Below are 57,671 nucleotides of genomic sequence, written 5' to 3' on the forward strand. Positions count from 1 at the left end.
CCCCGCAGTTTTTTGATTCGCCGGATTCATCGCACGAGTTTGGTTTCCAAAGCGCCGACGAGTTCGGGAGCAAGGTCCAACCCGGTGGTCAGATAGTTCTCGACGGTCCCGTAGTGGTGCTCCACCTGCTCGAAGGCAGCGCCCAGGTAACTTGCGTCGACGGACAGCAGCAACCGGATCACCTCGCCCTTGTCTGCATCTGTGGCGGCGGCGATCGTTGCGACCGTCGCATCGATGTACTCGGCCGAGTACGTATTCGTGAGCAGGTAGTCCGCCATGATCGTTTCGCGCGGTACACCGGCGAGTGTCTGCAGTAGTGCTGCTGCCCAGCCTGTTCGGTCCTTGCCTGCCGTGCAGTGGAAGAGTTGCGGCCCGGCGGTAGTGGCCAGGGCGGCGAACAACTGCGAGAATCCGCTGCGAGTGACGGGGTCTGCGACAAAGCTGCGATTGATGTTCTGCATGAAAGCTGTTGCAGCGTCCGCTGTTCTGAGAGCCATCGCTTCGGCGTGGATGTTGCCGGACAGGATGGGAATGTGGGCGTACATCGCTGGCGCAGGCACGGTGTCGGGAGTTTCGTTCGCCTCGGTTTCGGAGCGCACGTCGTAGACGGCGGTCAGCCCCAGCGATTCCACGATTGCAAGATCCTCAGGCGAGGGCGTCAGCACGTTTGCGCGGTAGAAAACTCCGCGGCTCATCGCCTGTCCGCTGGTCGTGACGTACCCGGGGCCGGCCACGTCGCGGAAGTTGTGAATCGAAGCAAGACGTGGTGTGTCAGGCAAGGGTATGTCGGGCAGGGCAGTGTCGGGCAGGGCAGTGTCGGGCAGGGCAGTGTCGGAAAGCATGGAGCCGGCCTTTCGGAGGTAGAGTCGCGTCAACTTGAAAAACTACTGAATCGGTATCTCGACAGTGTGATCGATGCCACTGACCAAGAGTCGTGCCTGGCCGGGTGCAAAGTCATGTGCGAGGCGGGTATGTGGTCAGGCTATCTGTGCGCGCCTGTATGGTGTTATCGGTTGTAGTTGTCCCTATTGGATTGGTGGACGTAGACAGACATGAAACTGTTCCTGGATATCCTGCTGGTCATCACCAGCTTGCTCCTCATCGCCTTGGTGCTCCTGCACCGCGGTAAGGGCGGCGGTTTGTCGAGTCTGTTCGGTGGCGGTGTCCAGTCCAGCCTGTCCGGATCGACTGTTGTCGAGAAGAACCTCGACCGGTTGACGGTCTTCACCGCGTTGATCTGGCTCATCTCGATCGTCGGCATCGGCCTGGAGATCAAGTTCGCCTGATTCTCGGCTCATGACTTGCAGCCGGTAGTTTTTCACACACGAATTTCAGACACGGAACCCCGCCTATCGAGCGGGGTTCTTTGTTTCGGTCGATAATTGAGTGATGACTGAAACCGCGTCGCATCGAGAAACACCGCGAGAGGCCACCGAGCCGCTGCGCGAAGACATCCGGCTTCTCGGTGGAATACTCGGACAAATAGTGCGAGAGCAAGCCGGCGACAATGTTTTCGATCTGGTCGAGCGAGCTCGTGTCGAGTCGTTCCGAGTCCGTCGGTCGGAGATCGACCGCGCCGAACTGGTGTCGCTGTTCGCCGAAATCAGTACGGACGACGCCATTCCCGTCATTCGTGCGTTCAGTCACTTCGCGCTGCTCGCCAACCTGGCCGAGGACATCCACCGCGAGCGTCGACGGGCCATCCACGTCAACGCGGGTGAACCGCCCCGCGACAGCACTCTCGCCGCCACGTACACCAAACTCGATGCAGCCGATATCGATTCGGCTACCGTCGAAGAAGCGCTGCGGGGCGCCCTGGTCTCACCCGTCATCACCGCTCACCCGACGGAGACTCGACGCCGCACGGTGTTCGAGACGCAGAGTCGGATCACCGAGTTGATGCGATACCGCGAGCGCACGGCGCTGAGCGTCGCAGAAACCGCTGACGTCGATCTGCAATTGCGCCGTCAGATTCTGACCCTGTGGCAGACGGCTCTGATCCGGCTCAGCCGCCTCCGTATCCAGGATGAAATCGAGGTAGGCCTGCGCTACTACGACGCGGCGTTGTTCGAGGTGATTCCGAAGATCAATGCCGAGGTCCGCAAAGCTCTGCGCACGCGTTGGCCGGACGCCGGGCTCCTGCCGGAACCGATCCTGAGGCCGGGTTCGTGGATTGGCGGTGACCGGGACGGCAATCCGTACGTGACCGGCGAAATCGTCCAGCGCGCCACGTCGCGCGCTGCGGCGACTGCTCTCGAGCATCATCTCGAGGAACTCGAACATCTAGAGCGTGAACTGTCGATGTCGGCGCGGCTGGTGTCCGTCACGCCCGAACTCGATCTGCTGGCGTCTACCTCTGGCGACGATTCTGCATTCCGGGCCGACGAGCCGTACCGTCGTGCGATTCGCGGTATCCGCGGGCGATTGAGCGCAACCGCACTGACGGTACTGGGGGAGTTGCCCGCCCACGGCTCCGACGACGGACTCGAGGCGTACACCGACCCGGCACAACTGCAGCGGGATCTCGGAATCATCGACACCTCGTTGCGTCGTTTCGGCGACGAGACCATCGCCGACGATCGACTCGACCGGCTCCGAGAAGCGGTGGAGGTGTTCGGCTTTCACCTGTCCGGTCTGGATATGCGGCAGAACTCCGAGGTACACGAAAGCGTCGTCGCAGAACTTCTGGCGTGGGCCGGAGTTCACCCGGACTACACGTCCTTGCCGGAAGCCGATCGAGTCGAACTGCTGTCGGCCGAGTTGACGACGCGGCGACCACTGACTTCGCCGGACGCCGAGTTCAGCGAATTGACCACCAAGGAACTGGCCATCATGGCGGCCGGCGCCAAGGCAGTGCGGGTTCTCGGAGCGGGCGCAGTACCCAACTACATCATCAGCATGTGTACCTCGGTCAGCGACATGCTCGAAGCTGCGGTGCTGCTCAAAGAGGTCGGGGTGCTCGATCCGGGCGTCGGTAGCGAACCCTCCTGCCCGATCGGCATCGTCCCGTTGTTCGAGACGATCGAGGATCTGCAGGGCGGCGCCGACACATTGCTGGCGACGCTCGACATCCCGATCTATCGTGCGATCGTCCGTTCGCGCGGTGACAGTCAGGAAGTGATGCTCGGGTACTCCGACTCGAACAAGGACGGCGGGTACTTGGCCGCCAACTGGGCGCTGTACCGTGCCGAACTCGACCTCGTCGATGCCGCGCGTAAGAGCGGAATCAGGTTGAGGCTCTTCCACGGCCGCGGCGGAACCGTCGGACGTGGCGGCGGACCGAGCTACGAAGCGATTCTCGCGCAGCCCCCCGGCGCAGTCGCTGGTTCTCTGCGAATCACCGAGCAGGGTGAGGTGATTGCGGCCAAGTACGCCGAACCGCGTCTGGCGCACCGCAACCTCGAAACACTCATCGCCGCGACTATCGAGTCGACGTTGCTCGACGTCGAAGGTCTTGGCAGCGACGCAGATGCGGCCTACGCGGTGTTGGACGAGTTGGCGGCACTCGCCCGCACCGCGTACAGCGAATTGGTGCACGACACACCAGGATTCGTGCAGTACTTCGAAGCATCGACACCGGTCGCCGAGATCGGAGCACTCAATATCGGCTCTCGTCCGGCCTCTCGCAAGCAGACCAAGGCGATTTCCGATCTGCGTGCCATTCCTTGGGTGCTCTCGTGGAGTCAGTCTCGCGTGATGCTTCCGGGTTGGTACGGAACCGGCGCCGCGTTCGAAAGATGGATAGACGGAGACGACACTCGCCTTGCCACGTTGACGGCCCTGTACGAGAAGTGGCCGTTCTTCCGAACCGTGCTCTCGAACATGGCCATGGTGATGTCGAAGTCTGATCTCGGTTTGGCGGCCCGCTACGCGGACCTCGTGCCCGACGCCGAACTGCGCGATCGAGTCTTCGGAATGATCACCGACGAGCACGAACGCACAATTCGCATGTACAAGGCAATCACAGGCAACGAGAACCTCTTTGCCGACAACTCGGGCCTCGAGCGTTCGGTTCACAACCGGTTCCCGTACCTCGAACCACTCAACCATCTACAGGTCGAGCTGATCCGTCGGTACCGTTCCGGCGACGAGAGCGATCAGGTGCGTCGGGGTATCCAGCTGACGATGAACGGCCTGGCCACTGCGCTTCGTAACAGTGGCTAGGTAACAGCGGCTGGTTCTGCAGGTTTACCAGGGTGTGCGTGCGGCGACTCTAGAGCTGTCGCACGCACACCCAACGCTGCGCACCGGACCGAACGGGGACCGCAGTGGATCTGCAATTGGACGGACGAACTGCCGTGGTTACCGGCGCGGGAAAAGGTATCGGGTTGGCGATCACTCGTGCCTTGGTGGCCGAGGGAGTCCACGTCGTCGCGGGCTCGCGGACGCTCTCGCCGGAACTCGAATCGCTGCAGTCCGGCGGCGCCGTCACCTTTGTCGGCGTCGACCTCGCGAGTGTCGAAGGATCCACCCGACTGCTCGAGGTTGCAGCAGCGAGGGGCGGCGTCGACATCTTGGTCAACAACGTCGGCGCCGTCACTCCGAGAACGAGCGGCTTCGCGGCTATCACGGACGAAGAGTGGGCGTCGTCGTTCAATCTGACGTTCTTGTCGGCTGTACGCACTGTTCGCGCTGCGCTGCCGGAGTTGATCCGCCGAGGTGGCGGGAGCATCGTGACGATCAGTTCGGTCAACGCATTCTTGCCTGACCCGACGGTGATCGACTACAGCGCCGCCAAAGCGGCGTTGACCAACTTCTCGAAGTCGTTGTCGAAAGAACTGGGCGGGAAGGGGATCCGCGTCAATACCGTCAGCCCTGGTCCGGTGCAGACGGAGTTGTGGCTCGGCAAGCACGGAGTGGCCTCGACGCTGGCGAAGGCGAATGGTTCAGCCGCCGACGATATCGTCGAAAGTGCGGCCGCCGGCGCCGAGACGGGCCGCTTCACCTTTCCCGAAGAGGTAGCGGACCTGGTGTTGTTCCTCGCCAGCGATCGCGCGGGGAACGTGACGGGCGCGGATTTCGTGATCGACGGCGGGCTGATCAAGACCTTGTGATCATTGCTGCCTGAAACCTGATCATGTGCGCGACGGACGACGACATGATGCACAGGATCACTGCAGACGCGATGACCACCCACAGTCCCCACCCGATGGACGGTCCGGCGGTGTGCCCTGCGACCTCGGTACTACGTCGCACAATGGACGCGGCGTTTCCGACGGCAACGATCAAGACGGCGATTCCCACCAGCGGTCCCGTGCAGTGATTCTTCATCTCGGGCGTGACGTCTCGAACCATGAGGGTGATCAGCGCGGTTACCGAGCCCAGAGCGAGGACGAGTGTGATCACTCCGCATTCGTCGATACCACTGTGGTCGAGGGCGGAGGACGACGTCCACGGGCCGAGGCTTCCGGCGACGATCCCGGCGCACGCCCACAGCGATCCGATGAGGCTAGGTCCGAAACGGTCGGGCATGAGGGAGGGAATCGTGCGGGTCGACGGCGGCTGAAACCCGAAGGCGCGTTGGTGATCCGGCTGATTGGGTGTGAACGTCACGCGACGGACCACCTTTCCTCCGCGCCGTCGTGGCGCCCAATCCAATGCTTTTTCGGAGTCTAGGGCCGCCCACTTCACTTTTTGCCGAATCGAGCGAAATTGATCGAACCGGCAGTACCAGTCAGTGCACGAAGTCCAGAGCTTCCTTGATCCACGCATTGAACTCGACGTTCGAACTCGTCCCGGTTCGGTCGACGACGATCCATCCCTTGCTCATCGGCTTACCCCGCATCTCGGGCCAACTTGCACCCTTGTGCGTCAGGAGTTCGTCAACTCGATCGGGGTCACACCGAACCATGATGTTGCCGTGTGAGTTCGCACTGGCGGCCAGCTTCCCGTTCACCATGAAGCTCAGCCCACCGAACATCTTTACTTCTTCGACGTCGCTCTCGCCCGAGAGCGCATCGCGGATACGCTCAGCCAGCGCCTTGTCGTATGCCATGGAGGCCTCCTGGGGTGGAGTTCCAGGTTAGATCAGGTGGCGCAGGTACGTCTGCGGGTCGTGAAGGAACCGCTGCCAGTTCGAGACCAGATCGAGGTCCTCCCAGCTCGCGGCTCGGATTCCCCATTCGCCGATCTCGAGCAGATTGGCGTTCGGCAGTGCCGCGATGATCGGCGAGTGCGTCGCGATCACCGCCTGCGCGCCGGATTCCACCAGCTCACCGAGCAGCGCGACCAGCGTCAAGGTCCCTTGGAAAGAGAGTGCGGCATCGGGTTCGTCGATGAGATAGAAGCCGCCGTCGGAGGTCCTCGACGACAAGATCTCGAGCAGCGCCTCACCGTGGGAAAGGTGATGGTAAAGCGGTTCAGGTCGCCTGGGGTTGGGGTTCTCCTCCAAATACGTGTACAACCCGTGCAAGGTTTCGTCTCGGAGGTAGTACGCCCACTTCGACGCGCCGGGGCTCCGCTCGACCACAAGGTCGAGGCCGCTCGGTTCACTCGATCTGGTCTGATATCGCGTATTGGTAGACCCGCCTTCGGCATTGAGACCGAGAACGGCGGCAAGAATTTCGATGACGGTCGACTTCCCCGCTCCGTTTTCGCCGACCAGAATGGTGACACCCGGTGGAAGTTCAAGACCGTCCCGAACGATCTGCGCAACCGCGGGCACCGTCATCGGCCAGCTGCCTACGTCAGCGCCCGACGATGTCCCGGCCTTGATGCGTCGGATGGGTTGTCTCTGCACGGCCATACGCTCTCACAAGGCTCCGACGGGAACTGAGGTTAGTGGCGCTGCGCGAGCAATTCGACGATTCGAGCCACGAGATCGAGGCGGATCGGTTTGTTCAGCGGGAACCTCACGGTTGATTTCGCAGCCCGGTACGGGTCGACGGACTTCTCGAACTCTGCGTCACCTGCGGGGAGTGGGTACATCGAGATGTGGTGTTTCCAGCCTGCGAAGTGAACCAGGTTCTTCCCATTCACCGTCATGGTCGGCATCCGATAGCTGATGGTCTCATCGAGGCCGGGAACAGTGCTGTGGATCGTCTCGCGGATGCTACCGAGGGATCGCTGCACGTCGGTGGGAAACGACGCGATGTATTCGTCGATCGTCGCGAATTCGGCCATGAAACGGATCTTAATCACTGTCGGATTCAGTTGGCTCGCCAAAAATCGGGGCGGCTGCCGTCGGTGTCGGTGAACCCGTATTCCGTTCCGAGTTCGCCTGAACTGACCGATCGCTGATTCCATCGCTTCCGATTCGAATCGGCGGCGAGGGCGGCGATCGCACGTCCTGTGAATCTTGGTGACTCGGAGCGGGCAAAATCCGGAGGTGCAGTCGGCCCATCCCGCTCCGGCGACAAAGCGTCACGCCAATTCGATTCGCCGACACCAAAATTGTCGAGCATCATCTCCGATCGCAGGAACCCCGGAGTGATGGCGACGGCAGTACAGCCGAACGGGGCAAGTTCGTGGCCTTGCGAAAATGCAAGCCTGTTCACGGACACCTTCGCCAGGTCGTAGAACACCGAGATGCGATAGTTCGATGCGTTGTATTCGGTAGTGCCGTCGGTTATTTCGGCGACCAGTCCGCCTGGCCGATCGATCATCAGCGGCAGGAGGTGGTGCGACGTGGTGATGTGGGTGTCGATCGCCAGGCGCAGAATGTGAAACCCCTTGTCCAGATCGTGTTCCCATACCGGCGTGTTCCACTCCGCCGGCCCACCCTTGAGTAGTTCCGCGCCCCAGATGTCATTGACCAAGATGTCGACATGTTGATAGTCGGCGCGCAAGCGTTCGGCGAGATCAGCCACTTGTTTGCTCTTGAGATGATCGACGGCAATCGGCACGCCGACGCCCCCCAGTTCGGTGACAAGCTCTGCCGTCTCCTCGATGGTTTCGCCGCGCGGATAGTCCGACTGAAGTATTCCGGCAGATGTGCTCCGGCCAGTGCAGATGACGGTTGCACCGGCCTCACCCAGGGCTGCGGCGATTCCGCGTCCGGCGCCCCTCGTCGCCCCGGCAACAACAGCCACTCGCCCGCGAAGTGCATCCGGATTCGGTGTCCACGACATTGTTCGATTGTTCTCGCCTGGATTGATTCGTTCAAGAGTGAAAGCGATCTACGGAACCGAACCCTACTTCGCGGCGTCCAAGGTAGTAATCGCTCGAAAGAACGAGACAGGGGGAGAGATGAATCGTTGTGCAGGGCAGAGTGCCCGTTGGAGACAAGGGATCTCGGGATTGAGTTCCGTTCCGTCAAAAGGAAATTCGCATCGGATCCGGACTCGGCGGGTAGTCATGACTCGCCACTGTGAAAATGTCCTCGATGTACCACCGGGCCGGGAATCGCCTGAAGACGATTCCCGGCCCGGTGTGAAATCAGATCCGTGAAATCAGATCAGAGCTGCGAGGCAGCGTCCGTATCGAGGAACCAACGCGTCGCCACCAAACCGGTGGCGCCGGCGGACGGCCAGTCCTCGGACGAAGCACCTCCGACGGCTTCGGCAACGGCCTCGGCCTTTGCAGCACCCGAGACGAGCAGCCAGACCTCTTTGGCACGCCGAACAGCAGGCAGCGTCAGGGTGATCCGTACCGGTGGCGGCTTGGGGGAGTCCGTCACCGCGACAACGAAACGAGCTTCTTCGCGAACGGCGTCGGTATGCGGGAACAACGAGTTGACGTGTCCTTCTCCACCCATACCGAGCAGGTGCACGTCGAACGTCGGAACCTGATTGCCGTGTGCCTGAGCGCCCAGCAGTTGTTCGTACGCCGTCGCCGCCCCGTGCGGATCACCGTCGTAGATACCGTCGGAGGCGGCCATCGCATGCACCCTGTCGGGATCGACCGGCACGTGATCGAGAAGCGCCTCACGAGCCTGGACTTCGTTCCGCTCGGGATCGCCGGACGGCAGGAACCGCTCGTCGCCCCAGTACAGATCGATCTGCGACCAGTCGATGTCGCCGGGAGCGTCACGCAACTTCTCGAGAAGTGCGATCCCGGTWCCGCCACCCGTCAGAACGATGGATGCGAACCCGCGAGCCCTCTGGGCATCAACGATCGTCGTGACCAGGCGTGCGGCAGCGGCATCGACCAGTTGGCCGGCGTCGGAAAACTTCTCTACGACAACATCACTCATAGGTCACCTTCTCCAATCCAGCCAGCGCTTCTTCGTAGATCTCGTCCGGATCGAGCCGACGCAATTCCTCGGCGAGGCAATCGCGCGTCTCTCGACGACCGAGCGAGACCAGCGAGTCGGGCTGACCGGTGCGGATCAGGGTTGCGGTCGTACCCTCCTGTGGGCGGCTGATGGAGATGCTGCGAGTCTCCAGCTTCAGCTCGACGGTGAGCTCACCCGTACGTCGGATGACCGGACCGTCGATCTTGGCAGCCAACCAACCGGCGAGAATATCCAGTGCCGGTTCGGTTTTGAGACCGGAGACCACCGCTGAGGTGATCTTCTCGTGCGGCGGCTGATCGAGAGCCGACGCGAGCAGTGCGCGCCAGTAGGTGACGCGACTCCAGGCGAGATCGGTGTCACCGGCGGTGTACGACGCGAGTCGTCCCTTGATGGTGGCAGTCGGATCCGGGGCACCGGTGGCGTCGGTGATACGACGGATCGCAAGCTTTCCGACGGGGTCCTTCGCCGGAATCTCAGGTGCCTCGAGGGGCCACCACGCGACTACCGGTGTGTCGGGGAGCAGGAACGGGATGACGACGCTGCTCTCGTGGTCCGCCAGGGGACCGTAGAGGCGCAGCACCACGACCTCAGAGGCGCCGGCATCCCCACCGACGCGGATCTGAGCATCGAGCCGAGGCTCGCTCTGCTCGTCGCCACGCAGAAGCACGATGACGCGGCAGGGGTGCTCGCGGCTTGCTTCGTTGGCGGCCTCGATTGCGGCCTCGGCGTTCCCGGTGTCCCTGGTGCAGACGACAAGCGTGAGCACACGTCCCAAGGTGACAGCGCCGCCGGTCTTACGTACCTCGACCAGTTTCTTGCTGACCTGGACCGTGGTGGTGGAGGGCAAATCGAGAATCACTAGGGTCGCCTCCATTCGCGTCCGGTGCGTTGCATCATTTCGTCCGCAGACGGTGGTCCCCACGTTCCAGCCTCGTAGGGTTCCGGCTTGCCGCCGGCTGCCCAGTGTTCGAGGACGGGATCGAGGATTTCCCAAGACAATTCGACTTCGGCATTGACGGGGAAGAGAGACGGCTCGCCGAGCAACACGTCGAGGATGAGTCGCTCGTACGCCTCCGGTGACGACTCGGTGAAAGCCTGACCGTACGAGAAGTCCATGTTGACGTCACGGACTTCCATGCTCGATCCGGGAACCTTCGAGCCGAACCGCATGGTGACGCCCTCGTCAGGCTGCACGCGGATCACGAGTGCGTTCTGGCYGAGATCTTCGGTCATGGTCTTGTCGAACGGCAGGTGTGGTGCGCGCTTGAAGACCACTGCGATCTCGGTGACGCGGCGGCCGAGACGCTTGCCCGTGCGCAGGTAGAACGGCACGCCCGCCCAGCGACGGGTGTCGACCTCGAGGGTGATGGCGGCAAAGGTCTCCGTTGTGGAGTCCGCTGCGAAGCCCTCTTCTTCGAGGAGTCCGACTACCGGCAACCCGCCCTGCCAACCACCTTCGTATTGTCCGCGGGCAGTGGTCTCGTCGAGTGGTTCGGCCAGACGCGTTGCCGAAAGAACCTTGATCTTCTCCGCCTGCAGATTGAGCGGTTCGAAGCTGATGGGTTCTTCCATCGCCGTGAACGCGAGCAATTGGAGCAGGTGGTTCTGGATCACGTCACGGGCCGCGCCGATGCCGTCGTAGTACCCGGCACGGCCACCGAGGCCGATGTCCTCGGCCATCGTGATCTGGACGTGGTCGACGTAGTGCGCGTTCCAGATCGGATCGAACAACTGGTTCGCGAAGCGCAGAGCCAGGATGTTCTGGACCGTTTCCTTGCCGAGATAGTGGTCGATACGGAAGACCGTGTCCTCGGGGAACACCTTGTTGACGACGGCGTTCAGTTCGCGAGCGCTCTCGAGGTCGTGACCGAACGGCTTCTCGATGACAACTCGTCGCCACTGACCGTCCTCGGCCTGCGCGAGGCCCGACGCCGACAGTTGCTCGAGCACCTGAGGAAACGCGTTGGGCGGAATCGCAAGGTAGAACCCGTGATTGCCGCCGATACCACGTTCGTTGTCGAGGGTGGCCAACGTCTCGGACAGGTTCTGGAAGGCCTCGGCCTCGTCGAAACTGCCCTCCACGAACCGGATACCTTCGGCGAGCCTCTCCCAGACGTCCTGACGGAACTTCGTGCGAGCACCGTCCTTGACTGCTTCGAGGACGACGTTCGCGAAGTCCTCGTCCGTCCATTCACGCCGGGCGAACCCGACCAGAGCGAATCCGGGCGGCAACAGTCCACGGTTGGCGAGGTCGTAGATGGCTGGCATGAGCTTGCGCCTGGCGAGGTCGCCGGTAACACCGAAGATCACCAGGGCGCAGGGCCCCGCAATGTGCGGAAGCCGTTTGTCGGTGCTGTCCCGAAGGGGATTCACCCAATCTGATGCCGCCGCGGAATCGCTCACAGGCTCAGCTCTTCTGGGTTGCTGTGCGAAGCTGCTCGGCAGTTGCGTCGAGCAACTCGTTCCAGGACACCTCGAACTTGTCGACGCCCTCGGTCTCGAGGACCTTGAACACGTCCGCAAGATCGATGCCGACAGCTGCGAGCTGATCGAAGACGACCTGCGAGTCCTGAGCGGTGCCCGAAATCGTGTCGCCCGTGATCTCACCATGGTCGGCGAGAGCGTCGAGCGTCTTCTCCGGCATGGTGTTGACCGTGTTGGGCGCAACCAGCTCGGTGACGTAGAGCGTGTCCGGGTAATCCGGGTTCTTCACGCCGGTCGACGCCCACAGCGGGCGCTGAGCCTTGGCGCCATCGGCCAGGAGAGCCTGGAAGCGCGGCTGCACCTCGAAGATCTGCTGGTACGCGTTGTACGCCAGACGAGCGTTTGCGAGTGCAGCCTTGCCACGAAGCTCGAGAGCTTCCGGCGTGCCGATCGCCGTGAGGCGGTTGTCGATCTCGGAATCCACACGGGAGACGAAGAACGAGGCGACCGACTCGATGGACGAGATGTCGCGGCCGGCAGCCTTGGCGGTGTCCAGACCGTCGAGGTACGCGCCCATGACAGCTTCGTAGCGCTCGACCGAGAAGATCAAAGTGACGTTGACGCTGATGCCTTCACCGATCACCTTGGCGATGGCGGGGATACCGGCCAGCGTCGCGGGGATCTTGATGAGGACATTCGGGCGGTCGACGATCTTGTGCAGCTCGATCGCCTGCGCGACAGTCGCGTCGGTGTCGTGCGCCAGACGAGGATCGACCTCGATGGACACGCGGCCGTCGACGCCGTTCGAGGCCTCGAACTGCGGGGCCAGGATGTCGCACGCAGCGCGCACGTCGTCGGTGGTGACGGCCGTGATGGTGGCGTCGACATCAGCGCCGCGCTCGGCCAACTCGCGAACCTGAGCGTCGTAGTCCGAGCCCTTGGACAGTGCCGCCTGGAAGATCGACGGGTTGGTCGTGACACCCACGATCGACTTCGTGTCGATGAGGTTCTGCAGGTTGCCGGACTGGATGCGATCTCGCGAGAGGTCGTCGAGCCAGATGGAAACGCCTGCAGCGGAGAGCTTTTCGGTATTCACGTTCTGTGTCATCGAGATCATCCCTTCACAGATGCGAGGGAGCGCTGCGCGGCTTCGACAGTCGCGTCGGCAGTGATGCCGAACTCCCGGTACAAGGTCTTGTAATCGGCGGAAGCGCCGTAATGCTCGAGCGAGACGGCCTGGCCGGCGTCGCCGAGGATGCGCCACCACGGCATTGCGATACCGGCTTCGACGGACACGCGTGCGCGGACGGCGGGCGGAATGACCTCGTCGCGGTACGCCTGATCCTGCTCGAGGAACCAGTCGAGGCACGGCACGGAAACGACGCGGGTTGCGACACCCTGAGCTTCGAGGGTCTCGCGAGCCTCGGTGGCCAGATGCAGTTCGGAACCGGTCGCAAGCAAGATGACCTCGGGCGAACCGTTGGCAGCGTCGACGAGGACGTAAGCGCCGCGCTTGACGCCTTCGGCAGCCTTCTCCTTGGTGCCTTCGAGAACCGGGATGTCCTGGCGGGTGAGCGCCAGAGCCGTCGGGCCCGTCTTGTTCTCGAGTGCTGCCTGCCATGCGAACGAGGTCTCGTTGGCGTCACCCGGGCGGACGACGGCGAGGTTCGGGATCGCACGAAGAGCAGCGAGGTGCTCGACCGGCTGGTGAGTCGGGCCGTCTTCGCCGAGACCGATCGAGTCGTGGGTCCAGACGTAGGTGACGGCAGTCTTCATCAGTGCAGCCAGGCGAACCGCCGGACGCATGTAGTCGGAGAAGACCATGAAGGTTCCGCCGTACGGGCGGGTCGGGCCGTGCAGCGCGATGCCATTGAGGATCGAGCCCATCGCGTGCTCACGGATACCGAAGTGAAGCGTGCGGCCGTAAGGCTGCGCAGTCCAGTCGCTCGTGGAGATGGAGAAGGGGCCGAACGAATCCGCGCCCTTGATGGTGGTGTTGTTGCTGCCGGCGAGGTCGGCGGAACCGCCCCACAGCTCGGGCAGGATCGGTCCGAGCGCGTTGAGAGCCGAACCGGAGGCCTTGCGAGTCGCAACGCCCTTGGCGTCGGCCTCGTAGGTCGGGAGAGCGTCGGCCCAGCCGGCAGGGAACTCACCGGCGAACAGGCGGTCGAAGAGTTCCTTGCGCTCGGACTCACGTGCGGCCCACGCGTCGAACTCGACCTGCCATGCCTTGTGTGCGTCGGCTCCGCGCGAGACGACCTCACGGGCGTGAGCCAGAGCGTCGGCGTCTACGTCGAAGGACTTGCTCGGATCGAACCCGAGGGCTTCCTTGACCGCGGCGACCTCGTCGGCACCGAGTGCGGAGCCGTGAACGTCGCCGGTGTTCATCTTCTTCGGCGCCGGGAAACCGATGATGGTGCGGAGCAAGATGATGGACGGACGATCGACGACGGCCTTGGCTGCGGCAACCGCGTCGAGGATGCCGGAGACGTTCTCGCCGCCCTCGACGTGCTGAACGTGCCAGCCGTATGCCTCGTAGCGCTTTCCGACGTCTTCGCCGAGAGCGATGGCGGTGTCGTGCTCGATGGAGATCTTGTTGTCGTCGTAGAAGACGATCAGGTTGCCCAGTTCCTGGACACCCGCGAGTGACGACGCCTCGGAGGTGACGCCTTCCTCGATGTCACCGTCGGACGCGATCACGTAGATGTGATGGTCGAAGGGGGAGGAGCCGACCGGGGTCTCCGGATCGAACAGCCCGCGCTCACGACGCGCAGCCATGGCCATGCCGACTGCGGACGCAAGGCCCTGGCCGAGCGGACCGGTGGTCATCTCGACGCCGACGGTGTGGCCGACCTCGGGGTGACCGGGGGTCAGTGCGCCCCATGTGCGGAGAGCTTCGAGGTCAGCAAGCTCGAGACCGTAGCCCGAGAGGTAGAGCTGGGTGTACAGCGTCAAGGACGAATGGCCACAGGAAAGAACGAAGCGGTCACGGCCGACCCATTCTGCATCCGAAGGATCGTGGCGCATGATGCGCTGAAAGAGGGTGTATGCCAACGGCGCCAAGCTCATTGCAGTTCCGGGATGGCCGTTGCCGACCTTCTGAACCGCGTCGGCGGCGAGCACGCGGGCGGTATCGACAGCCTTGGTGTCCAGGTCGGTCCAGTCCGAGGGGTGGACGGGTTGCGTGAGGACGTGGATCTCGTCTGTGATCGACACTGGCAGATGTCTCCTGACATGGTGTACGTGGATTGCGAGGGTGGGGTGTCCCTCCACTGCGTAACCCAGCCTAATGGTCCTGGCTGTCCGGGTCGATTCGGTTCCTCAATGGCTGCGGTCTACCATCGTTCGTAGTAGAGGACAGTGTCAGCAGTGTGTCGTGAACAGTTAGTGCGGTAACGCGTGGTGCAAGGAGAGAACGTGCGGACAGGGCAACAGCCGAGCGGACATGGCTTCGGCAGCCCAGGTGCCGCCCCGCGGGCGACCAATACCGATACGGTGTGGGGACGCGCAACGGGCAAGGTTCTGGCTTATATCGCGCTCACGAAGCCGCGAGTTATCGAATTGCTGTTGGTGGCAACCATTCCGGCAATGCTGCTGGCAGATCGCGGAACGGTCGACATCGTTCTGATCCTCAGCACCCTCTTCGGTGGCTGGATGGGCGCGGCGAGTGCGAACTCGCTCAACTGCGTCGTCGACGCCGACATCGACAAGGTCATGAAGCGCACCGCGAAGCGTCCGTTGGCCCGCGAGGCGGTGCCGACCCGTAACGCACTCGTCTTCGGACTTCTTCTCGGACTCGCGTCGTTCCTGTGGCTGTGGTGGCGAGCCAACCTCCTGGCCGGCATCCTCGTCGTGATCACGATCGCGTTCTACGTCCTCATCTACACGATGGTTCTCAAGCGTCGTACCTGGCAGAACGTCATCTGGGGTGGCGCAGCCGGATGTATGCCCGTCCTCGTAGGCTGGGCCGCTGTCACCGGGTCGCTGAGCTGGCAGCCCGTCGTGCTGTTTCTGATCATCTTCTTCTGGACGCCGCCGCACACCTGGGCGCTCGCGATGCGATACAAAGAGGACTACAAGGCGGCAGGCGTTCCCATGCTTCCGGTGATCGCCACCGAGGAGCACGTCACCAAGCAGATCCTGTTCTACAGCTGGGCGATGGTCGTCACGACGCTTGTCCTCGTCCCCGCGTCGGGCGTCATCTACGCCGCCATCACCATCGTCGCCGGTGCGTGGTTCCTGCTCATGGCTCATCAGCTGTACCGCAGCGTTCGCGGCGGTGCTCAGGTCAAGCCGCTGCGCCTGTTCCTGCAGTCGAACAACTATCTTGCGATCGTTTTCGTCGGCCTCGCTGTCGACTCGGTTCTCGGACTCCAGACGATCAGCGACATGCTCAGCTGATTCTGCTGTGCGCCTTTATTAACCGCGGGCGGTTAATAAAGGCGGTCGTTGCTCGACCCTCCAGATCCCGATGCGCTGTTGCCGCGTCGGCGAGCGGATACTCGGCGCCGACGCGAATATCGAGATTCCCGGCCGCAATGGCGTCGAAGACATCGCCGGCACGCCAGGTCAGTTCCTCACGAGTGCGAATGTGATGTGCGAGCGTCGGACGCGTCAGGAACAGCGAACCCGATGAATTGAGACGCTGCGGATCGACGGGCGGAACCGGGCCACTGGCCGCACCGAACAATGCGACAGTGCCGCGAATACGGACGGAAGCCAGGCTCGAATCAAAAGTTGTCGCGCCGACGCCGTCGTATGCCGCCGCTACTCCTTCGCCGCCGGTCAACTCCCGGACTCGCGCTGCGATGTCCTCGTCGTACCGCAGGACCTCCGAGGCACCGGCGCCGCGCGAGAGTTCTTCCTTCGCATCCGACGACACAGTCGTGATGACCTTCGCCCCGAGGCTGACGGCCATCTGCGTCAGGATCAACCCGACGCCGCCCGCGCCTGCGTGCACGAGCACGGTGTCGCCGCTCTGGATCGGATACGTCGACTTCGCGAGGTAGTGCGCCGTCATCCCCTGCAGGAGCGCCGACGCTGCGGCCGATGCCGGGACACCGTCAGGCACTTTCACGGCGACTGCGGCGGGAACAGCCACCTTCTCGGCGTAGCTGCCCGTGGCGGCCGCCCACGCGACACGGTCACCAACGGCGAATTCGGTGACGTCGGAACCGACAGCTTCGACGACGCCGCTGCCCTCGTCGCCGGGAATGTAGGGGAGCGGACGCTTGTACTGGCCCATTCGGAAATACGTGTCGATGAAATTGATGCCGATCGCTTCGGTCCTGACGAGTAGATCGCCTGGGCCGGGTGTCGGTTCGGGTTGTTCGGTCAGAGTCAGAACCTCTGGTCCGCCGGTCTCGGTCACGTAGATGGCTCGCATGGTTTCTGTTCTACACCCGAGACGGCCGACGCTCAGTCCATGCCTGGTGTCGCTTCCGGGCTACCGACCAGTATTGTCGAGTCATGAGCACCGATACCGAGAAGTCGGACGCCACCCCGTCCGCGCCGGAACTGCCGAAGTCCACGGTGAACGCCATCACCAAGTTCGTCGCCGAGCACGGCGGCTCCGCCAGCGCCGTCATTCAGCCGGTCGGCCTGGCCGGCGTTCGCATCACTCTCGTGGGTGCCGACGGCATCCTCGGTGATCAGGTCGTCGAGGACCTCGCCACGGCCAATGCCGTCGTTGCGTCCTTCGACACCGTCACCGTTGCCGAGTGGGAGCGTGCGCTGACGAGCATCGTCACCCCCCAGGAAGGCCACTTCAAGAAGATGGCCGGTTGGGTCGCCAACCAGACTCGGTTCCCGAAAGCACGCAACGAAGCCTGAAATGACGTGTGGGGCGTAGGAACATTTCTTGGTGTTCCTCGGCCCCACACGTGTCTTGAAGCGTCAGAGAGCCGGTATCGGCGAATCGGTCGGCGTGTACTGGCGGGTCTTACCCGCAGCCCAAACTGCCGCGGTCGCAGCCGTGCACAGTCCCGCACCGGCGACGTGAAAGACGACCAGCACTGCCGGTACGTCGGTGAAGTACTGAACGACACCGATGAGTGCCTGAGCGACGATGAGAGCCAGCAAGACCTTCAGGCGGATCTTCACAGCCGGGGATGTCCCGACTGCATACAGGCCGAAGGTCAGGCCCACCACCAAGGCCAGATAGCCGACCAACAGTTGCGAGTGCAGATGAACCAGGGTCACGATCTCGACCTCAAGGCGAGGCACAATCCGATCCATATTCTTGTCACCCGCGTGGGGGCCCGCACCCGTTACGAGGGTGCCGGCGACCAGCACGCCGGCCAGCGCGACTCCGGACAGCGCGGTCAGCCAGCGAAGCGGCTTCGGCATCACGATCAGCGTTGTTGCCTCGTCGGGTTCCGCGATCTTCGCGTACATCACCGTGGCAACCCAGACCATTAGCATCGACGCCACCAGGTGAATGGCGACGGTCCACCACAGCAGACCGGTTCGGACCGTGATACCGCCGATCACTGCCTGAACGACAGTGCCGAGCGGCATCATCCAGGCATAGATCAGGACTTCATTCCGTCGACGAGCACGAGTCACCGCGAGCACGATCGCGGCGGCGACGATGACGACCAGGAAGGTCAGCAGGCGGTTGCCGAACTCGACGGCTTGGTGAAGTACTGCGACCTCGCCATGGCCGACCGGGACGAAGCTGCCGGGGAAGCACTGCGGCCACGTCGGGCAACCGAGCCCAGACGCGGTCACGCGAACCACCGCGCCGGTGACAGCGATGCCGCCCTGCGTCAGGATCACGATGAACGCGATGATTTTCTGTGTTTTCAGCGAGGGGAGAGGTAGTCGATCCACCAAGCGTAAAAATCCGGCATACACACGATTCACCACGCCAACGATCGTAGTTCCCCATCAACTACACAGTGTCGTTGGGGCCAGCTCGCTCCGCGCCTGCCCCGCGTCGTTAAGGGCAGGCGTTGAAGCAGGCGCGAAGCGAGCTGCCCCGCGTCGTCGGGACCAGCTCGCGTCAGTTCGCGCGAACGCGCACGATTCCCGAGATCGTTCCCTGAAAGTACTCGCCCGACTCGGTGATGAGTGCCGACATCTGCAGGGTGTCGTTGAGGATCGTCGACGGCAGCGGAGTCGAACCGATCTGTGACCCGTCCTTCGAGTCGATCACCGCGAACGAGTACCCGTCGAGCGGAGAGGTGCTCGGATTACCGTCCCGCGTGACGGTGTAGATCGAGCCGTCCGCCGTCGAGAGGTGCGGTACCGCGGAGCTACGAATTGTGTTGTCCCACACGACATGGCAGCCGACCGGATCTATGTCGACCCGGGTCATTCCGCCGTTGAAGGGTGCCGTGGCGGGGACCGCTGGACCGGCACCTTCAGGAGTCGTGGGGTACGGGTATCCGTAAGTGCCGGCCACGTAGACCGAATGACCGATGCCGACGGGGGAGTTCTCGCTGCCACTCGGTGAGCCGTCCTTGCTGGCCGCGGACAACACCGGCTGCGTGCACACCTCGGCGCCCGTGTCAGCGCGATAGACATGCAAGCTCACCGTCGGGTGGGCGTTGTCGACGATGGTCAAGAAATCGCTGCCCGTCGACGGGCCGAAGTATGTCGGAGTCGATCCGGTTCCCCAGCTGAGCTGACCCGGATTGCGGGCCGGCCCGCGGTCGTACGGCTGACGCCAGTCGATGACGACCTCGTCGCCACTTCGCTTCAGTTGGTAGAGCGCGTGGGTCGTTGCGACGGCAGTGCCCGTCGGGGAGGTGGAGATGCTGTTCTGCACCTGCTCACCCTCGGGGAGCGCAATGCTGTGCGCGATTCGATCCGTGCCGACGTACCCGACGGTGCCGTGCCCGGTGGCGAACCAGACATTGCCGTCCCAATCCGGGGCGAGACCGGTGACGTTGTCGTCGGCGGCAACCGCACCACTGAGATCGATGACATCCGCGAGTTCCAGCCGCCAACTGCCGTCCGGATTCTGCGCATGGGAAATACGGACCAGTTGACGGTTTCCGTCGACGGCTACGAGACGGTTCTCGTTGTCGAGGTAGGCGTAGACGCCGCCGAGCAGGCTGCCCTTCGCGAGCGGCAGTTGCGCGACCGACCGTCCCAAGGGTGTGGCGTCGGCCTTCGGATCGATCAAATGGATGGTCGGGATCTGGCCGATCATCGTCGTGCAGAGCGAGACGATCATGCCGTCGGACCCCTGGAGGACCGTCGGGCAGGCGGCCATCATCGGGAAAGCTGTCACCTCGTGTGGGCCGGTTCCTGGACCAGGCAGCGGCGTGACATCGGACGAGCCCGCGTCACCGTGCATGGTGGAAGTACCGACGGGACCGAGGTGCGGATTTGCAGGTGCGAGTGGACCGGACACCGAAGGGGTCGCCGTTGCGGGTCCGGCACACAACATCACTGTTGCGGCCACACAGCCGACGATCTGAGCTGTCCGTCGTGTACTCACGTGAACTTGAACCACCTTGCTGCGCAGACTCCGGCCACTGCGGCCCAGACGAGAAGTACGAGAATCGAGAACCAGTCCATCGAGGTGTCGAGGGCCGCTTCGAGTGCATGTGCGAGAGCGCCGGAGGGAACAATGCGCACCAGCGTGTGAACAGCGGTCGGAAGTTCGCCGCTGGCGAAGACGACACTGCCGATGCCCACCATGATGAACCACAGGACGTTGGCGAGAGCGAGAACGATCTCTGCGCGCAATGTACCGCCGAGCAGCAGGCCAAGCGCTGCAAATGTGACAGTACCGATGGCAATGACCACTGCGCCGAGTACAAGTTCGACGAACGACGGACGCCACCCCAACGCCAAACCGATAGCGCCGAGCAACAGCGACTGCAGCGCCACGACGATGATGACGGCAGCGCTCTTGCCTGCGATGATTCCCCACCGCGGTAGAGGCGTTGCACCGAGTCGTTTGAGCGCGCCGTATCGGCGATCGAATCCGACGGCGATGGCCTGTCCGGTGAACGCCGTCGACATCACGGCAACCATCATGACACCAGGGAGCACGGTATCGACCCGAGAATCGCCCAAATCGCCGATCGGAAGTAGACACAGTCCGATGAGCAGGGTGATCGGGATGAACATGGTGAGCAGCAATTGCTCACCGTTGCGGAGCAGAAGAGTCAGCTCCAGTTTGGTCTGCGCCGCCAGCATCTTGGCCGCCGAATTGGGGCGGGGATCCGGCGAGAAGGTGCCTGGCTCGAAGCGGTTCTCGGCGAGCCGTCGGTCTCTGGCAACGCTGATGGGACTGCTCTGGCCGTTCGACGCTGTTTCGTTCATGACCTTGATCTCCGTCATCCCCTCAGTTCCCGGCCCGTCAATTCGAGGAAGACGTCTTCCAGACTCCGTTGATCGACGCGAATGTCGTTGATCAGCACGTCCTGATCGGCACACCACGTCGCAACTGTTGCCACGGTTGCCGGATCGATTGCACCTTCGACGACGTAGGTGCCTGGGTTGGATTCCTCGATGCGGAACCCGGCGAGTGAACCGGCCAGCGAATCGAGGCTCAAACCGGGAACCGTCGTCAGACGGAGTTGTCCTTCGGCGCCCTTGCTGGTGACCTCGGCCGGCGTTCCCGATGCGACGATCTTGCCGTGGTCGATGATGACCAGTTCGTCGGCGAGTGCTTCGGCCTCGTCCATGAGGTGTGTGGTGAGCAGGACGCTCACGCCGTCGCGTCGCAGAGCGTCGATGAGTTCCCACACGAGCAGGCGCGCCTGAGCGTCGAGTCCAGCGGTGGGTTCGTCCAGAAATACCAATTCGGGGCGGCCGACCAGCGCGCACGCCAGGGACAGTCGTTGCTGCTGGCCTCCGGAGAGACGGCGGTACGGGGTCTTGCGCGCATCGGTGAGGCCGAGTTTGGAAAGGAGCCAGGCGGGATCGAGCGGGTCGGCCGAGTATGCGGCCACGAGGTCGAGCATTTCCCCGGCCTTGGACCCGGGGTACGCGCCGCCGCCCTGCAGCATGACGCCGATTCGTGAGCGGACTTCACCGGAGTCGGCGATGGGGTCGAGACCGAGCACTCGAACCGTGCCGGCATCGGGGGTGACAAACCCTTCGCACATCTCGACGGTGGTTGTCTTACCGGCTCCGTTGGGGCCGAGCAGGGCAACGACCTGGGCCGTCTCGACAGTGAGATCGATACCGTCGACGGCTCGAACACCGTCGAAGGACTTGACGACACCCTGGATCTGTACCGCCGGCGTCGACGATCTGGAGGCTCTCGAGGTCACGGGGAATCAGCGTAAGCCCCCGCCGAGTTGTCTTCGTCTACCGGTCCGCCTTTCGTGATCTCCGCTACTGGCTTGTCGCTACGCCAGGGGAGTGAATTGCGGGTGAAGACGATGAGCGTTCCGGCGGTGAGGATGGTCGCGATGACGGCCTGCACGATCATGAACGGAAGGTATTCGGCGCCGTTGGACATCAACATGACGCTGACGATCGAGGTGAAGACGACGGCAGGGATGCGGAAAATCGGTGCGGTGGCCCACGCCGCCAACGGAAGGATCGCCCACAGCAGGTACCACGGCTGAACGACGGGGAACAGGAGAACGATCGCTCCGAGTGCGATGCCGAGTCCACCGACCGGGTGTATGCGGCCCATGTACACCGAGATCATCATCCGTGCGGTGACGAGCATGGCGACGAGAGTTGCGATGGGCCGCGTGATCGTGAGGATCGCCGTCGTGTGATCGCCGAGTCCGAGTAGTACACCGGCCAATCCCGTGCCGACGCCCAGGAGCGTCGGGATGGACATCCAACTCCGGACTGCGGTGGCGGTGTCGAGGGTGTTGATCCAACCCATACCGAGCCCACTGGCCACGCTGATGACAAACGTGACGACAGCGGCAACGACGCCCAGGAGAATCGCGGCTCCCGCCAGGGCTTTCCAGGTTCCACCCCAACGCCGAGCCAAGGCCATGCCGACAAATCCCAGCGCAAGCAAGGACGGAATTTTGACCGTCGACGACAACGCGATCAATCCAGATCCCGCAATGAGATAGAACAGCGCTCGCCCACGGATCGGCCCGGACCCTTCGACTGCGCGGAGGGCGATCTCGATTCCGGCGAGCATCAACCCGAGCATGAGCGCTTCGTTGTGGATGCCGGCCACCAAGTGGAAGAGCAACAGCGGGTTCGCGGCACCGAGCCAGAGCGAACTGACGGCAGAGACACCGCATCGCTTGGCCAGTCGAGGTATCGCCCACACGATGAGCGCGACGCCGGCCAATGCGAGCAAGCGGTGCAAGAAGATTCCGGCCACGATGTTGTCGCCGGTCAGTGAGCTGATCCCGCGTCCCAGCCACAGGAAGAACGGACCGTACGGAGCCGGGGTGTCGCGCCAGATCGTCGGAACCGTGCGGGTCAGAACGTGGTCGACGCCCAGTGCCGCCTTGGGGCCGATGGCGTACGGATCGAGTCCACGGGCCGCGATTTCGCTTTGTGCCAGATACGAGTAGACGTCGCGGCTGAACATCGGCGGTGCGACCGAGAGCGGCAGGATCCACAGCAGGAGTGTGCGGTCCAACTGGGAACGGGTCATGCGCCGCGGTGCGCCGGAACGGCTGCGTATGTCCCCCACTGCAAATCGGCCCATCATCAGCCAGGCGAGAACGACGAGCACGGTTCCGGTCATCGTCATTGTGAGTGAGACCGTCGGCATACGTCCGGGGAGGCTGAGGACTCGAAGTCCTGCGGTCGGATTCTGCAGGACGGGTTGTGCGCCGGCGCCGAGCGCTCCGACTGCCATCAAGACCGCGCCGGTCGCGCCGAATCGGCGGATCCCTCGCAGTTGTGCGGTTTCCTTCGCGTTCAGGCCCGGGCGCTCGTCCTCGTCGCCGTGCAGCACCGCGGCCATACTCTGCCGGGGAGCGGATCCGAAAGGTCGAACGCCGATCGTGGAAAGCGCGAGTGCCTTGGGTTTTTCCAGCAGGATCGCGCGCGCCGATCGCGCGGTCGTCGTCTTCTCGGGGGTCTGCGGCACACCAGGCAGCGTAGCGGCTCCATCCAGCCGGACAGACAAGCACAAACAACGCACGTTGTCCGGATATTCCCGAATGTAATGCAGGTTGCCCTTAGTAGACCTGCGAAAAGAATTCCGTCACACTTGTGTTGTGAAAAGAAATGCGTCAGACCCACGAAGCAAGGAAGTTGCAGGTCAGCCCACTGTAGCGGCCTCGCCGAGTGCTGCCGCAAATCCGGTTACGGTGAGCGTCGAAGGTCAGACGCGGGCGGCAGTGGTCAAGCTGCTACTCGAAGAAGGCCCCATTACCGCCTCCGAAATCGGCACACGCCTCGGTTTGAGTGCCGCAGGTGTCCGACGTCACTTGGATGCGTTGATCGAGTCGGGCGAAGCCCGTACCGCTTCGGCGTCGTCGCTGCGTCAGCGCGGACGAGGTCGTCCCGCCAAGCAGTTCCAGATCACCGCGACCGGTCGCGGCCGCCTCGGCCACACCTACGACGATCTGGCGGGAGCCGCGATGCGGCAACTCCGTGAAATCGGCGGAGACGCGGCAATCGAGGAGTTCGCCAAGCGTCGGGTCCAGGCGATCGTCGGAGACGTCGAACCGGCTGATCCGACAGATGTCGACAACGTCGAGGCGACAGCGGACGCAATCGCCGAAGCCTTCAACGCGGTGGGGTTCGCAGCGTCGACCCGGCCGGTCGGCAACGGCGTGCAGATCTGCCAACACCATTGCCCGGTTTCCCATGTGGCAGAAGAGTTTCCGGAACTGTGCGAGGCAGAGCAGCAAGCATTCCGGCAATTGCTCGGGACTCATGTCCAGCGTCTGGCGACCATCGCCAACGGTGACTGCGCCTGCACGACGCACGTGCCCCTCGTGTCCACCGGGAGTAGATGACCGGACCACAGTGTTCTACCGAGCGTTGCCACCGTGCAGCGCTCGAATAGAGATTTTTCAGCTAGTTCTTCAAAGTCAGAACTGCTCGACCACAGCGACCAGCCCTCGCTGAACCCGAGCAGCCGTCAAGAAACAAGACTCCGGAAGGAGCTCGCATGACCGTCACATCAGACCAGGCGACTACCACTGCGGCAGCAGGCACCGAGCCGCTCACGCAGGAAGAGACCATCGCGTCCCTCGGTCATTACGGCTACGGCTGGTCCGATTCCGACGAAGCCGGAGCCAGCGCGCAGCGCGGGTTGTCCGAGGCTGTCGTGCGGGACATCTCCGCCAAGAAGAGCGAGCCCGAGTGGATGCTCGACATCCGCCTCAAGGCGCTGCGCACCTTCGACAAGAAGCCGATGCCGAACTGGGGCAGCGACCTCGAAGGTATTCACTTCGACAACATCAAGTACTTCGTCCGGTCCAGCGAGAAGCAGGCCGAGTCGTGGGAAGACCTGCCCGAGGACATCAAGAACACGTACGACAAGCTCGGCATCCCCGAGGCGGAGAAGCAGCGCCTCGTTGCCGGCGTCGCAGCTCAGTACGAGTCCGAGGTCGTCTACCACTCGATCCGTGAGGACCTCGAGGAGCAGGGCGTCATCTTCCTCGACACGGACACCGGTCTCAAGCAGCACCCGGAGCTGTTCAAGGAGTACTTCGGATCGGTCATCCCGGCCGGCGACAACAAGTTCTCCGCGCTGAACACCGCCGTGTGGTCCGGTGGCTCGTTCATCTACGTTCCGCCGGGAGTCCACGTGGACATCCCGTTGCAGGCGTACTTCCGCATCAACACCGAGAACATGGGTCAGTTCGAGCGCACCCTGATCATCGTCGACGAAGATGCCTCCGTGCACTACGTCGAGGGTTGCACCGCGCCGATCTACAAGTCCGATTCACTGCACTCGGCCGTCGTCGAGATCATCGTGAAGAAGGGCGGCCACTGCCGCTACACGACCATCCAGAACTGGTCCAACAACGTCTACAACCTGGTGACCAAGCGCACCAAGGTCGAGGCAGGCGGATCCATGGAGTGGGTCGACGGCAACATCGGCTCCAAGGTCACCATGAAGTACCCGGCCGTGTGGCTGATGGGCGAGTACGCCCGCGGTGAGGTTCTCTCCGTTGCGTTCTCCGGCGAGGGCCAGCACCAGGACACCGGCGCCAAGATGCTCCACCTCGCGCCGCACACGTCCTCGACCATCATCAGCAAGTCTGTCGCCCGTGGTGGTGGACGTGCGTCGTACCGCGGTCTGGTGCAGGTCAACAAGGGTGCCCACGGCTCCAAGTCGACCGTCAAGTGTGACGCTCTGCTGGTCGACCAGATCAGCCGAAGCGACACCTACCCGTACGTCGACATCCGCGAGGACGACGTCACCATGGGTCACGAGGCCACCGTCTCCAAGGTCAGTGACGATCAGCTCTTCTACCTGATGAGCCGCGGACTGACCGAGGACGAGGCGATGGCCACCATCGTGCGTGGATTCGTCGAGCCCATCGCGAAGGAACTCCCGATGGAGTACGCGCTCGAGCTCAACCGCCTTATCGAACTTCAGATGGAAGGGGCTGTGGGTTAGTGACCACGCCAGAGACCGGAGTCATCGGAGCTGTTGCCGGGGAGAACCCGACCGCTCCTGTAAAGGGTGCAGCCACAGGCTCACCTATCACGAACAAGGGCGAGCAGTTCTCCTCGTTCGACGTCAATGCATTCGAGGTTCCCGGCGGACGTGACGAGATCTGGCGGTTCACCCCGCTGCGTCGTCTCCGGGGACTGCATGACGGCAGCGCCGTCGCCAACGGACAGGTCACCGTCGAGGTCGACGGGGGAAGCGACATCACCGTCGAGACCGTCGGCCGTGACGACGCGCGTCTGGGCAAAGCCGGCGTTCCCGCTGATCGCATTGCAGCGCAGGCGTATTCGAGCTTCGAGACTGCAACGGTCATCTCGGTGGGCGCCGAGGTCGAGGTCGAGAAGCCAGTCGTGGTCACCATGACCGGCCCCGGAGTCGACAACGTCGCCTACGGGCACACCCAGATTCACCTGGCACAGTTCGCCAAGGCGACGTTCGTGATCGACCAGCGCGGCAGCGGAACCTTCGCGGAGAACATCGAATTCGTTCTCGGTGACAGTTCGCAGCTGACCGTGGTGGCCATCCAGGACTGGGCGGACGACGCAGTTCACGTGACGTCACACCACGCTCGCCTGAATCGCGACGCGGTGCTTCGATACACCTCGATCAGCCTGGGCGGCGACCTGGTTCGCCTGTCCGCCACCGTCAAGTACGACGGACCGGGCGGCGACGCCGAACTGCTCGGCCTGTACTTCGCCGACGCCGGCCAGCATCTGGAACAGCGTCTGCTGGTGGATCATTCGCAGCCCAACTGCAAGTCCAACGTGGTCTACAAGGGTGCGCTTCAGGGCGATCCCGGATCCGGCAAGCCCGACGCGCACACCGTGTGGATCGGCGATGTTCTCATCCGCGCCGCAGCGGAGGGCACCGACACGTTCGAGCTCAACCGCAACCTGGTGCTGACCGACGGCGCCCGCGCCGACTCGGTTCCGAACCTCGAAATCGAGACCGGTGAGATCGTCGGTGCCGGCCACGCAAGTGCAACGGGACGTTTCGACGACGAGCAGCTGTTCTACCTGCGTGCTCGTGGTATCCCGGAGGATCAGGCTCGTCGTCTGGTCGTACGTGGGTTCTTCCACGAAATCATCAACAAGATCGCTGTTCCCGAGGTGCGCGATCGCCTCGAAGCCGCAGTCGAAGCCGAACTCGCAGCCGTCGGCTCCTGACCGCCCCGCCTGCGACACCACCCCGTCGCTACGCTCGCCCGCCTCATCTTGAAGGAATTTCATGTCTACCAGTGACAACACCACCACCTCGGTCCTCGAGGTTCGTGACCTGCACGTCGAGGTCGCCAACTCCGATGCCAACGCCGAGCCCATCCAGATCCTCAAGGGCGTCGACCTGACGGTCCGCTCCGGCGAGACCCACGCGATCATGGGCCCCAACGGCTCCGGCAAGTCGACTCTGTCGTACGCCATCGCCGGTCACCCCAAGTACCAGGTCACGTCCGGCTCCATCACCCTCAACGGTGAAGACGTCCTAGCAATGAGCGTCGACGAGCGTGCACGTGCCGGGCTCTTCCTGGCGATGCAGTACCCCGTCGAGGTTCCCGGCGTTTCCATGTCCAACTTCCTGCGCACCGCCGCCACGGCCGTGCGAGGCGAGGCTCCCAAGCTGCGCCACTGGGTCAAGGAAGTCAAGGAAGCCCTCAGCGAGCTCGAGATCGATCCCTCGTTCATCGAGCGCTCGGTCAACGAAGGCTTCTCCGGTGGCGAGAAGAAGCGCCACGAGATCCTGCAGTTGGGCATGCTCAAGCCGAAGATCGCGATCCTCGACGAGACCGACTCCGGCCTCGACGTCGACGCTCTGCGCACCGTCTCCGAAGGCGTCAACCGCTACAAGGAGCGCGAGAACGGCGGCGTTCTGCTGATCACGCACTACACGCGCATTCTGCGCTACATCAACCCCGACTTCGTTCACGTGTTCGTCGGTGGCCGCATCGTCGAGTCCGGTGGACCGGAGCTGGCCGACGAGCTCGAGACCAACGGCTACGTTCGTTTCACCGCGGACACCGCAGCTACCCAGGGAGCGTAATCACGATGACCACCTCGGTGCGCGAGCTCGACGTCACAGCGGTTCGGGCCGACTTCCCGATCCTGGCGCGAACCGTGCGCGACGGAAAACCTTTGGTGTACTTGGATTCCGGCGCTACCTCGCAGCGTCCGGTCCAGGTTCTCGATGCCGAACGGGACTTCCTGACCACGTGTAACGCGGCAGTACACCGGGGTGCTCATCAGCTCGCAGAAGAGGCGACGGACGCGTACGAGAATGCTCGCGCCACCATCGCTTCTTTCGTGGGCGCGGATTCGGACGAGTTGGTGTTCACCAAGAACGCCACCGAGGCTCTCAATCTGGTGACCTACGTTCTCGGTGACGATCGCTTCGACCGCCATGTCGGTCCTGGCGACGAAATCGTCATCACCGAACTCGAACACCACGCCAACCTCGTTCCCTGGCAGGAACTTGCGCGCCGAACCGGTGCGACGCTCAAGTGGTACGGCGTCACCGACGACGGCCGGATCGATCTCGATTCGCTGGAGCTGACAGACGCGGTGAAGGTCGTTTCGTTCACCCACCAGTCCAACGTGACCGGCGCGATCGCGCCCGTCGAGGAATTGGTGCGACGAGCACGCGCCGTCGGTGCACTCGTCGTGCTCGACGCGTGCCAGTCGGTGCCTCACATGGCCGTCGACTTCCACGAACTGGGAGTGGACTACGCGGCGTTCTCGGGCCACAAGATGCTCGGCCCTTCGGGGGTCGGAGTTCTCTACGGCCGTCGTGAACTGCTGGCAGCGATGCCTCCGTTCATCACCGGCGGGTCGATGATCGAGACGGTCACCATGGAGGTCAGCACCTACGCGCCGCCGCCTCAGCGTTTCGAAGCCGGCGTACCGATGACCTCACAGGTGGTCGGACTGGGCGCTGCCGTGGATTACCTGAACACCTTCGGGATGGACGCCGTCGCTGCGCACGAGCACGTGTTGGTGGAGGCTGCTCTCGAAAAGTTGTCGKCGATCGAAGGTCTGCGCATCATCGGACCACAGACGTCCGAGAACCGCGGCGGAGCGATTTCCTTTGTCGTGGACGGTATTCACGCCCACGACCTCGGACAGATCCTCGACGACGAGGGCGTCGCGATCCGCGTCGGACACCATTGCGCGTGGCCGCTGCATCGTAAGTTCGGTGTCGCTGCGACGGCCCGTGCGTCGTTTGCGCTCTACAACACCACCGCGGAAATCGATGTTCTCGTTGCAGCGATCAAGCGTGCGCAGGAATTTTTCGGTGTCGCAGGGGAGTTGAACTGAATCATGCGCATGGAGCAGATGTATCAGGAAGTGATCCTCGATCACTACAAACATCCGCACGGCCGCGGACTCCGCGAGCCGTTCGGCGCCGAGGTGCACCACGTCAACCCGACGTGTGGCGACGAGGTGACGTTGCGCGTCCAGATCTCCGAGGACGGAACGGTCTCCGACGTCTCGTACGACGGTCAGGGTTGTTCGATCAGCCAGGCGTCGACGTCGGTGCTGAACGACCTCGTCATCGGGATGCAGGTCACCGACGCACTGAAGACGGTGACGGCGTTCAACGAGATGGTGAGCAGTCGGGGCACCGTCGAGGGGGACGAGGACGTTCTCGGCGACGGCATCGCGTTCGTCGGTGTCTCGAAGTACCCGGCACGCGTGAAGTGCGCCTTGCTCGGATGGATGGCATTCAAGGATGCTGTAGTCCAGATTGTCGACGGCAGTGCTGTGACGACGGCGGACAGCAGCAGTGAATTGGTCGACACGACTGAAGGACAGGGATCATGACCGAGACACAACCAGTGCAGGACGCCGAGGTCGGCGCTCCGGTGAATCCGAATCCCGATTCCACTGCGGAATTCGGTGGCGCACAGGGCAGTGGCACTGTCCCGTCGCCTGAGCGACTCGACGAACTCGAAGAAGCGATGCGCGACGTCGTCGACCCCGAACTGGGAATCAACGTCGTCGATCTCGGCTTGGTCTACGGACTCTTCGAAGACGACGGTGTCGTCACGATCGACATGACTTTGACGTCGGCGGCGTGCCCGTTGACCGACGTGATCGAGGACCAGGCGCGCGGCGCACTTGTGCGTAGCGATCTGTGTACCGATATGAAGATCAACTGGGTGTGGTTGCCGCCGTGGGGACCGGACAAGATCACCGAAGACGGACGCGAGCAACTGCGCGCACTCGGCTTCACGGTCTGACAAGCAACCTCGGCACGATCAACTGAATACATTTCACCGGAGCGTCGGTGCCCGTTCGTCGGGTACCGGCGCTTCGGTTTGTTATATAGGGCCGTTTTAGCCATGATATTCAGGACAATAGTCCCAAATGGTTGTTTGATGAATATTTGCTGGAAGCTGACTGATCGGTAACATCGCAGCTGATTGTCACGATGTGATCTCCGGCGGGCGATTTGCCAGTTTCCACCCGAGCTTTCCAATGTATTCGTCTCATTTCGAAGTGCCCCGATCAGTTCGAAGCGTCCAGCGGACGCATATACCTGTTTGCATCATGATCAAGTTGTAAGAGGGAGATTCGTGTGGATGGCAGTCCCGACCGAGGAATCGTTTCCGCAGCTCGTCCGGACGACGAACTCACCTTCCCTCTTTCTGCCGCGCAACTTTCCCTGCTTGTCGCACAACAGCTTCGACCCGAGATTCCCGTCAGCATCGCTCAGTACGTCGACGTGGACGGCCCGCTCGACATCGAGCTGCTGACCGCTGCCAGTAAACAGACCGGCCGTGAGATCGGCTCCGGATACCTGCGCCTGGTCGAGGTGGACGGGGTTGCGCGTCAGTGGCTCGATCTCGACATGGACGACTCCCTCGACGTGGTCGACCTGCGCGCCGAATCCGATCCGGAATCGGCGGCGCGAGAATGGATGCGCAAAGAGCACACTGCTGCCATCGATCCGTTCACCGATCGCCTGGTCAGGCTGGCAGTCCTTGTGCTTCGCGACGACCATTATTACTGGTACAGCCGTATTCATCATGTGGCGCTCGACGGTTTCGGCGCGATGTCGATGATGAACCGCACAGCCGAGATCTACACCGCCGCGGTGCGGGATCTGCCAGTTCCCCCAGCGGTAACTGCCCCCCTCCAATCGTTGGTGAAGGCAGAGGCCGACTATCTGGGCTCTTCCCGGTGGGAGCGCGATCGCGACTACTGGAACACCAAGATGGCCGACAAGCCGGGCGGAACCTCGCTCGCGTCCTCGACTGCTCCGTCGCAGGCGTGGTCACGCCTTCGGTCGGCGACGGTACCTACGGAACTGCGAAGCTCCCTCGAACGGCTTGCCGTCGCTCACGACGTGACTACGTCGTCAGTGGTGATCGGTGCACTGGCGGCTTACCTCGCCCGGGCCACCGGGACCCGCGACGTGGTCCTCAGCCTGCCGGTCTCGGGGCGGACGACGAAAGCTGCTCGCCGGTCCGGCGGAATGATGTCGAACGTCGTCCCGATACGTGCGAGTGTCGATCCGCACTTCGCGGTGGGAGACTTGCTGCACGAGGTGAAGATCGAACTCACCGGCGCACTGCGTCATCAGAAGTACCGCCACGAGGACCTACGACGCGACCTCAACGCCGGTGATCACAGCATCGCCGACGGACGCGGCTTCCACGGGCCGTTGATCAACCTCATGCTGTTCCACTCGGGAATCACTCTCGGGGACGCGCACGGCGAACTGAACGTGATCTCGACCGGGCCGATCGAAGACCTCTCGGTCAACGTCTATCAGACTTCCGCAGCCGAAGAGATCCAGATCGACTTCGCCGCGAACCCAGACCTCTACACCAACGAGGACATCACGCGTCACCACCGACGTTTCCTCGAATTCCTCGAATTGTTCTGCGCTGCGGAATCGGGAACTCGATTGATGGACATCGACCCGGACGCCGCGGGGAAGTGGATCGTCGAAGTTCAACACGCCCGCAACGTCGAGTACTGGTCTTCGACATTGTCGAACCCCGCCGAGGATCTGGGTTTGCCGGTCGTCGCCGGATCCGGTCGGACGTCCACGCCCCTCGAGATCGAGGCCGACCTCTGCCGCCGCCTCGAGACGATGGCGACGACGATGAACACGAGTCTGTTCGTGCTGTTCCAGTCTGCGATGGCCGGACTGCTGCGCCGCGTCGGTTCGGCTGACGAGGTGTCGATCGGCGTCTCGGTCCGCGGGTACGGCGCCTCGAACCCGGACGATTTCGTCTCGATGTTCGCCAACCAGTTGGTGCTTCGCTCGACGGTGTCGAACACCATGACGCTCAACGACCTGGTCGGTGCGGTGGACACCGTCGCAATCGAAGCTTTCGAACACGCAGACATTCTTCTGTCTTCGGTGACCGCCGCACTCGGTGACGGCCGCTGGGTGGAGACRGGCCCGTTGTTCCGGGCGATGGTCTGCTTCGAGGAGCCGCTGGATGCTCACCCGAGATTTCCGGGGCTCATGGTCGGTGCGCCTATCGGATCGGATCTGGCCACCGTGCCCGAACTGTTTGTCTCCCTGGCGATTCCGACTGGTGAGCATGCCGATTTCGATCAGCCGATCTCCGGTGTTCTGGATTGGCTCGGCACGAAGGAGCAAGCCGAGGACCTCGCCGACCGGTATCTACGAATCTTGACCGCGATGGTCGGTGCTCCGCACTCGGCGCTCGGCTCAGTGGATCTGCTCCGCCCGGACGCGCGCCAGGCGCTGGTGCCGCCCGTTCTCCCGATTACCCCGGTCCGAACGCTCTCCGACATCCTTTCCGATCACATTCGGGCGACCCCGGAAGCGATCGCCGTTGTCGCAGGTAGCGAGCGCGTGTCGTACCGCGAACTCGATCGACGATCGAATCAGTTGGCGCGCAAGCTCGTCGAGCATGGCGTGCAATCCGAGTCGTTGGTCGGAATCATGCTGCCGAAATCCGTGGACATGATCGTTGCCGCTGTCGCGGTAGTGAAGGCCGGCGGCGGATACCTCCCACTCGATCGTGCGCACCCCGCCGAGCGTTTGGCATACGTGGTCGAGGATGCGCAACCGGTGTGCGTCATCTCCGATTCCACTTTCCCGAACTCCGCCTTCCCGAACTCTGACGTGGTGGTCGTCGGGGTCGACTCCGACGAGTACTCCGGTGAGGGTCTGGAAACCGATGAGTGCCCGCGCGGGCACGGAGTCGACAATCTGGCATACGTGATCTACACCTCGGGGTCGACGGGCCGACCCAAGGGCGTCTCGGTTACTCACGCCACCGTGGTGCGATTGTTCGAGAACACGCAGGTCGAATTCGGATTCGACGGCAACGACGTGTGGACGATGTTCCACTCGTTCGCCTTCGACTTCTCGGTGTGGGAAATGTGGGGCGCGCTGCTCCACGGTGGAACGCTGGTTCTGGTCGATCACGAAGTCTCACGCGACCCCGATGCCTTCCGCGCGCTCGTCGCCGCAGAAGGCGTCACCGTGCTCAATCAGACGCCCTCGGCCTTCTACCAGTACATCGAAGCCGACCTTCGGGCCGATTCGGCGACCCGGCTCCGGTACGTGATCTTCGGTGGCGAAGCCTTGGATCTTCGTCGCCTCGGGCGCTGGTATGACAATCACGCGGGCTACGACGATCACACGGAATCCGGGCCCGCACTCGTCAACATGTACGGCATCACCGAGACGACGGTGCATGTCACCCATCTCGAAATCGACCGGGCGAGCGCGAGTGCGGTTACCGGCAGCCGGATCGGTGACGCGATCGACGGACTTCGTGTGTACCTGCTCGACGAGCATCTCTCCCCGGTCCCGGTGGGGATTGCGGGGGAGATCTATGTCGCCGGCGGTCAACTCGCCCGTGGCTATCTGGGCCGACCAGACCTCACCGCGGGCCGGTTCGTTGCCGATCCGTTCAATGCCGGCGGACGACGGTTGTACCGGTCCGGTGACCGCGCACGATGGATTGCGCCTGGACAACTCGAGTACCTCGGACGCGGCGACGCGCAGGTCAAGATCCGCGGATTCCGGATCGAACTCGGCGAAATCGACTCCGTCATCCTCGGCGCGCCGGGAATCGACGACGCCGTGACCGTCGTGGCTCCGACGCCGGCCGGCGGCGCTCTCGTGACCTATGTGACCGCTTCGGACGCCGTGGACGCCGAAGCCCTTCGCGCGCACGCCGCCGAAGCCCTCCCGACCTACATGGTTCCCGATGCCTTCATGGTCATCGATTCGATTCCGTTGACCACCAACGGAAAACTCGACCGGCGTGCGCTGCCGTCGCCGATCCTCGCCTCCACCAGGGTCTTCCGGCCCCCGACGACCCCGACCGAGGGCAAGGTAGCCGCGGTTCTGGCTGACATCCTGGGTAGCGGACCGCTCGGGCTCGACGATAATTTCTTTCATTTGGGCGGAAACTCGCTGGTAGCGACGACGGCTGTGGCGCGCTTGACCGAAGCCACCGGAGTTCGTATGCCACTGCGTGCGCTCTTCAACCATCCCACGGTGTCCGGGATCGCGGCGACGATCGAGCGTGCCGCCCAGACCCCGGACGCTGACGGTATCCAGGTCGTGGCCCGGCCGGCGGTACTACCTCTCGCTCCCGCGCAGCAGCGACTGTGGTTCCTGAACCGCGTCGCACCGGAATCAGGTGCATACAACATTCCGTTGGCGGTGTCGTTGCGCGGCGACGTCGATCCCGACGCACTGAGCGCCGCGATCGTGGACGTCGTGACACGTCACGAGTCACTACGCACCGTGTTTCCTCAAATCGGGGACAACGCAACGCAGAAGGTTCTGGGCCTGGGCGAGGGTATCGCGGGGCTCGAGTCGATCGAAGTGGAACGCGAGAATCTCGAAAGTGTGATCTTCGAATTCTCCTCGGCGGGTTTCGATCTGGTCCGCGAACGCCCGGTCCGCTACCTGCTGATCACTGTCGCCGACGATGAGGAAGGCGATGGCAAGGACGGCGATGACGAGCAAGCAGTCCTCGTCGTAGTTCTGCACCACATGGTGGCCGACGGCTGGTCGCTCGCGCCGTTGGCTGCTGATCTCACCGGCGCTTACGCCGCCCGCGTCGGCGGCAACAGCCCGCAGTGGGCGCCCCTTCCGGTGCAGTACGCCGACTACACGCTCTGGCACCGAGAACACCTCGGCGACGCGGCATCCACCGATTCGCTTGCCCACTCACAGATCGCGTTCTGGAAGCAGCAGCTGGCGGGAGCGCCCGAGCAACTCCACCTGCCGACGGACCGTCCGCGCCCACTCGACCCGACCATGCGCGGGGCCGGAGTCGACATCAGAATTGGCGCTTCCACTCATCAGAAGCTCGTTGTACTTGCCGGCGATCACGACGCCACGCCGTTCATCGCCCTGCATGCGTGCTTCGCCCTGCTTCTGGCCAGGTACAGCGGCACGGACGACATCGTCATCGGAACACCGGTGGCAGGACGAGGGGACAGATCTCTCGATCTGCTCGTCGGCATGTTCGTCAACACTCTGGCCTTGCGGACCGTCGTCGATCGGGACGCGACGTTCGCCGCACACCTGTCGCAGGTCAGGGCCGTCGACGTGGATGCCTTCGACAATGCGGACGTGCCTTTCGACGTCGTCGTGGACGCGCTCGAACTGGACCGCTCGCCTGCGCACCATCCGGTCTTTCAAGCTGCCATCACCTCTCGGATAACCACCGCTCACACAGCCGAACTGGCCGGGGTGTCGATGACGGCGCGGGCAGTCGAGACGGGGCTGACCAAGTTCGACCTCGAGCTCACCGTCACCGAACGTCACGAGTCCGGGACCGCAGCTGGAATCGATGCCACGTTCACCTATTCCACCGACCTGTTCGACAACGCGACCGTCGAAGCCTTGGCGCGAAACTTCGTGACCCTCGTGGAATCGGCAGTGTCGGGACCGACTGCACCGGTTGGTGACCTTCGTGTACTCGGATCCCGGGAGAGTGCCGCGATATTGCCGCGGCGCGGCGTGGCTTCGGTGGGCGAATCGACGCTGGCGCAGATCCTCGGGGATACCGCGAGGACGTATCCCGACGCGATCGCCCTCGAAGACTCCGAGCGCTCACTCTCGTACGGGGAGCTGGAGCGTCGATCGAATCGGATCGCCCGATACCTCATGGACCTGGGCGTCGGCCCCGAGACACCGGTCGCACTGGCCGTCGCCCGATCGGTCGACTCCGTGCTCGCAGTCTGGTCGGTCACCAAAGCCGGCGGCGTTTTCGTCCCGGTCGATCCCCGTTATCCCGCAGATCGAGTTGCGCACATGCTCGAGGATTCGGGTGTGCGGATCGGAATTCGGTCCGCCGAGGTTGCGGCCGGTCCGGCAACCGGCGGGAACGTCGCAGTCTGGATCGACCTCGGCGACGCGGACACGGTTGCAGAATGTGCCGCCTACTCCGACGCTGCCATCGACGACGCTGACAGAACAGCGTCGATCACTGCGGCGTCGGCTGCGTACGYCATCTACACCTCCGGCTCGACCGGAGTGCCGAAGGGCACCGTCGTCACTCACGCAGGTTTGGCCAATCTTGCTCGCGAACAACAGGATCGGTACCGGATCACCGCCGGGTCGCGGACTCTGCATTTTGCGTCACCGAGCTTCGACGGCGCCGTACTCGAGCTACTGCTCGCCGGTTCGACCGGCGCGACGATGGTGATCGCCCCTCCCGACATCTACGGAGGGGAGGCGTTGAGCGAGTTCCTCCGAAGCCGCGAGGTCACTCATGCCTTCATCACTCCGGCTGCTCTGGCGACCGTCGATCCGGCGGGCGTGACGGCACTGGAATGCGTAGTCGTCGGCGGCGACGTGTGCACCCCGGAATTGGTCTCGAGCTGGGGCAACGGGCGCAGACTGCACAACGGATACGGTCCGACCGAAACCACTGTCATGGTTGCCATCAGTGACCCACTCTCACCGGGCGATCCGATCACCATCGGCGGTCCCATCCGCGGAATCGACGCCGTGGTGCTCGACGCTCGGCTGCAACCGGTCCCGATCGGCGGCGTCGGCGAGCTGTACATCGGTGGGCCGGGGCTTGCACGCGGTTACCACCTTCGTCCCGCGCTGACGTCGGATCGTTTTGTCGCGCATCCGTACTCGACGTCCGGTGCGCGGATGTACCGAACCGGTGACCTGGTCCGCTGGACCAAGGACCTGACCCTTCGCTACGTGGGCCGCAGCGATCATCAGCTCAAGATCCGCGGGTTCCGCATCGAACTCGGCGAGATCGACGCTGCTCTGATGGATTCCCCTCTCGTTCACTTCGCCACGACGATTCCCGTCGAATCCGCCGCAGGCACCACTCTGGCGTCGTACGTGTTGCTCAGCGGCGACGCTGATATCGAGTCGCTCTTTGCGGCACTCGCCGACACGCTGCCGCGGTACATGATTCCGTCGTCGATCACCCCGATCGACGCGATTCCGTTGACTCCGGTCGGCAAACTCGATCGGAGAGCCTTGCCGACGCCGATACCGCGCGAAGTCCTCGGTACGGGTCGTGAACCCGAGGCCGGGCTCGAACGCACCGTCGCCGACGTGTTCGCTTCACTGCTCGACGTACCCGATGTCCGGGCCGGAGACAGCTTCTTCGATCTCGGTGGCAACTCACTCGTCGCGACGCAGGTGTCCGCGCGGTTGAGCGCAGCGACGGGACTCGCTGTGGACGTGCGCTCGATCTTCGAAGCGCCGACCGTCGAAGCGCTCGCTGCACGTCTGGCGGCGAGCGCCGAAGAATCAGACGATCGACCTGCTCTGAGCGCCGGTGCTCGCCCGGACCGACTACCGCTCTCCGCTGCGCAACAGCGCCTGTGGTTCGTCAATCGCTTCGACCCGCAGTCCGCGGTCTACAACATTCCGTTCGCGATCCGGATCACCGGAGACATCCACGGCGATGCACTCGAGGAGGCGCTTGCGGACGTCACTGCACGCCATGAGGTGCTTCGAACGATCTACGTCGACAGCGCCGACGGCCCGAGCCAGGTCATCCGAGCAATTTCCGACGTGCAGTTCTCCGTCGAGCGCTATTGCGGATCCGAAGGTATCGAATCCGCGACGACGGAGTTCGCGGCGCGTGGGTTCGATCTCGGTTCGGATCTGCCGATTCGGGCCATGCTGGTGCGCGAGGACACTTTCGCTCACGTACTGGTCGTCGTCATCCACCACATCGCCTTCGACGGCTGGTCCCTGACTCCCTTCGCGACAGATTTCGTCGCGGCGTACTCCGCACGCGTCGTCGGAGACGCCCCGGTTTTCATACCGCTCGACGTGCAGTACGCCGACTACGCGGTGTGGCAGCAAGACTCGCTCGGGCAGATCGACGACCAGGAGTCTCTGGTTGCCCGCGAGCTGACCTTCTGGACCGCTGCCATGGCTGGTGCCCCGGACGAGGTACTGCTACCGGTGGATCGCCCACGCGGATCTGTCACCACGACCGCCGTCGGATCGGTGCCGATCGTCATCGACGCGGCGACCGGGGAGCGGCTCGCCGCCTTGGCAAGGCGCAGTGGCACGACGCAATTCATGGTCGTACACGCGATCTTGACGGTTGCTCTGGCGCGTCTCGGTGCTACCGACGACGTGGTGGTCGGCACTCCGGTGGCAGGCCGCGGCCGACCCGAACTGGATTCCCTGATCGGGATGTTCGTCAATTCGGTACCGCTTCGCACACCGGTCGATCACCGAGCGTCGTTCACCTCCCTGCTCGAGGTCGTCCGTGAACGCGACCTTGCCGCCTTCGCGCACCCCGAGTTGCCATTCGAGGTGCTGGTCGACGCCCTCGATCTCGACCGGTCCACTACGCGACACCCGCTGTTTCAGGTCATGCTGTCGTACCACCAGAATGTGGTCTCGCCGCAGGTAACCGTCCACGACGCGCATCTCGAGGCGCAAGCGCTCGAACCGTCCGTCGCGAAGTTCGACCTCGAGTTCACCCTGCTGGCAGGCGATTCCGAGAAGGCGGAGATCACCGGGTCGCTCAGGTTTGCCGAGGCGCTCTTCGACATTTCCACCGCGGAAACGATCGCCGCACGTGTGCAGTCGGTGGCCCGAGCCGTCGCCGCAGACCCGGACACCGCAATCGACGACATGGAATTCCTCAGCACCCTCGAGCGGGCGTCGCTGATGCCGGTACGAGGTCCGGCGTGGACCAGTTCGCGCACCTTGGCCGAAATATTGACGCGGACCGCCACCCGTTCAGGCGATTCGGTGGCCCTTCGATCTGGTGACACCACCGTGCTCTACCGAGATCTCTTCTCCCGTGCATCGGCGCTTGCCCGCCGTTTGACCACGGAAGGTATCGGCGCCGAAGACATTGTGGCGATAGCGATTCCGCGTTCGATCGACTCGATCGTCGCGTTGTGGGGCGTTTCCTTGACCGGCGCCGCGTTCGTTCCGGTCGATCCGCGGTACCCAGCCGATCGCATTCTGCACATGCTCACCGACTCCGGAGCCACTCGCGGAGTGACAACGGAAGCGGTGGTCGAATCACTGCCCCGTCCGGTTCCGTGGATGACGATGGACGACATCCACGGCGACGGTGTCTGGCATCCGGTTCCTGCCGCGCCGATCCGAATCGACAACCTCGCCTACATCATCTACACCTCCGGATCGACGGGAAAGCCCAAGGGTGTCAGCGTCACTCACCGTGGCCTGAGCGCATTGGCCGCCGAGCAGACTGCGCGCTACGGCATCTCGGCGCAGTCGAGGACGCTGCACTTCTCCTCACCGAGCTTCGACGCATCCATCCTCGAACTGCTGCTCGCTGTCGGTGAGGGCGCGACGATGGTGATCGCATCTCCCGATGTGTACGGCGGCGAGGACCTCGCAAAACTGATCACCGATCAGCAAGTGAGCCACGCGTTCATCACGCCGGCAGCGCTGGCCTCGGTCGATCCCACCGGGCTGGACGTCTTGCAGTCGATCGTTGTCGGCGGCGAGGCCTGTTCACCCGAACTGGTCCGCAAGTGGGCACCGGGTCGCCGGTTGTTCAACGGTTACGGGCCGACGGAAACCACGGTCATGGTGTGCATCAGCGATGCCCTGACGGTGGGGGAGACCGTGACCATCGGCGGGCCCGTCCGGGGCGTGTCCGCGGTAATTCTCGACGGCTCGGCTCAGCCGGTACCCGTCGGGGTCACCGGTGAGCTCTACATCGCCGGCCTCGGACTTGCCCGCGGCTACCTCGACCAACCCGCGTTGACGGCGACGCGATTCGTGGCAGCGCCGTTCGGCCCGGCCGGCGCCCGCATGTACCGGACCGGTGACCTGGTTCGGTGGACGCCGCTCGAGACGATCGAATACGTCGGACGCTCTGATCACCAAGTGAAAGTACGCGGATTCCGCATCGAACTGGGCGAGATCGACTCCGTCCTCAGCGATTACCCCGGCGTCGAGTTCGCGGTCACCGTGGGCATCGACGCAGCTTCCGGTGAGACGATGTTGGCGTCGTACGTCGTGCTCGGCTCCGATGCGGTCGAGATGGACGAATTGCTGATCCATGCGCGCCGCTCACTGCCCGCCTTCATGGTGCCGTCGGCGATCACCCCGATCGAGCACGTTCCGCTGACCCCCGTCGGGAAACTCGACCGATCGGCGCTGCCGGCGCCGACACTGCGTTCGTCCGAGCGGAGTGTCGAGCCGCTGACCACCGCGACCGAACTCCAGGTTGCCGGCGTCGTGGCGGAACTGCTGGGTATCGAACAGATCAGTGCGTCGGACAGTTTCTTCGAACTCGGCGGCAACTCACTGCTCGCCACCAGACTGGCCCAGCGACTCGGCGAATCGTTGGGCAGGCAGGTACCTGTCCGAATGCTGTTCGAGCACCCCGAAATTCGGGAACTTGCCACCGTGCTCGACACATCCGCCGGGGCGAAGGCGCTACCACCGATCACCGCCGTCGACCGCCCCGAGCAAATTCCGCTGTCCTACGCGCAGGCCCGCATCTGGTTCCTCAACCAGATGGATCCCGGCTCACCCGCGTACAACGTCCCTGCCGCGATCTCCCTCGACGGTGCACTCGACGTCCCAGCCCTCGAAGCTGCGGTCCTCGACGTGATCGAAAGGCACGAAATCCTGCGCACGGTGTTCCCCGACTCCGACACCGGCCCACACCAGGTGATCCAGGATGCATTCACCTCGCTGGAGTACGCAAATGCGGACACCCGTGAACCGGCAGAGCTCGCCCGAGAATTCGCGTCGCGTGGATTCGACATCACGACCCAAGCTCCCGTTCGCGCGCTCCTGCTCGAGTCGACGCCGCAGCACCACACGCTTGTCATCGTGATCCACCACATCGCGGCGGACGGATGGTCGATCGCGCCGTTGATGAAGGACGTGCTCACCGCCTACGTCGCGAGAAGTTCGGGACACGCTCCCGAGTTCACCCCGCTCGAAGTGCACTACGCGGACTTCGCCATCTGGCAGCGGGAAGCGCTGGGCTCTGTGAACGAATCCGAGAGCGTGCTCGGGGCACAGGCGTCGTACTGGCGGGAGACGTTGCGGGGAGCACCTGAGCTGATCGACCTTCCGAACGATCGAGCGCGCCCGCTCACCCAGTCGTTGAGCGGCGGCCACACCGCGGTCTCGCTTCCGGCGCACACCCGGATCGCGGTCGAGGCGGTCGCCGGCTCGAATGCGGCGACGCCGTTCATGGTGTTGCACGCTGCCTATGCCGTGCTGCTGTCCAGGCTGAGTCGAAGCACGGACATCGTGATCGGATCTCCGGTCGCCGGGCGAGGACACCGAGTTCTCGACGACCTCGTGGGAATGTTCGTGGGCACGGTCGGACTGCGCACGACGGTCGATCCCGGGTCGACGTTCGTCGACGTTCTGCGTACTGTCCGCTCCGTCGATCTCGACGCCTTCGCCCACGCGGACATTCCGTTCGAGCAGGTCGTGGACGTTGTGGCGCCGACCCGGACCACCGACCGTCATCCGGTGTTCCAGACGATGATCTCGTTCCACGGCGCCCACCCGACGACGTGGGACCTGCCTGGACTTGCCGTTCGTGCCCACGAGATCACACCGGACATCGCCAAGTACGACCTGCAGTTCACCGTTGTCGAACAGACCGCGGAGGAAGGCGGCGGCTACGAGGCCTCCCTCACCTACGCGAAGGACCTCTTCGACACCGATACGGCGGAGTCGTTTGCGGTGATGCTGGAAACGGTCATCGAGACACTGACTGCCCAGCCCTCCGCCGTCGTCGGTGACGTGGATCTTGCGGGACGTGGCCTGCGTGCGTTGCCCGGACGTCCGGCCGGCGATGCCTTGACCTTGCCGGAGTTGCTGCTTCGCGGCGCGGCCGATCCGCATGCTCCGGCAATCGTCGACGTCGCGGCTTCCGCCACGCTCACGTACGGCGAACTCGACCGACGCTCCGACGCGATGGCGTTTGCGTTGATCGCTCGCGGGATTGCGCCGGAAATGATTGTGGCACTCGCGCTTCCGAGGTCGGCCGACTATGTGATCGCGCTCTGGGCCGTAGCGAAAGCCGGCGGAGTGTTTCTTCCCGTGGACCCGGCGTACCCCGCCGAGCGGATCGAGCACATGCTCACCGACAGTGGGGCGGTACTCGGTATCACCAGGGGTGAGTATGTGGCCGGCCTTCCGGGCGCCACGTCGTGGATCGAGCTCGACGCGGTCGAATTCACCACCGAAATCGAGGCAGCCCATTCCGAGACACTGCCGGACGCACCACTCGAGTTCGACAACCCGGCCTACCTGATCTACACCTCGGGCTCGACCGGAAAACCCAAGGGCGTATTGGTCACTCACGCGGGATTGGCCGCGTTTGCCGACGAACAGCGGGAACGTTTCGGCGTCACCGCGCACTCTCGCGCTCTGAGCTTCGCCTCGACGAGCTTCGACGCGTCGGTTCTCGAGCTCCTTCTGGCATTCGGCGCCGGCGCAACGATGGTGATTGCGCCTCCGACGGTTCTCGGCGGTGTCGAATTGCACGAACTGCTCGACGAGCAGACGATCACCCATGCATTCGTGACTCCGGCCGCCCTGGCGACTGTCGATCCCGCCGGTCTCGACCATCTCGAGGCCGTCGTTGTCGGTGGCGACGCCTGCACCGCCGACCTCGTATCTCGGTGGGCGCCGAGGCGCCGAATGTTCAACGCGTACGGCCCGACCGAGGCCACCGTCGCAGTCACCATCAGCGATTCACTCGTCGCGGGGGAGACCGTGACGATCGGCGGTCCGATCCGAGGCGTGGATGCGATGGTTCTCGATTCCCGACTGCACTCGGTCCCCGGACGGGTCGTCGGTGAGCTCTACGTGTGCGGCGACGGTCTCGCCCGCGGGTACCTCGGCAACCCCGCGCTCACGGCAGCGCGGTTCGTCGCCGACCCGCACGGACCCGAAGGCTCTCGGATGTACCGCACCGGAGATCTTGTGCGTGAAGATCGCGCACGGTCGCTTGTCTATCTCGGACGCGCGGACCACCAGGTCAAGGTCCGAGGGTTCCGGATCGAACTCGGTGAAATCGACGCGGTGCTGGCGTCGGAGGCGTCCGTGCATTCGGCTGTGAGCGTGGTCGTCGGCGACGGCGTCGACGCTCGGATCGTCGCGTACGTCGTCCCGGCACACGGGGACGTCGACGTCACCGCACTACGACGCCACGCAGGCACATCCCTGCCTGCGCACATGATCCCGTCCGCTTTTGTCACGATCGGTGCAGTCCCGACCACACCGGCGGGCAAGCTGGATCGCGCAGCTCTGCCTGCGCCCCTCTGGGAGTCGCCGAGTGGACGCAGTCCGGAAGGCAGCGACGAGATTGCGATCTGCGCTGCTTTCGCGGAGGTCCTCGATCTCGCCGACGCAGACACGTACGCCGATTCGAGCTTCTTCGAACTCGGCGGAAACTCGCTCATGGCAACGCGTTTGGTCGCTGCCATCAAGGAACGCACCAGTATGGCCGTCCCCGTCGCGTGGATATTCTCCGACCCGACACCGGAGGCATTGGCGCGCAGACTCTTCGAACTCGAGGCAACAGTTGTGACAAGTGACGCGGATACCTCCGCACTTGCAGTAGTCCTGCCACTACGCCCGGAAGGCCGCGCCGAGCCACTGTTCTGCATCCATCCGGCCATCGGTTTGGCCTGGTGCTACGGGGCACTCGATCGGTACGTCGATTCCAGCCGGCCGCTCTACGGCCTGCAGTCGCCGATTCTGACGGACCCCGAATTCCGGGCGGAGCTGATCGAGGACTTCGCGGCGCGGTACGTCGACGAAATTCGTGGAGTTCAGCCGCACGGTCCGTATCACCTGCTGGGGTGGTCGATCGGGGGATTGATCGCTCACGCGGCGGCGGTGCAGTTGCAAGCAGCGGGTGAGAGCGTCGCCGACCTGATTCTGCTCGACAGCTTCGTTCTCGAAGACCCGACGATGGCGGGCGCGCAGCCTTCTCTCGCCGAACTGATCGGCGGGTTGGGGATCTCGGTCCCGGACGCCGACGAGCGTGATCTGACACCGGAGGACGCCGAAGCGCTCTTGCATGAAGCCATCGGCGATCACCCTTTGGTCTCGAGCGATCGGATCGAGCGACTGTTCGAGGAATACTCCGCAGGCGCGGAGCTTGCCCACCGGTACCGCCCGGGCAAGTTCGTGGGCGATCTGCTGTTCTTCTCGGCACAGACCGACACCTTCGACCCGCTGCGAACGGCGTCGGCGTGGCGACCGTTCGTGTCCGGGGTGATCATCGACCGTCCGGTGCCCACGTCACACGCCGAAATGTTCACCGAGGCAGGTCTGGAGGCGATCGGGCCCGTGATCAACCTGGCGGTCGGAACCGGTCGTCACGCGGCCCCGGACGTCGACGCCGAGTTGGACGCTCTGATCGAGATCCAAGACGTGCGCGGCTGACTCAGGCTCGTTTCTTCCTCGGCGCCGTCGACTTCGACGAGCCGGCCTTGGAGGCGTTCGACTTCGCTTCGTCCACACTGCGCTGCAGTGCGGCAACGAGGTCGACCACCTCTGCATCGGTGCCCTCTTGGTCGACCTCGGCGGCGGGGATGACCTTCTTGCCGCCGTTCTCGATCATCTCGTCGAGCAACTGCCGCAGTTGGAGCTGGTAGTCGTCGGTGAACTCGGTCGGATCGAAATCGCCCGCCATGCTCTCGACGAGCGTCTGCGCCATCTTCAGTTCCTTGGCCTTCGGCTTCTCCACGTCGTCGAGCGAAGGGAACTCTGCTGCGCGAACTTCGTCGGGCCACAGCAACGTCTGGATCACGAGGACGCCGTCGCGAGCGCGCATCGCGGCCAGGCGCGTCTTCTGTCGCAGAGTGAAATGCACCAGTGCCGTTCGATCACTCTCGGTGAGCACAGTCGAAAGCAGGACGTACGCCTTCGGCGACGCCGAATCCGGTTCGAGGAAGTAACTCTTCTCGAACAAGATCGGATCGATCTGATCGTTCGGCACGAATTCCAGCACCGGAATCTCGTGCTTCTCCGCGGCCGGGAGTTTGTTGAAGTCCTCGTCGCTCAAGATGACGCGCGATCCGTCTTCCGAGTCGTACGCCTTGTCGATGTCCGCGAACTGAACCGTGTTTCCGCACTCGGAACACACACGGTTGTACTTGATGCGGCCACCGTCTTTTGCATGGACCTGGTGAAATCGGATGTCGTGGTCCTCGGTCGCCGAGTACACCTTGACCGGAACGTTGACCAGACCGAAGGCTATCGAGCCTTTCCAAATCGAGCGCATGCCTCCCATGATGGTCGCCCCCAGCCGATTGCGCGAGGCAAACGCTCACGGTTGATCCCGAACCGTTGCGTCCGGGTGGGCCGGTTCGAGGCGCGGCGAGCGGGTATCCGCTCCGAGAATCCGACTCGCACACCTGGGGGCATACTCCGATGAGTATCCGAACCTACCGTCGACGCGTAGCAGCAGCGCTGGCAATTTCACTGGTTCCACTGCTGTTTGCGCCTTGGCCCGCGAACGCAGATCCGGCACGCACCGTAACCATCAGCGTCCACTCCGATGCGATGGGCCGCGACATTCCACTCGAGGTGATCCTCCCCGCCGACACGAGCGCCCCACGGCCCACGTTGTATCTGCTCAACGGCGCCGGTGGTGGCGAGGACAGTGCGACGTGGGAAGGACGGACCGATGTCCTGGACTTCTTCGCCGACAAGAACGTCAACGTCGTGACGCCGCTGGAAGGAGCGTTCAGCTACTACACCGACTGGCAGAAGGACGATCCCGTACTCGGACGCAACAAGTGGCAGACGTTCCTCACTCGCGAACTGCCGCCAGTCATCGATGCGCAGTTCGGTACCAACGGGGTCAACTCCATCGCGGCGATCTCGATGACCGCGACCTCGGTACTCAATCTCGCGATCTCAGCCCCAGGGCTGTATCGGAGTGTCGGGGCCTACAGYGGGTGCGCGGAGACTTCCACCCAGCCGGGTCAGGACTACGTGCGACTGGTGGTCGGTGCGCGGGGTGGCGCTGATCCGACAAACATGTGGGGACCGTTCGACGGTCCGGGATGGCGCGAGAACGATCCCGTCGTGAACGCGGAGAAGTTGCGGGGGACCGAACTGTACGTCTCCACCGGATCCGGGCTGCCAGGTCCGCACGACAACCTTCAGGCGCCCGATGTGAACGGAAACCCCGGAGCACTCCTGAATCAGATCATCGTCGGCGGCATCATCGAATCCGCGGTCAACGGGTGCACACACGGATTGGCGGACCGACTGAACGCACTGGGCATCCCCGCGACCTTCGACTTCAAGCCGACCGGAACCCACTCGTGGGGTTACTGGCAGGACGACCTCCACAACTCCTGGCCGATGATCGCCAGCTCGATGGCAGCGCAGTAGTCGGTGCGGATCTAGTCACCGGAAAAACGGCGCGCGCATCAACGTCTTTCTGACGTGCCACGGTGACGATCGGAACAGTGTTGCCATCACCTTCGCCGTCGCGGCCGCGTCCCGCCGATCGGAAAGGTATGACCGCTGAGCCTCGACCGGTAGATCGAAGAACTTGTCGAAGAATGTGGTGACTTCGCCCGAGTCGAGGGTGAGAAGTGCGTTCAGACCAACGCGGCGGAGAGCGGATACCGCCTTGGCCGAGCGAGGCCAGAGTGCCGCGTTCGGATCCTCACCGTCGGCGATTGCTTTCGCGACAGTGTCGGCCTCGGCGAGTGAGGAGGCAACGCTGTATCCGGTTCCCGGATGCATCAGACCGCCTCGCCCGCCGAACCGGAGGACACCGTCCGGGGACGAGTCCCTCGGGCCTTCGACCGCAAAACGGACTCGCTCGACCGGCGCGTCGTCGGGGACTTCGCAGCCCCGATTGTGAAGTCGGGTGCGCAGACGTGTTTCGAGTTCACGCAACCCCAACGCCGGCCGGCCGACGAGGCAGGTCTCCTCGAGGAGGACTCGCTCGTCGTCGAGCGGGACCGCGTAGAGAAACGACGGAGTGTCGGCGTCGGAGGTGCCGTTGTCTGTTCGCCAGTCCATGAACCAGGCCTCGCTGCCGCCCAGAATCGGATCGGCCAGAGCTCGGTCCACGATCATTCCGAAGGCCGTCTGCTGCGCGGTTGTCACTGCCAGATCGGTGCCTCGGGCGTCGACGACGACGGATCCCGTCAGCTGCGATCCGTCCACGCACACGACGGTGGTGGTGGACAGTGTTTGAGCGCGTAAGCCTCTGACCTTTATGGATGTGTGGGAGAGAAATGATTGCAGTAAAGATGTATTCAATACGCAATAGATGCGATCAAGCGTTTTCTGCCCGCTGGTCCACACGCTCGGGCGTTCGATTCGGCTCGCGATCACCTCGTCCGGCAGCCACGACGGCAGCTCGTCTGCCCACACCGAGTACGTCGGCGTCCACACCCGATGAGGATGCGGATCGACAACGACAACAGTGAGTTGCCGGGCGATACAGCGCGTCGCGAGTGCCCGCCCCGCCGGCCCTCCGCCCACGATCACCACGTCGGCGGAGGAGTCGAGTGTGCTCATGATCGGCGCACTACATCGATCCCGTTGCGAGCAGACCGCCGTCGACCCGGACCGTTTCGCCGGTGATCCATGCCGCCGCGTCGGAGACGAGGAAGCCGACCAAGCCGGCAACGTCCTCGGGGGTGCCGAGCCGCTTCATCGGGTAGCCCGCCGACGCCTTGTCCTCGCCGGCAGCGACCAGTGCTGCCGCGAACTGCGTCTTGACGATCCCGGGAGCTACGGCATTGACACGAATCTTCGGTCCCAGTTGCCAGGCCAGTTCTTCCGTCAACCGGATGAGCGCAGCCTTCGACGCGCCGTACGCCGCGATGACGCCCGTCGATCGGATCCCGGCCACACTTGCCAGGTTCACGACGGCTCCACCGTGTTCGCCCATCCACGCCCGATGTGCTTGTTGGACGTAACCGAGGGCGGCAACCACGTTCACGTCGAAGATCTTGCGCACGGCGTCGAGGTCCGCCTCCATGAGCGAACCGAAGACGGGATTGATTCCGGTGTTGTTGACCAGAATGTCGAGCGAACCGAACTCGGCGACGGCGCGGTCGACGGCACCGGATCGGGCCTCGGCATCGGCTGCGTTGCCCGCGAATGCGACGACCTTGCCGCCGTGCCCCAGATCGGACAGTTCGGATGCAGCGGCCTCGAGGGGCTCCGGCTTGCGGGCTGTGATCAAGACGTCGGCGCCGCGAGCGAGGAGTTCGGCGGCGACAGCTTTGCCGATTCCGCGACTTGCGCCGGTGACGATGGCGGCGCGGCCTTCGAGGTCGCGAGGACGAGTGCTGTTTTCGCTAGTCATGTCCCGAACGTTAGCGGACTCACACGCTCCTGGTCGGAACGACCGTCAGGTCACGGTAAAATCGATAGTTCTTGTGTCTGTAGTCAGGCATTGTTTACCCGTATTCGTCGTTTTTCCTGAGGAGTTTGCTTGATTACCGCCACTGACCTCGAAGTTCGTGCCGGTGTCCGCACCCTTCTCACAGCTCCCGGGCCTTCGCTGCGCATCCAGCCGGGCGACCGGATCGGACTCGTCGGACGTAACGGTGCCGGAAAGACGACCACTCTGCGCATCCTCGCCGGTGAAGGTGAGGCATATGCGGGAAGCGTCGTACGCACCGGTGAACTCGGAYACCTCCCGCAGGACCCCAAAGAGGGCGACCTGAGCATCCTCGCCAAGGACCGGGTTCTCTCTGCCCGCGGCCTCGACACGATGCTCCGCGAGATGGAGAAGCAGCAGATCCTGATGGGCGAGGTGCTCGATCAGGAATCTCAGGACCGCGCGGTCAAGAAGTACGGCCAGCTCGAGGATCGATTCTCGGCCCTCGGCGGATACGAAGCCGAGAGCGAAGCTGCACGTATCACCAGCAGCCTCGGCCTCGAAGACCGCGTTCTCGGGCAGCCGCTCAGCACGCTGTCCGGCGGTCAGCGTCGTCGTGTCGAATTGGCGCGAATCCTCTTTGCCGCCTCCGACGGCAGCGGTGCCCGCTCGGACACCACTCTGTTGCTCGACGAGCCCACCAACCACCTCGACGCCGACTCCATCACCTGGCTGCGTGGATTCCTCCAGAACCACGAGGGCGGACTGGTGGTCATCAGTCACGACGTCGACCTGCTCAACGACGTCGTCAACCGTGTGTGGTTCCTCGATGCCGTCCGCGGTGAGGCCGATGTCTACAACATGAACTGGAAGAAGTACCTCGACGCTCGTGCCACGGACGAGCAGCGTCGTCGCCGCGAGCGCGCGAACGCCGAGAAGAAGGCCGGTGCGCTGCGGATTCAGGCAGCGAAGATGGGTGCAAAGGCAACCAAGGCCGTCGCGGCTCAGAACATGGCCAAGCGAGCCGACAAGTTGATGGCGAACCTCGATGCAGAACGTGTCTCGGACAAGGTTGCGCGGATTCGTTTCCCCGAGCCCGCCGCTTGTGGCAAGACTCCGCTCATGGGCAAGAACCTCACCAAGGTGTACGGCTCGCTCGAGATCTTCACCGGTGTCGATCTCGCGATCGATCGTGGGTCTCGTGTGGTTATCCTCGGACTCAACGGTGCAGGTAAGACCACACTGCTCCGCATCCTCGCGGGCGCGGAGAAGGCGGACGCGGGTGAGCTGATCGCCGGTCACGGACTCAAGGTCGGCTACTTCGCTCAGGAGCACGACACCCTCGACGACGACGCGTCCGTGTGGGAGAACATCCGCCACGCTGCGCCGGATACAGGGGAGCAGGAGCTGCGTTCTCTGCTCGGTGCCTTCATGTTCACCGGCCCACAGCTCGAACAGCCGGCCGGAACGCTCTCGGGTGGTGAAAAGACGCGTCTGGCTCTGGCCGGTCTGGTGTCGTCCGCTGCCAACGTTCTGCTTCTCGACGAGCCCACCAACAACCTGGACCCGATCTCACGCGAGCAGGTGCTCGACGCGCTCCGCAGCTACACCGGTGCCGTCGTCCTGGTCACCCACGATCCGGGCGCTGCCGAGGCACTCAACCCCGAGCGGGTCATCCTCCTGCCCGACGGCAACGAGGACCACTGGTCGCAGGAATACCTCGAGCTGATCCAGCTCGCCTAACCCCCTGTGAGTGGTTAGGGAGTCCCCGCACTCCTCAACCACTCACAGGGGCGAAGCCCCTCAATCTCGCCGCCGCACCGATTCCTCGACCAGATCGAGAACCGCTGACAGGTTGTCGACGCCGTGGCCGGAGGCGATTCTCGCGACCAGGCCGTCCATCACCAGATCCAGGTATCCGATCAGAATTTCGGTGGGAACGTCGTCACGGAGCCGACCGGCCGATTTCTGTCTGGCGAGGCGCGCACTGGTCGCTTCCGTCAGTTCTACGGAGCGCTGTGACCACTTCTCGCGGAAGTCGGCGTCATTGCGCAGTCGACGCGCTATCTCCAGTCGCGTTCCCAGCCAATCGAATTGATCGGGCTGCGCGAGCATGTCCCGCATGACCTGGACGAGGCCCTCTTCGGCGACGACATCTGCCATCCGGCTCGCATCCTCGCTTGCGAGAGCRAGGAACAGGCCGTCCTTGTCCTTGAAGTGATGAAAGATCGCTCCTCGGGACAAACCGGTGACTTCTTCGAGACGGCGAACTGTGGCGCCGTCGTAGCCGTATTCCGCAAAGCAGCGGCGGGCGCCGTCAAGGATCTGACTGCGCCGTGCCGCGAGATGGTCTTCACTGACCTTGGGCACGTTGTTGTCCTCGTCTCGCGCGAACACGACCTTCTCGCCGTTCTCGCGCGTCGCCGTGACCTTCATGGTCTTCGGGGTGACGCCCTCGTTGAGCTTCTCGACGCCTTCGATGTCGAAGGTCTCGGTGCCGTCGAGCTTGAGCGAACCTGCGGACTCGCCGACCGGGAACTGCAGCGGGACGACGCCCATGCCGATGAGGTTGGAGCGGTGGATGCGCTCGAACGACTCGGTGATGACGGCCTTGACGCCGAGCAGGCTGGTGCCCTTGGCTGCCCAGTCACGCGAGGATCCGGAGCCGTACTCCTTGCCGCCCAGGACGACCAGCGGGATGCCGGCTGCCTGGTAGTTCTGCGACGCGTCGTAGATGAATGCCTGCGGTGCGCCTTCCTGCGTGAAGTCGCGGGTGTAACCACCGGAGACGTCGTCGAGGAGCTGGTTACGCAGACGGATGTTCGCGAACGTTCCGCGAATCATGACCTCGTGGTTACCGCGACGCGAGCCGAGCGAGTTGTAATCCGCACGCTCGACGCCGTGGGAGTCGAGGTACTGCGCAGCGGGGGTACCGACCTTGATCGGACCTGCCGGGCTGATGTGGTCGGTGGTGACCGAGTCGCCGAGCAGTGCGAGGACGCGAGCGCCCTTGATGTCCTTGACCGGAGCCGGATCCATCGTCATGCCGTCGAAGTAAGGTGGCTTCCGCACGTAGGTGGAGTTCACGTCCCACTCGAAGGTGTCACCCTTCGGGGTTTCGAGGTTCTGCCAGCGGCTGTCGCCCGCAAAGATGGTTGCGTACGACTTGCGGAACATGTCCTGGTCGATCGAGGACTTGATCGTCTCTTCGATTTCCTGCGTGGACGGCCAGATGTCCTTGAGGTAGACGGGGTTTCCGTCGGTGTCGTTACCGAGCGAATCGGTCTCGAAGTCGAAGTCCATGGTTCCGGCGAGGCCGTATGCAATCACGAGTGGCGGGGAAGCCAGGTAGTTCATCTTGACGTCGGGGGAGATACGTCCCTCGAAGTTACGGTTACCCGAGAGCACCGCGGTGACCGAGAGGTCGTTGTCGTTGATGGCCTTCGAGACTGCCTCGGGCAGGGGTCCGGTGTTACCGATGCACGTGGTGCAGCCGTAACCGCCGAGGTAGTAACCGAGCTTCTCGAGGTACGGCCACAGGCCGGCCTTCTCGTAGTAATCGGTGACGACCTGCGAACCGGGAGCCATGTTGGTCTTGACCCACGGCTTGGTGGCGAGGCCCTTTTCGACGGCGTTGCGTGCGAGCAGTGCAGCACCGAGCATGACCGACGGGTTGGACGTGTTGGTGCAGGAGGTGATACCTGCAACAACGACGGCGCCGTGGTCGAGAACGAACTCACCGGCGTCGGACTTGACGACGACCGGCTTGCTCGGACGGCCTTCTGCACCGTTGGCAGCAGAGAGAACGTCGACCGCTCCGTCGTCGGCAAACGACAGAACCGCGGGATCGGAAGCCGGGAAGGACTCTTCGACGGCCTCGTCGAGCTGGGTGTGCTCGGTCGGGTAGTTCTCTTCCACGTAGTTGTGGATGTCCTTGCGGAACGCAGTCTTGGACTCCGACAACAGGATTCGGTCCTGCGGGCGCTTCGGGCCGGCGATCGAGGGAACAACGGTTCCCAGATCCAGCTCGATGTACTCCGAGAAGACGGGTTCCTTGTCGGGGTTGTGCCACAGGCCCTGTTCCTTGGCGTACGCCTCGACGAGAGCGAGCTGCTCGTCGCTGCGGCCGGTGAGGCGCAGGTACTCGATGGTCTCGGCGTCGATCGGGAAGATCGCTGCGGTGGAACCGAATTCGGGGCTCATGTTGCCCAGCGTTGCGCGGTTCGCGAGCGGAACCTCGGCAACACCGTTGCCGTAGAACTCGACGAACTTGCCGACGACGCCGTGCTTACGGAGCATCTCGGTGGCGGTGAGCACGACGTCGGTTGCGGTGACGCCGGGCTTGATCTCACCGGAGAGCTTGAAGCCGACAACGCGGGGGATCAGCATGGAGACGGGCTGGCCGAGCATTGCTGCCTCGGCCTCGATGCCGCCGACGCCCCAGCCGAGCACGCCGAGGCCGTTGACCATCGTGGTGTGCGAGTCGGTGCCGACACAGGTGTCGGGGTATGCCTGTCCGTTACGGGACATGACGGTGGGCGCCAGGTACTCGATGTTGACCTGGTGAACGATGCCCATTCCCGGGGGGACGACCTTGAAGTCGTCGAATGCGCCCTGGCCCCAACGGAGGAACTGGTAACGCTCGCCGTTGCGCTCGTATTCGAGGTCGACGTTGCGCTCGAGTGCGTCGGCCTGGCCGAAGACGTCGAGGATGACCGAGTGGTCGATGACCATGTCGGCGGGGGAGAGCGGGTTGACCTTGTTCGGGTCGCCGCCGAGGGTGGTGACGGCCTCACGCATGGTGGCGAGGTCGACGATGCAAGGAACGCCGGTGAAGTCCTGCATGATCACGCGGGCAGGCGTGAACTGGATTTCGATGCTCGGCTCGGCTGAGGGATCCCAGCTCGCGATTGCGCGGATGTGATCCGCGGTGATGTTGGCACCGTCTTCGGTGCGGAGAAGGTTCTCGGCGAGAACCTTCAAGGAATAGGGCAATTTCTCGGTGCCGGGGACGGCCGAGAGGCGGAAGATCTCGTAAGAGTTCTCACCGACCTCGAGGGTTCCCTTGGCTCCGAATGAATCGATACTGGTGCTCACGTCTGCTCCACTCGTCTATGAGGGTCGCTACCGACGGGGCTGTGTCGGCAGCTGAAGCGAGGTACTTCGGCCGGGAAGATCCTCCGTAGCTCACGCCAATCGCACAGTTCGCGTGAGAACTGTCCGAACATCGGAGCTGCAGTAGAACCTGTCCTGACCGGTGGTACCTCTTGGTCCAAGTCTAACAGTACGCTTGTCCTGTGAGAATTCAGGGCAAGTTGACCGAAACAATCTTCGTGCAGACTGCGGGCCTGCGCAACGCAGGCTTGGCTGGGTGACCACACCCACAGTTACCGCTCGGGCGGCACGCGCGGCGGTTGCGTGTGACGCCTGGTGGCAGTCGACCTGAAGTAGGCTGCATGCAGGCCCGTCGCGGGTCGGCCGCCGACAAACGACCTCGGAAGAACTCCCCGCATCTCAGCGGTGGACGGAATCCGAACAGCACCCGGATGAGAGATGTCTGCTCCTACCAATCACGCTTTTGCGCCTGTGCACGTGAAGTCCCCGTTGCACGTCGCTGTTCCGTCGGATGTCGATCTCGACGACGTGCTCGCGGACCTTTCGACGGACGGCGTCTCCGCCCCGGAGTCCGATGTTGTGGGGCTGACTGCGGTGGTGACCGACGCCCGTGAACGTGGTGTCGACTTGAGCGTCGTGGTGGTCGACGCAAATCCGGGCCGGCCTTCCGATCTTCGCGACCTGGCCACGACGGTCGGCAAAACCGAAGGCGGCACGGTTCTCGTTCTGAGCCCAGACTGGATGGGTAGCTACAGCGACTCGATCAGTCGCGTGCAGCTCGAAACCGCGCAGGACCGATCTTTCGGAGAAAGCGCGAGCGTGACCGCGGACCGCTTCTCGCACGAGATCGTGGCGCCGGGTCCGCCGTGGACGCTTTACACGGTCCTTGTCATCGCACTGGTTGCGGTTATTGCCGGAATTACCTTTGCCGTCAAGTGGCGGCGAGAGCCGGAAAACGCGCAAACCAGACATGTCGCCTCGACTTCAGAAACGGCGACATCTTCCGACCACCGGGCCGATTCCGTCTGACCTTGGTCCTTTTGCGAGATTTTCAGTAACTCGTCGAAAACAGGTACTCACCGCTGTTTGCGGTGAGTACCTGCCCTTTTTGGTACCTGCATGCCATTCGACCAGCTCAAATACCGTTTGTGTTATTTGTGGCTAAAGTTTCCAAAGAACGCTTGAGTGTCGTACGGTACAACTGGCACTTTTTGGGGAAGAAGTGTCGCAGACAGGCTGATGTTGTTCGACGCGTACTTGTCGGTTGCCTTGTTCTCGAGGTGTCGACGGTGGCGTTCGTACGGCACGTCCAGGTCGACGAGCAGCTCTCGGGCTGTGGGCGACCGGTGCTTGGTCTGCGCATTCCCTCCCCGCACGGATCGGCGACCCAGCGGGCCGTGGCGTTACACGCGAGGGAGAGTTATTTGTGAGGCAAGTAACACGTGGCGGCGAGTCCCGTCGTGGTCCTTCCCGTAAGTCGATGCGCCTGGCGCAACTGGTCATCGGAGTCGGCGTTGTCGGGTCCCTGATCGTCGGTACGCCCGCCATGTCCTCGGCCGTACCACCGCCGCCGCCGAATCCGAGTGACTCGGACATCGCTGCGGCCGATTCGCAGGTCTCGTCGAGCGTCGGCACCGTCAGCGCGCTCATCAATCAAGTCGCCTCGGCCAACGAACAGTTGTCGGCACTCGACAACGAAGTTGCGATCAAGCGTGAAGACGTCAACAAGACGCTCGTGGATCTGCAGAACGCTCGCGGCGCCGCAGACACCGCAGCGCAGGCCGTCGGCGTCACCAAACAAGCTCTTAAGGACGCGTCGGCGCAGATCGAGGTCGCTCAGACGGACTTCGACAAGTACGCACGCTCGAGCTACGTCAAGGGCACCAACACCGCGTCCATCTCGTCGTTCCTCGACGCCAAGGGCCCGGGCGACGTCCTCGACCGCGCGCAGGTCCTCAAACTGCTCGCCAATACGCAGAGCGCAGTGCTTGACGGTCTCCAACGAGCACGTACCGAGCAGGCGAACAAGGACTCCGCGACCCGCCAGGCAAAGCAGCAGGCCGACGCCGCCGCCGAGGTCGCGGCACAACTGAAGGATCTGGCCGAGCAGGCGATTCAGATCGCGCGCAACGCTCTCGATCAGCAGGTTGCCAAGAAGGCCGCGATCGAAGCCGAGCGGAACTCCGCTCAGGCTCAGCTCGACGCCGCCCGCAATGCAGTCGCAGGTTTGCAGGGCCAACGCCAGGCGTATGCGACGTGGGACGAGCAGCGTCGCGCCGAGGAAGCTCATCAGAAGGCTCTCGAAGCTGCCGCCAAGGAAGCTGCCGCACAGGCTGCTGCCCGCGCAGCTGCCGACCAGGCCGCCAAGGATCGAGCTGCAGCACTGGCAGCGGCTCAGCGTCCGCACACCGCTGTGGAAGACCCGACTCCGACCGTCATCCCGGACGACGACGACACCTGGACTGACGAGGAAACCGGTACCGAAGAGGAAACAGGCACGGACGAAGAGACCGGTACCGAAGAGGAAACGGTCACGACGCCCAAGCCCACCACCCCCAAGCCGACGACGCCGAAGCCCAGCACGCCGAAGCCTTCCGTTACCGGAAGCGCTGCAATCGAATCCGTCATCGACCGCGGAATGTCTCAGCTCGGCGTGCAGTACGCCTGGGGCGGAGGCGACGAAAACGGTCCGACGCGAGGCATCCGTGACGGCGGCGTCGCCGACAGTTACGGCGACTTCAACAAAGTCGGGTTCGACTGCTCGGGCTTGATGATTTACGCCTTCGCCGGCATCGGAATCTCGCTGCCGCACTACACCGGCTATCAGTACACCGCGGGCACGCAGGTTCCGTCTTCGGAGATGAAACGCGGCGACATGATCTTCTACGGCCCCAACGCCAGCCAGCACGTGGCGCTCTACCTCGGTAACGGGCAGATGCTCGAGGCACCACAATCCGGTTCGAGTGTCATGGTCTCCCCGGTTCGCTGGGGCGGAATGACGCCGTACGCCGTCCGACTGGTGTCCTGACCGTCAGAGGAAATGCCGCTGACACCCGCATTGTCAGGGAACTATCAAGTTCCCGACGTGGTGTTACGGCATCGAGCGCAACTACCTGGAATAGTTGACGGGGAACACGTTACTGTCGGTACTTTTCTAGGTGAAAGCGATGGATTCTTGGTGACCTCACGTGAAGATTCGGTCGGAACGGTCGACGTAAGCAAGGCGAGCGGAAGTGCGGACGGAGCAGCACCTTCCCTGGCAGCCGACGTTCAGACCTTGGAACGAGCGATCTACGAGGTCAAGCGAGTCATCGTCGGGCAGGACCGGCTTGTCGAGCGCATTCTCGTCGGACTTCTCGCCAAGGGGCACGTCCTCCTCGAAGGCGTACCCGGTGTCGCCAAGACGCTGGCCGTCGAGACTTTCGCGAAGGTCGTCGGCGGTTCGTTCTCCCGCGTCCAGTTCACCCCCGACCTGGTGCCAACCGACCTCATCGGCACGCGCATCTACCGTCAGGGCCGCGAGGAGTTCGACACCGAACTCGGACCCGTCGTCGCCAACTTCGTGTTGGCCGACGAGATCAACCGTGCCCCGGCCAAGGTGCAGTCCGCGCTCCTCGAGGTGATGG

The 57,671-nt window shown here is 63.5% G+C and carries 39 protein-coding genes (1 of these 39 running past the window's edge); 18 read left to right on the plus strand and 21 right to left on the minus strand.

The features are described 5' to 3' along the window. Positions 1-26: 26 nt before the first annotated feature. Positions 27-842, minus strand: coding sequence for a tyrosine-protein phosphatase (locus tag AC1DWA_RS27505; protein ID WP_070386055.1), 816 nt, complete (start codon positions 840-842; stop codon positions 27-29). A gap of 210 nt (positions 843-1,052) precedes the next feature. Here AC1DWA_RS27505 and secG point away from each other — a divergent pair, with 210 nt between their 5' ends. The 3 genes from secG (at position 1,053) to AC1DWA_RS27520 (ending at position 5,054) form a co-directional block, all read left to right on the plus strand. Next, complete coding sequence (gene secG / locus AC1DWA_RS27510) at positions 1,053-1,286, plus strand: preprotein translocase subunit SecG (protein ID WP_003944946.1); 234 nt, start codon at positions 1,053-1,055, stop codon at positions 1,284-1,286. Between the two features lie 103 nt (positions 1,287-1,389). Further along, positions 1,390-4,164, plus strand: coding sequence for a phosphoenolpyruvate carboxylase (gene ppc / locus AC1DWA_RS27515; protein ID WP_029538096.1), 2,775 nt, complete (start codon positions 1,390-1,392; stop codon positions 4,162-4,164). A 104-nt stretch (positions 4,165-4,268) separates the two neighbouring features. Next, complete coding sequence (locus tag AC1DWA_RS27520; protein WP_021344228.1) at positions 4,269-5,054, plus strand: oxidoreductase; 786 nt, start codon at positions 4,269-4,271, stop codon at positions 5,052-5,054. Here AC1DWA_RS27520 and AC1DWA_RS27525 read toward each other — a convergent pair. The 10 genes from AC1DWA_RS27525 to tkt all read right to left on the minus strand — a co-directional run bounded on the left by AC1DWA_RS27525 (position 5,041) and on the right by tkt (position 14,815). Further along, positions 5,041-5,553, minus strand: coding sequence for a hypothetical protein (locus AC1DWA_RS27525; RefSeq protein ID WP_279163864.1), 513 nt, complete (start codon positions 5,551-5,553; stop codon positions 5,041-5,043). The two genes, AC1DWA_RS27520 and AC1DWA_RS27525, sit on opposite strands and share 14 nt — an antisense overlap. A gap of 121 nt (positions 5,554-5,674) precedes the next feature. Then, positions 5,675-5,995: a TfoX/Sxy family protein gene (locus AC1DWA_RS27530; protein ID WP_019748395.1), complete on the minus strand. Its 321-nt coding sequence runs from the start codon at positions 5,993-5,995 to the stop codon at positions 5,675-5,677. Positions 5,996-6,022: 27 nt separating this feature from the next. Continuing rightward, entirely contained in the window at positions 6,023-6,745 is a 723-nt protein-coding gene (locus AC1DWA_RS27535) for an AAA family ATPase (protein ID WP_141487297.1), read from the minus strand. Between the two features lie 32 nt (positions 6,746-6,777). After that, entirely contained in the window at positions 6,778-7,122 is a 345-nt protein-coding gene (locus AC1DWA_RS27540; protein WP_477846630.1) for an iron chaperone, read from the minus strand. 26 nt (positions 7,123-7,148) lie between these two features. After that, a complete protein-coding gene (locus AC1DWA_RS27545; RefSeq protein WP_019748398.1) occupies positions 7,149-8,069 on the minus strand; it encodes an SDR family oxidoreductase in 921 nt (306 codons plus the stop codon). Between the two features lie 326 nt (positions 8,070-8,395). Continuing rightward, positions 8,396-9,133 (minus strand): 6-phosphogluconolactonase, encoded by a 738-nt coding sequence (gene pgl, locus AC1DWA_RS27550; RefSeq protein ID WP_020907720.1) that lies wholly within the window; start codon positions 9,131-9,133, stop codon positions 8,396-8,398. Continuing rightward, positions 9,126-10,034: a glucose-6-phosphate dehydrogenase assembly protein OpcA gene (opcA, locus tag AC1DWA_RS27555; RefSeq protein WP_019748400.1), complete on the minus strand. Its 909-nt coding sequence runs from the start codon at positions 10,032-10,034 to the stop codon at positions 9,126-9,128. The genes pgl and opcA overlap by 8 nt, the downstream gene beginning before the upstream one ends. Beyond that, positions 10,034-11,578 carry a glucose-6-phosphate dehydrogenase gene (gene zwf, locus AC1DWA_RS27560; protein ID WP_477917321.1) on the minus strand — a complete coding sequence of 515 codons (1,545 nt, stop codon included), beginning with the start codon at positions 11,576-11,578 and terminating at the stop codon, positions 10,034-10,036. The genes opcA and zwf overlap by 1 nt, the downstream gene beginning before the upstream one ends. Before the next feature lie 4 nt (positions 11,579-11,582). Beyond that, complete coding sequence (tal, locus tag AC1DWA_RS27565) at positions 11,583-12,707, minus strand: transaldolase (protein ID WP_477846629.1); 1,125 nt, start codon at positions 12,705-12,707, stop codon at positions 11,583-11,585. A 5-nt stretch (positions 12,708-12,712) separates the two neighbouring features. Continuing rightward, entirely contained in the window at positions 12,713-14,815 is a 2,103-nt protein-coding gene (gene tkt / locus AC1DWA_RS27570; protein WP_047888340.1) for a transketolase, read from the minus strand. 201 nt (positions 14,816-15,016) lie between these two features. Here tkt and AC1DWA_RS27575 point away from each other — a divergent pair, with 201 nt between their 5' ends. Beyond that, positions 15,017-16,000 carry a heme o synthase gene (locus tag AC1DWA_RS27575; RefSeq protein WP_003944994.1) on the plus strand — a complete coding sequence of 328 codons (984 nt, stop codon included), beginning with the start codon at positions 15,017-15,019 and terminating at the stop codon, positions 15,998-16,000. On the opposite strand, the gene AC1DWA_RS27580 is transcribed toward AC1DWA_RS27575, so the two are convergent. Beyond that, positions 15,993-16,985 (minus strand): quinone oxidoreductase family protein, encoded by a 993-nt coding sequence (locus AC1DWA_RS27580; protein WP_477917323.1) that lies wholly within the window; start codon positions 16,983-16,985, stop codon positions 15,993-15,995. The genes AC1DWA_RS27575 and AC1DWA_RS27580 overlap by 8 nt on opposite strands. A gap of 83 nt (positions 16,986-17,068) precedes the next feature. Here AC1DWA_RS27580 and AC1DWA_RS27585 point away from each other — a divergent pair, with 83 nt between their 5' ends. After that, entirely contained in the window at positions 17,069-17,431 is a 363-nt protein-coding gene (locus AC1DWA_RS27585; protein ID WP_477846628.1) for a hypothetical protein, read from the plus strand. A gap of 63 nt (positions 17,432-17,494) precedes the next feature. Here the strand turns inward: AC1DWA_RS27585 and AC1DWA_RS27590 are convergent, their stop codons facing one another. The 5 genes from AC1DWA_RS27590 to mptB form a co-directional block, all read right to left on the minus strand. After that, on the minus strand, positions 17,495-18,469 hold the full coding sequence (locus AC1DWA_RS27590) for a COX15/CtaA family protein (protein ID WP_269577220.1): 975 nt from the start codon (positions 18,467-18,469) through the stop codon (positions 17,495-17,497). A 136-nt stretch (positions 18,470-18,605) separates the two neighbouring features. Beyond that, positions 18,606-20,000: a hypothetical protein gene (locus AC1DWA_RS27595; protein WP_223257842.1), complete on the minus strand. Its 1,395-nt coding sequence runs from the start codon at positions 19,998-20,000 to the stop codon at positions 18,606-18,608. Between the two features lie 47 nt (positions 20,001-20,047). Then, on the minus strand, positions 20,048-20,884 hold the full coding sequence (locus AC1DWA_RS27600; protein ID WP_370333988.1) for an ABC transporter permease: 837 nt from the start codon (positions 20,882-20,884) through the stop codon (positions 20,048-20,050). A gap of 14 nt (positions 20,885-20,898) precedes the next feature. Then, entirely contained in the window at positions 20,899-21,840 is a 942-nt protein-coding gene (locus AC1DWA_RS27605) for an ABC transporter ATP-binding protein (protein ID WP_007727917.1), read from the minus strand. Beyond that, positions 21,837-23,591 (minus strand): polyprenol phosphomannose-dependent alpha 1,6 mannosyltransferase MptB, encoded by a 1,755-nt coding sequence (mptB, locus tag AC1DWA_RS27610; RefSeq protein WP_080910404.1) that lies wholly within the window; start codon positions 23,589-23,591, stop codon positions 21,837-21,839. The genes AC1DWA_RS27605 and mptB overlap by 4 nt, the downstream gene beginning before the upstream one ends. 130 nt (positions 23,592-23,721) lie before the next feature. Here mptB and AC1DWA_RS27615 point away from each other — a divergent pair, with 130 nt between their 5' ends. The 8 genes from AC1DWA_RS27615 (at position 23,722) to AC1DWA_RS27650 (ending at position 45,008) form a co-directional block, all read left to right on the plus strand. Next, positions 23,722-24,468, plus strand: a complete 747-nt coding sequence (locus AC1DWA_RS27615; protein ID WP_269455348.1) for a helix-turn-helix transcriptional regulator — start codon at positions 23,722-23,724, stop codon at positions 24,466-24,468. Positions 24,469-24,623: 155 nt separating this feature from the next. Further along, entirely contained in the window at positions 24,624-26,084 is a 1,461-nt protein-coding gene (gene sufB, locus AC1DWA_RS27620) for a Fe-S cluster assembly protein SufB (RefSeq protein ID WP_003944799.1), read from the plus strand. Beyond that, complete coding sequence (gene sufD / locus AC1DWA_RS27625; RefSeq protein ID WP_020907733.1) at positions 26,084-27,304, plus strand: Fe-S cluster assembly protein SufD; 1,221 nt, start codon at positions 26,084-26,086, stop codon at positions 27,302-27,304. Before sufB ends, sufD begins: the two co-directional genes overlap by 1 nt. A gap of 61 nt (positions 27,305-27,365) precedes the next feature. Then, a complete protein-coding gene (sufC, locus tag AC1DWA_RS27630; protein ID WP_003944795.1) occupies positions 27,366-28,172 on the plus strand; it encodes a Fe-S cluster assembly ATPase SufC in 807 nt (268 codons plus the stop codon). Positions 28,173-28,177: 5 nt separating this feature from the next. After that, positions 28,178-29,443, plus strand: a complete 1,266-nt coding sequence (locus tag AC1DWA_RS27635) for a cysteine desulfurase (protein ID WP_477917325.1) — start codon at positions 28,178-28,180, stop codon at positions 29,441-29,443. A 3-nt stretch (positions 29,444-29,446) separates the two neighbouring features. Further along, positions 29,447-29,950, plus strand: coding sequence for a Fe-S cluster assembly sulfur transfer protein SufU (gene sufU, locus AC1DWA_RS27640; protein WP_003944894.1), 504 nt, complete (start codon positions 29,447-29,449; stop codon positions 29,948-29,950). Next, complete coding sequence (locus tag AC1DWA_RS27645) at positions 29,947-30,369, plus strand: metal-sulfur cluster assembly factor (protein WP_003944963.1); 423 nt, start codon at positions 29,947-29,949, stop codon at positions 30,367-30,369. Before sufU ends, AC1DWA_RS27645 begins: the two co-directional genes overlap by 4 nt. Before the next feature lie 338 nt (positions 30,370-30,707). Further along, the gene (locus AC1DWA_RS27650; protein WP_477917328.1) at positions 30,708-45,008 is read left to right on the plus strand and encodes an amino acid adenylation domain-containing protein; all 14,301 of its coding nucleotides are present in this window, start codon (positions 30,708-30,710) and stop codon (positions 45,006-45,008) included. A gap of 1 nt (position 45,009) precedes the next feature. On the opposite strand, the gene ku is transcribed toward AC1DWA_RS27650, so the two are convergent. After that, positions 45,010-45,849, minus strand: coding sequence for a non-homologous end joining protein Ku (gene ku, locus AC1DWA_RS27655; RefSeq protein WP_181447556.1), 840 nt, complete (start codon positions 45,847-45,849; stop codon positions 45,010-45,012). Positions 45,850-45,998: 149 nt separating this feature from the next. Between ku and AC1DWA_RS27660 the strand changes: the two genes are divergently transcribed. Beyond that, positions 45,999-46,970 carry an alpha/beta hydrolase gene (locus AC1DWA_RS27660; protein ID WP_019748416.1) on the plus strand — a complete coding sequence of 324 codons (972 nt, stop codon included), beginning with the start codon at positions 45,999-46,001 and terminating at the stop codon, positions 46,968-46,970. A gap of 15 nt (positions 46,971-46,985) precedes the next feature. On the opposite strand, the gene AC1DWA_RS27665 is transcribed toward AC1DWA_RS27660, so the two are convergent. Both AC1DWA_RS27665 and AC1DWA_RS27670 read right to left on the minus strand, forming a co-directional pair. After that, positions 46,986-48,116 carry a lycopene cyclase family protein gene (locus tag AC1DWA_RS27665; RefSeq protein WP_019748417.1) on the minus strand — a complete coding sequence of 377 codons (1,131 nt, stop codon included), beginning with the start codon at positions 48,114-48,116 and terminating at the stop codon, positions 46,986-46,988. A 10-nt stretch (positions 48,117-48,126) separates the two neighbouring features. Beyond that, positions 48,127-48,912, minus strand: a complete 786-nt coding sequence (locus tag AC1DWA_RS27670) for an SDR family oxidoreductase (protein ID WP_019748418.1) — start codon at positions 48,910-48,912, stop codon at positions 48,127-48,129. A 129-nt stretch (positions 48,913-49,041) separates the two neighbouring features. Here AC1DWA_RS27670 and AC1DWA_RS27675 point away from each other — a divergent pair, with 129 nt between their 5' ends. Continuing rightward, a complete protein-coding gene (locus AC1DWA_RS27675; RefSeq protein ID WP_477917330.1) occupies positions 49,042-50,673 on the plus strand; it encodes an ABC-F family ATP-binding cassette domain-containing protein in 1,632 nt (543 codons plus the stop codon). A 60-nt stretch (positions 50,674-50,733) separates the two neighbouring features. On the opposite strand, the gene acnA is transcribed toward AC1DWA_RS27675, so the two are convergent. After that, positions 50,734-54,027 (minus strand): aconitate hydratase AcnA, encoded by a 3,294-nt coding sequence (gene acnA, locus AC1DWA_RS27680; protein ID WP_477917332.1) that lies wholly within the window; start codon positions 54,025-54,027, stop codon positions 50,734-50,736. A gap of 456 nt (positions 54,028-54,483) precedes the next feature. Here acnA and AC1DWA_RS27685 point away from each other — a divergent pair, with 456 nt between their 5' ends. From AC1DWA_RS27685 to AC1DWA_RS27695, 3 genes are all read left to right on the plus strand, one after another. After that, the gene (locus AC1DWA_RS27685; RefSeq protein WP_019748422.1) at positions 54,484-55,074 is read left to right on the plus strand and encodes an Rv1476 family membrane protein; all 591 of its coding nucleotides are present in this window, start codon (positions 54,484-54,486) and stop codon (positions 55,072-55,074) included. Positions 55,075-55,525: 451 nt separating this feature from the next. Further along, positions 55,526-57,073: an NlpC/P60 family protein gene (locus tag AC1DWA_RS27690; RefSeq protein WP_029538107.1), complete on the plus strand. Its 1,548-nt coding sequence runs from the start codon at positions 55,526-55,528 to the stop codon at positions 57,071-57,073. A gap of 150 nt (positions 57,074-57,223) precedes the next feature. After that, on the plus strand, positions 57,224-57,671 hold the start of the coding sequence (locus tag AC1DWA_RS27695) for an AAA family ATPase (RefSeq protein WP_019748425.1). Its footprint extends 749 nt past the window's final position; the window shows 448 of its 1,197 coding nt (coding positions 1-448); the start codon lies at positions 57,224-57,226; its stop codon lies beyond the right edge, outside the window.

This window comes from Rhodococcus sp. P4_F3_2, from assembly GCF_056401335.1.

What these genes read in the sequence shown, in the direction of transcription:
- AC1DWA_RS27670 (WP_019748418.1), bottom strand. Translation starts at nt 48,912, where the DNA reads ATGACTAGCGAAAACAGCACTCGTCCTCGCGACCTCGAAGGCCGCGCC.
- AC1DWA_RS27685 (WP_019748422.1), top strand. Translation starts at nt 54,484, where the DNA reads ATGTCTGCTCCTACCAATCACGCTTTTGCGCCTGTGCACGTGAAGTCC.
- AC1DWA_RS27665 (WP_019748417.1), bottom strand. Translation starts at nt 48,116, where the DNA reads ATGAGCACACTCGACTCCTCCGCCGACGTGGTGATCGTGGGCGGAGGG.
- AC1DWA_RS27690 (WP_029538107.1), top strand. Translation starts at nt 55,526, where the DNA reads ATGCGCCTGGCGCAACTGGTCATCGGAGTCGGCGTTGTCGGGTCCCTG.
- AC1DWA_RS27645 (WP_003944963.1), top strand. Translation starts at nt 29,947, where the DNA reads ATGACCGAGACACAACCAGTGCAGGACGCCGAGGTCGGCGCTCCGGTG.
- AC1DWA_RS27540 (WP_477846630.1), bottom strand. Translation starts at nt 7,122, where the DNA reads ATGGCCGAATTCGCGACGATCGACGAATACATCGCGTCGTTTCCCACC.
- AC1DWA_RS27530 (WP_019748395.1), bottom strand. Translation starts at nt 5,995, where the DNA reads ATGGCATACGACAAGGCGCTGGCTGAGCGTATCCGCGATGCGCTCTCG.
- AC1DWA_RS27545 (WP_019748398.1), bottom strand. Translation starts at nt 8,069, where the DNA reads ATGTCGTGGACACCGAATCCGGATGCACTTCGCGGGCGAGTGGCTGTT.
- AC1DWA_RS27535 (WP_141487297.1), bottom strand. Translation starts at nt 6,745, where the DNA reads ATGGCCGTGCAGAGACAACCCATCCGACGCATCAAGGCCGGGACATCG.
- AC1DWA_RS27505 (WP_070386055.1), bottom strand. Translation starts at nt 842, where the DNA reads ATGCTTTCCGACACTGCCCTGCCCGACACTGCCCTGCCCGACACTGCC.
- ku (WP_181447556.1), bottom strand. Translation starts at nt 45,849, where the DNA reads ATGCGCTCGATTTGGAAAGGCTCGATAGCCTTCGGTCTGGTCAACGTT.
- sufB (WP_003944799.1), top strand. Translation starts at nt 24,624, where the DNA reads ATGACCGTCACATCAGACCAGGCGACTACCACTGCGGCAGCAGGCACC.
- secG (WP_003944946.1), top strand. Translation starts at nt 1,053, where the DNA reads ATGAAACTGTTCCTGGATATCCTGCTGGTCATCACCAGCTTGCTCCTC.
- ppc (WP_029538096.1), top strand. Translation starts at nt 1,390, where the DNA reads ATGACTGAAACCGCGTCGCATCGAGAAACACCGCGAGAGGCCACCGAG.
- AC1DWA_RS27580 (WP_477917323.1), bottom strand. Translation starts at nt 16,985, where the DNA reads ATGCGAGCCATCTACGTGACCGAGACCGGCGGACCAGAGGTTCTGACT.
- AC1DWA_RS27585 (WP_477846628.1), top strand. Translation starts at nt 17,069, where the DNA reads ATGAGCACCGATACCGAGAAGTCGGACGCCACCCCGTCCGCGCCGGAA.
- sufC (WP_003944795.1), top strand. Translation starts at nt 27,366, where the DNA reads ATGTCTACCAGTGACAACACCACCACCTCGGTCCTCGAGGTTCGTGAC.
- AC1DWA_RS27600 (WP_370333988.1), bottom strand. Translation starts at nt 20,884, where the DNA reads ATGAACGAAACAGCGTCGAACGGCCAGAGCAGTCCCATCAGCGTTGCC.
- tal (WP_477846629.1), bottom strand. Translation starts at nt 12,707, where the DNA reads ATGACACAGAACGTGAATACCGAAAAGCTCTCCGCTGCAGGCGTTTCC.
- sufU (WP_003944894.1), top strand. Translation starts at nt 29,447, where the DNA reads ATGCGCATGGAGCAGATGTATCAGGAAGTGATCCTCGATCACTACAAA.
- AC1DWA_RS27595 (WP_223257842.1), bottom strand. Translation starts at nt 20,000, where the DNA reads ATGTTGTGTGCCGGACCCGCAACGGCGACCCCTTCGGTGTCCGGTCCA.